Genomic DNA, 57,671 nt, shown 5'->3' on the forward strand with positions numbered 1-57,671 from the left:
TCAAGCAATACATTCAAAACCAGCGGGGCTGACGCCCCGGCGAAATTCCCCTCCCACCTACGTCGGAGGGAGTCCCCTTTCGCATTTAAGATGGAATACCTCCGGTCAGCCATCGACGCCAGCCCGTCAATCCGGGCTCTCACTTTTAGCTTAGCCCGCCCGCACTCGCCCGGCAGACACCTGCGCCCTTGACGGTGCCCACCCTGTAGCAGGTATGCTCGACCCCTTCGGCGCCCTGCCGTGCCGGCGCCGCTCAAACAAGGATGCTGCATGCAAACCAAGGACAAGTGTCTGGCCGCCCTGGTCATTCTCTGCTGGGGACTCAACTTCGTTGCCATCAAGTGGGGGCTGGAAGGCATCCCCCCACTGCTGCTGGGAGCACTGCGTTTCGTCGGAGTCGTCTTCCCCGCCATTCTGCTGGTTCCCAGGCCTGCCATGCCCTGGCGCTGGCTGCTGGCCTATGGCGGTGCCATCAGCCTGGGCCAGTTTGCCTTCCTGTTCTGTGCCATGAAATTCGGCATGCCCGCCGGCATGGCCTCCCTGGTGCTGCAATCCCAGGTGGTCTTCACCCTGCTGTTCGCCATGATCTGGCTGGGAGAGCGCTGGCAGCCCCACCACTGGGTAGCACTGCCGCTGGCGGGAGCAGGTCTTTATCTCATTGCCACCCATGGGGAGGGCAACCTCACCCTCATCGGGTTTGTGCTGACGCTGTGCGCAGCCGCCTGCTGGGGCCTCGGCAACGTCATCAATCGCCAGATAGGTCTGCGCTATCGCACCTCTCTGCCGAGCCTGGTCGCCTGGGGCGGGCTGGTGCCCATCCTGCCCTTCTTCGCGCTCTCCTGGCTGTTCGAGGGGCCCGAACTCATCGCAAGCAGCCTGCTCAACATCCGTTGGCAGGGCGTCTTGTGCGTGCTCTATCTCTCGTTTATCGCCACCTGGCTCGGTTATGGCCTGTGGGGGAGGCTGCTGATGCGCTATCCGGTGGCCCAGGTTGCCCCCCTCTCCCTGCTGGTGCCCTGTGTCGGCATGGTGGCCGCCGCCCTGCTGCTCGATGAACACCCCACTCCCCTGCAATGGCTGGGCTCGGGTCTGGTACTGCTCGGCTTCGTGGTGCATCTGCTGGGGGGCAAGATGCGCTTCTTGAAGACCCAAACCGAGGATTGACCTCGCCCGGGAAACTTCCCATCATGGGTCAGGCCCTCTTGGGCCCACCCCGTTATTTCGGCAGGACGCCATCATCAGGAGAGCAAGGACATGCGTCATCCGTCACTTTCGATCATCCCCTCTTTACCAGGCATCATGCGGGTCACGGCCATGCTACTCCCCTTCTGCTGGAGCCCGTTCGGCTGGAGTGCCACCCTGCCGGCAGATCTCAAATGGGAGAGCAACGACACCGACCCCGTCTATGCAGACCCCGAGGCCAAGCGAGGCGGCACCTTCCGGGATTTCATGTCGAGCTTTCCGCTCACCTTGCGCAAATACGGGCCGGATTCCAACGGCGGTTTTGCAGCCTACGTGCGCGAGACCAACCTGCCGCTCCTGAGCACCCATCCCGTGACGCGTAATCCCATCCCCATGCTGGCCAACCAGTGGGCTTTCGGCACGGATAACAAGACGCTCTATTTTCGCATCAACCCCAAGGCCCGCTGGTCGGACGGCCAGCCCGTCACTGCGGATGACTGGGTCTTCACCCTCAAGATGATGCGCAGCAAGGAGATCAACGACCCCTGGTACAACAACTACTACAGCACCCAGATAAGCGAAGTGACCAAGTTTGACGATCACACCCTCGCCATCACCAGCGGCACCGAGAAGAGCCGGGAAGATCTGCTCGAAGCTCTCCCCTTCACCCCGGAGCCCAGCCACGCCATCAAGCTGACCGCCAACTGGGTCAAGGAGTACAACTGGAAGGTGCTGCCGGTCACCGGCCCCTACCAGATTGGCGAGCTCAGGAAGGGCAAGTCGGTTACCTTCGACCGGGTCAAGGATTGGTGGGGGAACGACGAGCGCTACTTCCAGCACCGCTTCAATCCGGATCGCATCGAGATCAAGGTGCTCAGGGATCAGAACATCGCCTGGCAGCACTTCCTGCGCGGTGAGCTCGACACCTTCCCACTCGTGATGCCCAACTGGTGGCATGACAAGAGCAAAACCGCCGAATTCGAGAAGGGCTATATCGAGCGGCTCTGGTTCTACAACCAGACGCCTCAGCCCCCCATGGGGCTCTATCTCAACACCGCCGATCCCTTGCTGAGCAATCTCGACGTCAGACTCGGCATCCAGCACGCCCTCGCCCTGGACAAGATGATCGCGACCCTACTGCGGGGGGACTACCAGCGTCTCAACACCTATGGCTCGGGCCAGGGAGATTTCACCAATACCGACCTCAAGGCGCGCCCCTTCGATCCCGCCCTTGCTCGCGAATTCTTTGCCAAGGCGGGCTTTACCAAGACCGGACCGGATGGCATCTTGCGAAACGACAAGGGCCAGCCCCTCTCCCTCAGCATCACCTACACCACGGCGGAACATGCCCAGCGTCTCACCCTGCTGCGGGAAGAGGCGAAAAAGGCGGGGCTCAACCTCGAGCTCAATCTGATGGATGCGTCTGCCGGCTTCAAATCCATGCTGGAGAAAAAACACCAGAGTGCCTGGATGGCCTGGAGCGGTGGTCGTTATCCCGCCTATTGGGAACACTTCCACAGGGTCAATGCCAACAAGCCCCAGACCAACAACATCATGAACATCGATGACGACAGGATCTCGGCCCTGGTGGAGCAATACGACAAGGCGTTCGATTTCGGCAAGAAGGCCGACCTCTCCCGCCAGATCCAGCAGCGACTCTATGAGCTCGCCAGCTTCGTCCCCGCCTATCAGGTGCCCTATACCCGGGCCGGCGCCTGGCGCTGGATACGCCTGCCCAAGGTGCCGGCAACCCCTCAGAGCGACTTGCTCTACTGGCCCCTCGACGGCTCCAACTCGGGTTACAGCTTCGGCGGCCTGCTCTGGATTGACGAAGCGGCAAAGGCGCAGACCCGGGCCGCCATCAAAGGGGGGCAGACCTTCCCGCCAGTGACCATCACGGATACCACCTACCAACAGAAATAGGGCAGCTGGCACCGTCAGCCCCAAAACAAAAGACCCCGCACATTGGCGGGGTCTTTGTTACAACCGGGATGGCACCAGGCAGAGGGCATTCAGCCGCGTTTGGCCTGCTTTTGCGCAATGGCGTCGGCGACGTCGGCCGGATCCAGCACAATCCCTTCCTGATCCGGCGTCGGGAACACGGCCACGCAGAGATCATCCTGCTCCATGCCATCCACCCAGCGATCCAGCCACACCTTGAGGGTGATGGATTGCGGCTTGCACTCGGCCCACTCCCCTTCGGCCCAGGCCTTGGCGTAGTCGGGATGCGGCCATACCGGGATGCAGTCTTCCTCTTCGGTCGTCAGCATCATGACGCCGTGTTCGTCGGTCAGGACAAACAGCTCTTCGTGCTCGACCAACTTGCTGATGAAGTGATCAAAGCGGTAATCGGCGTTCAGTTGCAGCGCGGCATTGCGCTCGGTGTCGCTAAGTTCATAGCTCATCGGTCAAGTCTCTCGTTCAATAAAGGGCGACATGTTCACATCTTGCCGACCCCTTGTCCAGCAGGAGTAATCGGTCATCTGTCTTTCCATCGCCTCACCCCAGCTCGGGGGTCAACAGCCGGAGTCCCGCGGTCTCACCTAGTCGCTCCCTCAGCCAATAGGCGGACTCCACCTCCACAAAGCAGAGCTGATCCCGCCCCGCAGCGACCCCCACCATGATCTGCTCAAGCCGTGCTTGCTGGGCGGTACTCCAGGCAGCAACCAGCTTGCCGCCATGGGCCTCGTCCACCACCTCGCGGCGCAGCTCGAACAGGTTATCGGTGATCGGGCTGTTTATCTTGCTCGGGTGGCGCCAGTACATCTGCAGGTTGTCCAGCATCTCCTCATCGTAACTTGCCAGCGCATCGAGCTCCGGCGTCTCTTTGCTCTGGGCCGCGAATTCACACCAGCCTGCCGACAAGGTAGCCAGACTCTGGGCATCCTTGCCATGCTGACGCAGGGTCGTCACGTCTTCCCCGCGAATGGCCGGCAGCCAGAGATCTCCTTGATGTTGCGCTAGGAGAGGGAGCAGCAAGGAGGGAGCATAAACAGGAAAACGGGGACCCAGAGAGTGCAGCAGAGAGACCAGAGTGACAGTGATCATGAGACGCGCCTTGAACAAGATGACCTGGCATCACGCCTGGTCATGAGGGTGAACGAGGGTGCCATTCTAGCATGTTTGCCTTGCTGGGGGCGTTTGCGTCCAGCCGGACCGGTGATAGATAGCGTCCAAAAAAGCAGCGTTTGAACCAGAGCGGCCCCGATAAAGGCCAATTGTTTGAGCCAGCGCCCACTAAAGAGGCACCGGGGATGCTAGGTTGCATACATCTTTAGCGTAAGGAGTGCATCCATGAGTGGGATCAACCAGGTTTCTGACGATTTTGTGAATGAGCTGAAAATACTGGCGTGTTTTGATCCGGCCAACATGAGCCTGGGGATCAAGCTGCGCAGCGACATGTCGGAAGCGCTTTGCCAGGCGGCAGCGCGCCTGCACAGCCAGGGCCTGATCACCGCAGCAGATGGCGGCTATCTGACCCCTTTCGGCATGACCATGCTGGAGCATCTCCAACACCTGCTGGTTGCACTCAAGCCGAATTGAGCGGTTGTGGTGCCCAGAGCGAGAAGTTGAGCAACTCCCAGCGCTCTCCTTGTCGCAGCAGACAAGCAAACAGCAAAGGACCTTCGGGTCCTTTTATCTTGCCATCGACCAGCCACTCTCCCGCCCGTTTTGGCACCGGCTGTACCCTGATCTCATCGGGTTTCACCGCGTTTCCCAGACGAACATGTACAAACTGTTGACACACGGACACGGCATCATTCACCGCAGGATCCGGCGTTGGCGGGCTGGCCTGACCGGTCAACGCCACGGTCAGCAAGAGGGATGCGAGCAGGGTCATGACGCGTATTGATGAAGCCATGAAAACAAAAAGCCGTGGCACCAGAGGTACCACGGCTTTCTTAAATTCTGCAAGAATTACAGAGCAGTTACGTTCTCAGCCTGCGGGCCTTTTTGACCTTGGGTCACAGAGAACTGTACGCGCTGACCTTCAGCCAGGGTACGGAAGCCGTTACCTTGGATGGCGCTGAAGTGAACGAAAACGTCCGGGCCGTTTTCTTGCTGGATGAAGCCAAAACCTTTGGTTTCGTTGAAAAACTTAACGGTACCGGTGATCATGTTAGACATATCTTTAAACCTGTATTCAAAATAATTACTTATGCTTTTCAGCGGGTAAAGCTCAAAAAACGGGATTACTTATGAACAACAGGAAAAGATGTAAAACATCATATTCATTGACATAACTATCGCCCTTTCAAGCTGGTTGAGATTATACGTGCCTTTGTCGATTACGCAAACAAATTTGTACCCCGCCAGCGGCGGGGTACAGCGGTTTAGACCTGTGCCGACTCCAGTGCCTGAACCAGGGCTTTGAGGAAGCGAGCAGCCTCTCCACCGGTGCAGGCTCTGTGGTCAAACGTCATCGACAGGGGAAGTGCACGCACCGGGCGCGCCTCGCCGTGGATGAACACCACCTTCTCGAACAACTTGCCCGCTCCTATGATGGCCACCTGGGGTGGTGTGACGATGGGGCTGGCGTAACGGCCTGCGATGGCGCCAAAGTTGGTGAGGGTGATGGTTGCCCCCTGCAGCATTTCCCGCGGCACGGCACGGGCCTTCACATCGGCGATCATCCGATCCAGTCCCTGCCGTATGTCAGCCGGGTCCCGCTCTGCCACGTTCTCCATCACGGGCACATAGAGCCCATGCTTGGAGTCGACCGCGATGGCCACATTGACCTCCCTGAATAGACGCCGCGACAGGGTCTCTCCGTCAAACCACGCATTCATGGAGGGTTCGGCCCGACACGCCACGCCGATCGCCTTGATGAGGCGCACCGTCACATCTTCATCCGGGCGCCAATGGCGCAAGTCCACTTCGTCGGTGATGCTCACCGGCACCACAGTCCGGTGCGAGAGCTCCATCGCCTTGGCCATGGCCCGGCGCGAGCCTTTCAGGAATTCGTTGCCGCTCTCCTGCTGGGCCTCGAACGCCTGCTGCACATCCTGCTCGGTCACCATGCCAGCGCTGCCGGTTCCCTTGACCTTGTCGATGTCCAGCCCCAGTTTTTGCGCCAGCAGACGGACCGCAGGCATGGCTTGTACCAGCGTGCCGCCGGGCGCCATGGCCCCCACCACGAAATGATCCTCGATATGCTGCTGATGGGCGCTGACCTTGCCAACGACGGTGCCGTCATCCTCGCCCCCTTCAAACTCCACCAGCGGTGCCCCGATGTGGAGGATGTCCCCCTCCTGCCCGCACAATCTGGCGATGACCCCGGCCACCGGTGAGGGCACATCCACCAGCGCCTTGGCTGTCTCCACCGACAGCAGTACCTGATCTACCTGCACCGTATCACCGGCGCTCACCTTCCACTCGACGATCTCGGCCTCGGCCAGTCCTTCGCCCAGATCCGGCAATTTGAAAAATTTCATGACCTGCTCTCCCTCTGCTGGGACATCACCAAACATTGACAGACACCATGGAGCCCTGTGGCCCTGGCACTTGCGCATCCGTACCTGTCGTGCGTCATAGCCACTGGTTCTCCATCAGTTGCCGAGCCGCCTGCGCGATCTCCTGCTCGGTGATGAGGTAATACTCCTCGTTGCGATAGTAGGGGACGGCGGCATCCACGCCGGTGAGGCGTCTTGGCGGCGCCTTGAGGGCAGTCATCGCCTCTTCGGTCACCTGGGACACGATTTCGGCACCCACCCCGAAACTGCCACAGGCTTCGTGTACCACCAGCAGCCTCCCGGTCTTGCGTACCGAGGTCAGGATGCTCTCCATGTCCAGGGGTTTGATGGTGGCAAGATCCAGCACCTCGCACTGGATGTCCTGCTCCGCCAGCAGGTGCGCCGCACGCATGACTTCCTGGATGCAGGCACCCCAGGCCACCACAGTGATGTCCCGGCCGGGACGCAGGGTGAAGCAGACATCCAGCGGCAGGCCGATGCCGTCATCCACCACATCCGACTTCATGGAGCGATAGATGCGATCCGGCTCGAAGAACATCACGGGATCCGGATCCCGAATGGCCGACAGCAGCAGGCCGTAAGCCCGCTTCGGGCTCGAAGGGATCACGACCCGCAGCCCGGGGATATGGGCAAACAGGGCCTCGACGCTCTCGCTGTGGTGCTCGGGTGAATGGATGCCGGCGCCGTAGGGGGAGCGGTAAACGATGGGACAGGTGACGCGGCCACGGGTCCGGTTTCGCATCCGCGCCGCCTGGCAGATGATCTGCTCCATGCCCGGGAAGATGAAGCCCTGGAACTGGAACTCGGCCACGGGTTTGAGCCCCTGGGTCGCCATGCCCACCGCCACCCCGGCGATGAGCCCTTCGGCCAGCGGCGTATCGATGACCCGCTTGAACCCGAATTTGTCGCGAAGCCCCACGGTGGCGCGAAACACACCGCCGTTGACCCCCACATCCTCTCCCAGTACCACCACATCAGGATCGCGTGCCATCTCGTGGTGCAACGCCAGATTGATCGCTTCGAGCAGCGTGATATCGCTCATAGTCCCTCCCCGCTCTGCTGCATGCCCTTGGCGATGATGCGCTGGCGCTGGGCAAGATAGGCCTTCGGCAGCTCGGCAAACTGGTAATCGAGCAGGGTCTCCGGCGCCTGGGGCGTGATGGCCTCGTAGGCGGCAACGGCGCGTTCCACTTCCCGGCCCGCCTCTGCCAGCAGCGCCTGTTCCTGCTGCTCGTCCCACCAGCCCCGTTCAAACATGAACTGGCGCAGCCGCTTGACCGGCTCCCTGGCCCAGGCCGCTTCCACCTCGGCGCCGTCACGATAGCGAGTCGCATCATCGGCGGTGGTGTGATCCCCGAGCCGGTAGCTGACGGCTTCGATAAGCGTCGGCCCCTTGCCGCTGCGAGCCCGCTCGACGGCAGCGCGGGTCGCCTCATAGACCGCCACCACGTCATTGCCGTCCACCTGGAGGCTGCGCACCCCGGCCCCGATACCCTTCTGGGCCAGGGTGGGCGCGCTCGACTGCAACTTGCGCGGCACCGAGATGGCCCACTGGTTGTTGTTGATGATCATCACCATGGGGAGATGCCAGACACCGGCACAGTTGAGCCCCTCAAGGAAATCTCCCTTGGAGGTGCCGCCATCGCCGATGGTCACCACGGCGACCCTGGGCTGGTTGCGCAGCTTGAAGGCGGCCGCGATGCCGGCAGCATGGGTGATCTGGGTGGCGATGGGAACGCAGATGGGCAAGTCTTCCGACAACTCGCCATCGGCCTTGTAGAAGACGCTGCCACGCTCGTCCCCGCCCCAATACTGCAGGTTCTGCTCCATGGGCACGCCCCTCACGTAGAGAGTGGGCATGTCCCGGTAGTAGGGCACATAGACATCCTCTGGCTGCATGGCGAGCCCGACCCCGATCCCCACCGCTTCCGCCCCGAGATGGGAGGGAAAAGTGCCGAGTTTGCCGGTTCGCTGCAGTGCTATCGCTTTCTTGTCGTAACTGCGCACCATCACCATGTTGCGGTAGAAGGTGTGCAGCATCGCCTTGTCCAGCCAGGTCGGCAGTGTCGCGACCGGGCGCCCCTCCTCATCGAGGTAACGAAGGAAGGGGATGTCGACATGGGTCATAACTGGCTCCTTGCCGTTGTCAGCGTCACCACCATGAGGTGACATTTAAAATGTAAACAACATGTTAACCAAAGGGCAACGAGATTCATCCAGGTAAGACCAGTAGAAACTTCTTTTATTTTCGAAGGTAATCGGAATTTTCAGCGAGCATAAACAAAGAAGGGAGCCTGTTCAGGCTCCCTGTCATATCGAGTTCGGGATCATACCCATCACCGCCATGCTGCTTGCCACCGCCCGTGGCGCAGGATCAGCATGACAAAAAGGCGTCAATTCACTCCCACAAACGGGTGGGTACCACCAGCAGCATGGTGCGCTGCCCGATGGCCACGTTGGCGTTGGGGAAGACCACCGCCTCCCGCGGTTTCTCTACCCTGTATTGCCGATCCCCATCTTCTGCCAGCACAAAACCCTGGGGAAATTCGGTGAAATTGTCCACATCGCTGGCAAACAGGAAGCGGAACTGCTCCGACTGCTTGTTGATCACCCGATCTATGGCAAAAAGGGTGAAGTCATCGGCTCGCCAGGGCTCGAGGGCCACCTCATCCCGGGTCACCAGCTCCTGCAATGTCTGGCGCACCTCGATGAAGCGGGTCATGTCGTTTTCACCGAAGGGCCGCACCTTGCCCAGCTCCACCGTAAAGGCATGGGCGCCGTGCTGGTGCGAGCTGTAATAGCTGAAGGTGGTGGTCGGGCCGCTCGAGAGCAGTATGGTGCGCACGCCGCAGGCACCGAGGAAACGTACCTGCTCCTTGCAGTGGGGGCGTTCGTGGGGAAAGGGATAGACGGCAAACTTCTCGTGGCGCGAGCCGCGAATGGCGGTATGGAGATCGTAGTGGTAACGGGGCCTGGCCGAGTCGGCAAAGAAGCGACTCACATACTGCTCCAAACGCATGGCGCGGATGCGCTCCCGGTTGCACAGCCCCTCCCCCTTGCTGTGGGCGCCCGAGAAGAGGCGGTTCATGTTCTCTTCCACCTCCCTCACCCCCTGGTTCATGGCGGCAGGGTTGCCAAAGAGGAAGAGCACCCGGTGACGAACCTTGAGCTCCTCTGCGAGCAACCGGGTCAGCAACTGGTTGCAGATCTCGATGGGGGCGGTCTCGTTGCCGTGGATGCCGCAGGAGAGGACGATGTCCTTGTGCCCGGGTTGCCCCGCCGCGGAAGCGGGTTCCAGGCAGATCACGCCGGTATCCCACACGCTCACCCGGGTACCGTCGGTCAGATTGAAGGCGAAAGGCTCGAGCTGCCACTCATGGCGGCGCGTCAGGGCCAAAAAGTCATGCTGGGGAATCATCCGTCTCACCCTTTAGTCTGGAATGCCATGGCCGGATTATACGCAAGGCAACCGGGCTTAAAATCAGTTTTTAAACAAATTCAAACAGTAAGGATACAAAAATGGCGAGAATGAGTGACAACTCATGCAACAGGATCAAGCGGGGGGAAACACGGGAGAGGGAAAGCGGTGAACGGGTATCGGCAGGTGAAGACAGCATGCCTTCGGCAGACTGGTGGGCATAATGCCCCTGGGATCAGCAGAAAAACAAGGCATCCATGCCCGGCTGATCAACCACGCCAGAACGGCTTGGTGGTCTCTTGATAGCGGTCGGCTTCGTTCAGACCGATGTCCTTGAGCAGGTAGGCGGGCAGCTCGGAGAGCTGGCGACGGCTGCGGCTGCGTTCCAGCCAGGTCAGGACGGTCATCTTGACGCGAGCAACCAGATTCGATTCGCTGGAATGCTGGTAACCGGCTTCGGTATAAGTCATGTTGGCCATGATATGGCTCCTCTCTCTAGTTCTGCGCAAGGCTCGGATTTGATGCGCAAAGCTTAGTCAGGGCGGGGAGGTGCCTCAATTGACGAATTTTGATACATGACATTAGTAAAAGTAATGGTTGATATCGCCAGGGCAACAACCATAACCATATGATTTTAAAATGAAATAATGCTGAAACTTTCCCCCTGGCAGCCTGACAGCATTTTCTCCTGCGCCACCCACTTCTAACTATGCACTTTCCCACGCTAGCTATGCACGGCACGACACCGAGTCAGCAGGGTGCAAACTCTCGGTCACCAGGGTTTGTTAACAAATAGATCGCAACAAGATCGTTATTTAACAAAAAGATACGAACAGGCAACCTGAACCGGATGCCCCCATGTCACCCCCATTGTCAGGGTGGCACCGGACACTTGGCACCCTGCCATCATGCTGGTATGGTTATTTATACAGTGGTTTATCATGCTGCCTTCCCACGTTGTCCCGATACCATGCTGAACAGGGGAGCGGCACACACACAGGATCTGCCGATGGACACCTTTACCCCCACCGCCGCCCTGCGTCAACAGATGGCCCTGCTGGAGGCGTCGCTGGCACGCCTTGCCCGGCAACTGGGCCAGCTCGACCTGCTGGAGGCTCATGTCTATCCCCTCCCGGCCGTGGCCCAGGGGGAAGAGCATGAGCCCATCGAGGCCATCGAGGTGGGCTATCTCTCGGGCGAGGCGGCCCTGGCCGCCACCCTCGCCGCCTTTCAGGACCACAGCGCCCGCCCCGGCTGCTCCACCAAGGCGACCCACCGTCTGCCCGGCTGGCTGCGCTTTCCTGCCGCCTGCGCCAGGGAGCTGGCACCCGTCATCGAGGAGATCAACGCGCACAAGCTCGCCTTCAAGGCCATGGTGCAGGCGGCGGGCGGGCGGGACGAGAAGTTCGAGCTGGTGCACGGCGCCCTGCCCGGCGTCATCACCCTGCAGGTCTATCGCAAGCTGACCTGGCTTCAGGGGGATCTCCATTCGCTGGGCTTCACCTGGGCCGACAAGCAGAGCATCAGCCGCCTCAGCCGAGAGCAGATACTGGAGATGCTGGAGCGCAGCCGCCGATATGTACCGGCGCTCTTTGACAACGAAGAGTGGAGCAAGATGGTGGATCAGGAGGTATACGACATTCGCCGCCTGCCGGCGGATGCCGCCCTGCGGATCCGCAGGCCGGTCAAGACCCACCCCATGATCAACCTGCTCTGGCAGGACAGGGAGCCCCGCAAGCAGCAGATCAAGGCGAGCCTCCCCCTGCTGCTCTGCTCCGATACCCAGCCGGCCGTCACCCATCTGGGCCACTACCCGCCCAAGCTGCGCCAGGCACGTCGGGATCGCAAGATTGGCGGTGACCCCATCATAGAGCGGCTGCACCTCTACCTCTATCAGGAGTAGCGCAGGCTCGGCACCGCCACAAACGACAAGGGGAGCATCACGGATGCTCCCCTTGTCACATCGAGCGACAGCCCGCCGTCAGCTCATCAGCAGTGCCCGCAGGCTCTCCACATCCAGCCCCTTCACCTCGGACTGGCCGCTCAGGAGGCCGTCGGCCAGTGCCCGCTTCTCGTCGTGCAGCGCCACTATCTTCTCCTCCACCGTCTGCTCGCACACCAGGCGATAGACGGTCACCGGCTGGGTCTGGCCCATGCGGTGTGCCCGATCGCTCGCCTGATCCTCCACCGCCGGGTTCCACCAGGGATCGAGGTGCAGCACGGTGTCGGCCTGGGTCAGGTTGAGGCCCGTGCCCCCCGCCTTGAGGCTGATGAGGAAGAGCGGCACCGCTTCGTGGCGAAAACGCAGGATGGACTCCTGACGGGACTTGGCCGAGCAGCCCCCATCCAGATAGCAGTAGTCCCACTGCCGCTGTTCGATACGGCTGCGCAGCAGGCTCAGCAGATCGACAAACTGGCTGAACACCAGCACCCGGTGGCCACCATCGATGGCTTCGTCCAGCAGCGCCATCGCCTCGTCCAGCTTGCTGCTGGTCTGGGACCACTCCGGCATCACCAGCTGGGGGGAGCAGCAGAGTCGGCGCAGCCGGGTCAGGCCGCTCAGCACATGCATCAGGGCACGGCCATCGGCACTTTGCACCTGCTGCACCACCTCGCGCCGGGTCGCCTCGTAGAGCTGACGCTCCTCGGGGGAGAGGCTGATGTGATGGATGATCTCGGTCTTGTCCGGCAGCTCCGTCAGCACCTGTTGCTTGAGGCGGCGCAGGATGAAGGGGCTGATCACCGCCCGCAGCATCGCCATGTGCTGGGGATCCTTGACCGCCTTGCCAAAGCGGCGCTTGAACTCCCCGAGGCTCCCCAGCAGGCCGGGGTTGATGAAGCTGAACAGGCTCCACAGCTCCCCCAGATGATTCTCGATGGGGGTGCCGGAGAGGGCGAGGCGAAAATCCCCGTCGAGCTGGAACAGCAGCTTGGCGCGCTGGGTACCGGCATTCTTGATCTGCTGTGCCTCGTCCAGCACCATGCTCGACCAGCGGCGGGACTTGAGCGCCTGGGAGAGACTGCCGAGCATGCCGTAGTTGACCAGGACGATCTGTCCGGCCCTGGCCCCCTGGATCAGGGTCTCCCGCTCGGCGGGATGGTCGAACACCACCACCTCGAGCTCGGGGGCAAAGCGGGCCACCTCCTCCTGCCAGTTGGTGACCACTGACTTGGGCACCACCACCAGCGCCGGGCCCAGGTGCTGGCGCATGCGCAGCACGATGAGGGCCTGCAAGGTCTTGCCCAGACCCATGTCATCGGCCAGACAGGCGCCAAAGCCGTGATGGGCCAGGGTCGCCATCCAGCGTACCCCCTCCTTCTGATAGTCCCGCAGCGCCGTCAGCAGCTCGGGGGGACAGCTCACCTCCTGCTGCCACTCCTGCTGAAGGTTCTGCCAGGCGGCATCCCCCTCGGTGGTGATGACGGAGAGCAGGCGGGCCAGTGGATAGGCCAGCTTGTTGTTGATGCGCTGCTCGTTGTCCAGCATGGCGCCGAGCACGGTGAGGCGTTCCACCAGCTTGTCGCTCAGCATCAGGCTGGTCTTCTCGTCGAGCTGCACCGTACGCTGGCCCGGTGTCAGCTGGCGCAGGATGAGGCGAAGATCGAGGATCTGGTGCTCGTCCAGCGAGAGCGCCCCCTCCACCTGGAACCAGTCCTGACGCCGCTCGATGCGCAGGCTCAGAGCCGCCTCATCAAGGCTCTTGAGGCGGGCGCTGTCCTGGTGCCAGTGCACTACCACACCGGCGTCCACCAGCTCGGGCAGGGCGTTGACCAGGGTGAGCGCCTGCTCCCCGTCCAGCTTCCACTCGTTGCCGGGCAGGCCGATGGGCAACTGGTTGCGAAGGCGCTGGGCATCGTCCTTCTCGGCAGCCAGATCCCGCTGCCAGTAGTGATACTCCCGGATACCCTGGCGCACGATGGCCTCCCCCTTGCCCAGAGGCAAGGGAGGCAGGTCCCCCTCCCGGGTCACCAACTGGACCACGAGCTGCCCCTCCTGCCAGTCGAGCAGGACGGAGGGAACGCCGGGCCAGGGGGCCAGCTCGGCATTGCCCCTGAGGCCCGCCACCTGGCTGTGCCAGGGGAGATCGGGGATCGCATCCAGCGTGCGTTGCAGCTCCTCGAGCCCGGCCGGCGGCAATGCCGGAATGGCCTCCAGGGCCGGTAGTCTGTCCAGCAGCGCCTGCGGTGTCAGAATAAGCTGCCACAAATCCTGAGCAAGAGGGACGATGTGCGCACCACGGGCGGCGGGAGCAGGGTTTAGTCTGGCACTCATGCCCTTCCCGCTCTGTACCAGTTGCAGCAGAGGGGCACTGATGGCCAGTTGCAGCTTCTGCCCCTTGGCATTGAAGAGCCGAGGATGGTTTGCCAGGGGCACCCAGGCATCTCGGGGCAGCTTGTCCATGTTGCGCGGCAGGGTACGCACCAGTGCCCAGTCCGCCTCATCCAGCAGGCTGGCGTACTGGGTGGAAAGCAGGGCAGGATCGACCCTTCGCCCGGCGGTCCACTCCCCCTTGGTACTCTGCTTCTGGATCTTGCACTCAAGCTCTGGCCCCTCCGCGTGGAGCAGCCAGACCAGCCGCTCCCGAGGCTTGCGCACCCCACTCGAGCGTCCCAATCCCTGCAGCCAGTTGAGCCAGCTTGCCGAGGCGGGGGCCTTGCCTTCCCCCTCGGTGGCATCCTCTTCCTCTCCTTGAGCAGGACGCAACGCGCGCAGGGGCCAATGGGCGGCCTCCCGGCCAAGCAGGAGTCGCAGCAGATCCTGGCAGAAGACCATCAGGCGATGCCGGGGCTCGGCGTCCAGCACGTGAGAGAGGTCCCACTTGTGCAAGATGGTCACCTGGGGGCTCTGCTCGCCATGGCGCGCCAGGGCGCAGAGATCGAGCCAGAGGTAACCCCAGTGGAGCTCCTCCAGCGGCAGTTGCAGGGTATCGAACAGGCCGACCGCCTGGCCGTGGCGATCACCGGCCCACTGCCCCAGCAGATCGGCCAGCAGGGGGGAGTGATTGCCCAGACTGCGCTGCCACTTCTTGCGCTGCTCGCTCCCCTGCACCGGATCTGCCTGTTGCAACCAGCCGAGCCAGAGCAGGGCGCTGAACATCCGGGGCCAGGGCGACGCCTCTTGCCCCTGCCACTGGCCAAGCGCGCCCAGCAGCCGCTCGGCCAGGGGTTGCTCATCCCCCTGCTGCACCAGTTGTTGCAGTGCAGGCCAGTGAGTGGTTACCTCGCCGCCAAAGGGGCCGCAGAGCCACTCCCATTCTTGGGCGCGAGCCTGGATCTGGCCAGAGAGCGCCGGGGAGCAGGAGGCGACCAGCGTTGCCAGCGGCCAGCCCTCGTCAGGCTCAGCATCAAGCAGGGCCTGCAGGGCGAAGTGCTCGAGCAGCAGGGCCTGCCAGGCGGGGCTGGAGCCTGCCAGCAGGCGGTGAGCATCGGCGAGATCCAGGAGGCTCAGGAGTTCGGCACTCTGGTAATAGGCCGGGATCTGCCCCGCCTCCCCCAGACAGAGCTCGCGCACCACCTCCTGTGCCCGCTCCAGGCCCGTGACCGAGGGGATGCGGGACCACTGCGGCATGGGGCACTCCCCCGCACGCACCGCCAGGATCAGGGTCAGGGTTCCCTCTGCCGTCAGACTCCACTGCTGCTCCGTTCGTTGACGGACAAGCCCCCACTGCTGCAACTGTTCGAGGGTGTCGAGCAGCGCACGCCCGGGTGCGCCCGGGGCATAGAGGGTGTCTTGCAGGTAACGAGTGCTGGCGGCGCGCTGCAAATGCAGCTCGCACAGCAGGGCATGGCAATCTGAAGAGAGGGTGAAGGCTGACATCAGAACTCACGGGCAAGTGCAAAGGCGGAATTTTAACGGGAAAGCGGCGGCGGCTCGACCCTTAAGCGCGAAATAGTGCAAAAAAGCTGGCGCCTTTGATGGGTACGCGAGCGACAGGGCTGACAGGGCACTCGCCCCTGCCACCGGGCAACGGGCCGCAGGAGGGGCGCGGTCATCAAAAAAGGCGCCGCAGCGCCTTCTGGAAACAGATTGTTGGCTCAGCCTTCCAGCCGGGCCAGACGGGCTTCCAGCCCCTGCAACTGCCCCTTGAGGTGCTCGACCTCTTCCTCGAGCGCTGCCAGTCTGTCTGCCGCCGGTGACACAAGGTTGCCAGCGGGCGCCGCGTCGGCCAGCGCCTGCAGATCCACCTCGCCACTGAACAGGTGCGCGTAGCGGGATTCCCGCTTGCCCGGCTCACGGGGCAGCTTGACCACATAGGGCCCCCGCTCGATGAGGGTGGCCAGCACCGCATCCACTTCGGTCACATCGTCAAAGCTGCACAGCCGGTTGGTGCGCGAACGCAGCTCACCCGGGGTCTGCGGGCCACGCAGCAAGAGTTCGCAGATAATGCCGAGCTCCTGGGCCGAGAACTTCAGCTCACCGAACTCGGTATTGCAGAAACGATGCTGATAGCGGGGCACCCTGGCGTTGAAACCGGCGGTATTGACCACCAGACGGCGGCGGATCAGCTCGTCGATCACGGCGCGAATATCCAGCTCGGCGAGCTCCAGCACGGGTTCCCGGTTGCTCTTCTGGTTGCAGGCATTGACCAGTGCATTGAGCGAGAGAGGGTACTGATCCGGCGTGCAGATCTCTTTCTCAATCAGGCAGCCGATCACGCGGGCCTCTAATGGGCCTAGTACTATCTCCATGTCATACTCCCTTGCCAAACAAGACGTTAAGACGGTTATCTTAGCCAAGGCGCTTGCGCCGTCCAGCAGATAACCCCATTTTTGCGAGCCGATGAAACCCTTGCTGCAACCTTGTACAGCAAAACGGCCGCGGTGCGCGGGCGAGGTGAACGGATGGCCGGGAACCTCTTTGGCAACCAGCCCCCTCCCCCTTCAACGAGGCGGGCACAAAAACCATCACGGCCGCAAAGGCGGCCGTGATGGTAGACAGGTTGAGACGCCCCTCATGAAGAGGGCTTGCGCTCCAGGGTCGCGGCCACCTTTCTTGCGGCCGACACGGTGAGCAAAGGCTCACCCGGATAAAGCATCAGGGCGCTTGCCCGCAGGTTGTCCGCCTCCGCCGTGCGCCCCAGGGCATTGAGGGCGATCACCATGTTGGCGTAGATGTTGGCCCTCGGGGTATGGCGCACGAAGGCCTGCCCCCAGTCAAGGTAGGCTTCAAGCTCCGCCTGGTTGTTGGCCTGCAGACCGACCATGAGGCGCACCGCGTTCACGTCGAACTCCACCCGGGTCAGCCAGGCCATGGGGTTGACGATGTCCAGCAGCAGGGCGGGCTGCTTGTAACCGCCGCGCTCGTACTGGGTGACCACCCAGGCGGTGTGGATGGCCGTCAGCATAAAGGGCACCACGATGAGGGGAATGGCGATGGCCGCGAAACGCAGCAGCAGCCAGGGGCGGTAGGTATACTCCCGCCAGCTGGCCTCGGCCCCCTCCTCCACCTCTGCATCCATCGCATACAGGAGCAGCAGCAGCGCCCACCACAGGGCGATGGCGTGGTAAAAGGGGTACTCGGTCTGGGTGTGCAGCAAGATGGGGGTCACCAGCGCGAGCAAGGCGGCGCCCTTGACCCAGCCCGCCCGGCTCAGACGCCACAGCAGCGCCCCCCCCATCAGCACCATGCCGAGCATGGGGGCGATGCCCCCCTCCACCGCCCAGTAGAGGAACTCGTTGTGGGGGTGATCGAGGTTGTATTCGATCTGCACCATGGCGGGATGTTGCGCCTTGTCGGCCATATAGTGCTGCAGGAAGACGGACTCGAAACTGCCGTAGCCCCAGCCGGTCCAGGGAGCCTCGGCAATCAGCTTCGCTGCATAGGGCCAATAGATGGAGCGCATGCCGCCGGACTGGTAGATTTCGAGCCCCCGCTTGGCTCCCGCCAACCCATAGAGGGACAGCAAGCCCAGGGCGATGCCGAGTCCGGCCAATCCCAGCATCCGGCCCAGCTGGCGCTGACGATAGAGCTGCGGCACAAGCAGGATCAGAGCCAGCAGCCCGCCCAGTTGCCCTACCCGAGATTGCAATACCACCAGCAGCAAGCTGGTGGACACTATCACCCCATAGCACAGCCCCTGGAGCCAGGGATTACCCTCCTTTCGCAGTTCCAGCCAGATGGCCAGCGCCAGCCCGGTCGCCATAAAGCTCGCCATCACGTTGGGTTGCTGGAAGATGCCGTAGGGGCGGTTGACCTTGGTGTCATAGCCTATCCAGTTGCCCGGCACCAGCAGGTAGTACTGCACCAGGCCGAGCAGCGCCTCTATGGCGACGGCACCCAGCAGCAGATAGAGCAGCCGGTCGCGCGCGCCGCGATCCAGCCGCCACTGGTAGAGGCTGGCGAGGAACAGCAGACCGGCAAACAGCCCCAGCAGCCGGGGAATGGCGTAATCCTGGAGCTCGAAGCCGGGATAGGCCATGGGCAGCCATAGCAGCAGGGCGCCCAGCCAGAGCCCCACCAGCAGGGGGGACGTCACCAACTGCTGGCGCAGCGTCACCTGCCACAGGCCGAGGGCGATGACCAGGCTGGCGAAGATCCAGCCCCAGGCGTTGAAGGGCAGATAGAGCCCGGCCCCCCCCGGATTGTGCATAAAGAAATGCATGCCCAGCAGCCAGTAAAGGATGCTGACGATCACCATGCCCCTCGTCGTTGTCATCATTTTTTGCGGCCCCTTTCATCCATACAGGCAACTCCCATGTGCTGCGCCCAAAAAACAAAAAGGGGGCTGATGCCCCCTTCGCTCATAGATAAACACTATACCTGTTCCGGCCTGCGAAACGCATGACGCACCAGCACAATCCCCACCCCCAGCATACCGCCGAGCAGGGTGGCCAGCACCACGATCAACGGGCGTTTGGGTTTGTCGCGGCTCAGGGGCTCATCAGGAGTATCGAGATAGGTGAAGGGGGTAAATTGCACAGCCTCGAGATCGATCCCCTTCAAACGGGAAATCTGCTGTTGCAATTCACTCAGCTTGGGTTCATAAACGGCCAGCTCAATGGTTCCGAGCAACTTCAACTTCTCTTCTAGCCCCTTATCACCCAAGGCAATCGGGAAACGAGCCTCGGCACTATAATTTTCCAAGGGGTGCGACACTGCAGCAGCCTTGGCAATTTGCAGCGACAACATGGTCTGATCCATCTCTTGCTTCAGTACTCGGCGGGCATCCTCACTCACCAAGCGCTGTTGGAGTTGGAGCGTTTCAATCAGGGTGATCTTCTCAAGATCCAACTGCCGTTTGAGTTCTTGGCGTTGCAGCTCGACGATGTAGTCGATATAGCCACGCAATTGCGCCAGCGAGCCCATTGCGGTATCCGCAGCAAAGGTCAACTCGATACCAGGCGTTTCCCCCTTCTTATCCACCGGCGTCGCGGCCACCAACTTGGCCCACTCCCGCACCCAGCGCCGCTGAGCCTTATCATCGAGTTGCAGCTCATTGATCGCCTGCTTGAATTGCGCGCTCTTCTCAAGGAAATCACGACGATTTTCATAGGCATTGAATTCCATGATGAATGCCTTATAGGCCTGCTCCCCAGTTGGCACTCCTTTTAACCCCACCAATGCTGCCCGTACGGCGGCATTTTGCAGCACTAGCGTATCTTCTTGCTTGGGCTCGGCAACCACCGCCTTTGCGGACCACTGCTGGGGTGCAAACAAGGCATAACCTATCCCCGCTGAGGCAAACAGCGCGGTGACGATCAGGATCAACAATTTCTGGCGCCACAACACCAGCACCAATTCACGCAAGTCGATTTCATCAGCAGCGGCTTGCCAGCCCAGTGGCAATTGAGCGTCAGAGTTGGGGGTTATCTCTTTGTTGGTCATAACAGCGGTCATTTCCTAATCAGTTTGGAGAGTGAATAAAAGGGGCCTGACGAACCTTGTCAAACAGGATCAAGGGTATATTTTTCATAAGCGGCCAAGCAAAAGCCAGTGCGGGAGAGACCCAATTTAATTAGGCTAACTGGCAGTTTTTGGTTTAATTCTGGCGAGAATACGCCAGATATTGTTGAGTAACTGGTAATAGAGACAAGATACTAGAGCGAATAACAACAAGCTAACCCACTCCGGCACGCCGCTATATTCTAGGACAATACCCGCAACGGCCAGTAGGGTCGCAATACCGCAAATCACCACCAAGGCTTGATGAGATGAGAGTCCAGCCCGCAGGCAGATATGATGCAAATGTTCGCGGTCCGGCTTGAATGGCGAGACACCTTTGCGAATACGCCGCACCATGATGCAGGTCATATCCATCAGCGGAATGGCAATTAACCAGAGCGCGGTGACCGGGTTCATCTGTGCTCTTGGCCCCTGAGTGCCCTGCAACAATACCCAGATCACGGTAAAACCGATCAGCATGCTGCCTGCATCCCCCATAAAGACCTTTTTGCGCCCGCCAAAGGGAAAACCCAGATTCAAGCAGATATAGGGCACCACCACGATCATCATCAGCAAACAAAAACGAGCCAAAGGGAGTTGCCCATCAGCATAGTGGATATAAGAGAGCGCACCGAAGGTCACCATGGTTAGCCCACCCAATAATCCATCGATACCGTCCACCATATTAAAGGCGTTAATAGCACCAAGCACGGCAAAGATGGTCACGATATAGCCAAGCGGCCCCAAATTGACTTCATAGCTAAAGAAAATATGACCCAGACTTTTTAAAGAGAGCCCTGCCGCAAAGAGCATCGCGCAAGAGATCAGGATCTGCACCACTAACCTGACACGATAATCAACATCATATTTATCATCGATGGCCCCCATCATTACCAAGACGGAGGCACACAGCACATAGATATCCGAATTAATAAGTAACTCTGGTTTAAGCCATAGCGCCAGCATCAGTGTAAAATAGATAGAAATCCCCCCTACTAAGGGAACCAAACCTTGATGTAATTTACGCTCATTAGGACGGTCAACTAGATTTATTTTCTTTGCCAATTTCCTAAAGAAGAAAAGAATAGCGAAAGAGAAAAAAAAGAATAAAATATACTCCATTCTCAGCTCCATAAAAATATGAAAAAATTATGATCGTAATTTTCCCATCACTCCAAACAAATGAATCAAAGACTCTAAATCATTAAATGAAAAAATATAAGCATCATTACTAATCTGTATGATGCAATACTCTTGGCATGCCCCTTTCCAGACTTCTTTTCTACCTAAAACCTCATCTAAACAGATGATGAACCATCATAAAAAATAAGTTTTAATAGGATGTGGGTGAATAGTTACCAATTACGAATCAGAACAAATTGAACAATAAGAAAAAGGCCAATGCTAACCGGTCTCTCGCCCTACGCCTTAACTTATTAACATGCATCAAAAGATAAATATTTCCGAGATAGCCATTCATTAAACCTTTTTTCACAATCGGGACCTCTTTCAAATTTAATAAGGTAACGATGCTAAAAACTTGATTTCTATACCACTTGTTCTTTATTAAACGCAGTCTTTTCCTAGCTGCCGCAAGATTGTTATTTGTGCCAACTTGATTATTTTTGTGCTGACGGTATCGCATACTAGGTTTTACGTCTATATACCAATTATAACCGTACCGCCGGGCAAAAGCGTATAGTAACCAATCATGTAAAGACACTTTACGTTCTATTACAGCATGGTTTTCTCTTAACCATGCCTGGAAAGCAAGACCTATCTCTCGCTTGAAGACATAGGTACATCCTGGCCCCGCAGCCTCAAACAAATAATCCCAAGGCTGTTGAGGTTGTGCCTTATCAATCAAAACCTCTCTGCCATCCTCCCAAAATGCAGTGACATTTGAAGAGTAGCAATCATAATGCTGTAATTTTTCAATGGCGTTAAATAATTTATCTTGATACCAGATATCATCTTGATCGCTAAAGGCTATGTAATCAAAACTTGAAAAATCTACATCCATTATTAATCGATAAAAATTTTTTCCAGCACCACCAAAAGACTCACCATAAGGTAATAACTTTATATTTTTATTTTCTGACAAACACTTTTCACAAATATCTAAAGTTCTATCGGTAGATTTATCAATGCTTATATAAATATCTACAGAAATATCATTCTGGTTCAATATACTATTTATCTGCTCTTCTATCCATTGCTCACCATTGTAAGCTGCTAAGAAAACTACTGCTTTTTTCATTGTCAGTTTCTTTCATTTTTTATAAAAACATCACGAATAATCTCTAAAGCCTGATAGCCATTTTTATTATCTGGCTCTAAATAGGCACTCTCAGACCACTCATTCCATGCATTTATAAAAACAAATTTATGCTCATGCGTTGAGATTTTTTGTTTAGCCACTATTAATGATTTTTTAAATGATGCAGGAGAAACCCCTGAAAAAAATGTTGCCCTTTCTTTATAACGCGGAGCATTATCCCAATCAGGGAAAACTACAGGATAAACAGGCTTCTCACCGAAAGAGACTGCGTCACGCTCCATAGCATGGATGTAATCTTCATATTTATACTGCTTGTATGTCTTTTTGCTATATATACCTGCTAATTTCAACTGAATACGCTCAGGAAATCTTCGAAGAATTTTTTCTATATACTTTATGTAAGCAGATGATTTTTTAAGGCTACTATTAATAGAGAATCGCGGCTGGAAATTTACGATCATCTCAAACTTTTCATATATGCTATTAGCATCTGCAATCTCATAAGCACGAAGTGCGACAAGATGGATACCAGAAAACCCATCATCTTTTGCCTTCTCATTTATATAATCGATCCACTCGGCCAAATTTTTGATCAACTCGGCTCTGTATATACAAAAAATTGGTTTATTATTGATTTTCACATATCTTTGGTCAAGGAAAAACTTCCGTAAATATTCATAGTGATTACACCATAAATTTTCATCTGGTCTATGTTCTTGCTTAATAAGGATATCATTTGGTTGTCCAATCCACTGCCTTGTCCATGTTTCATTGGCCCAAGTCATAAAATATTCAATATCAATACTTTTATCCATGTACAAATTATTGATTGGGGCGTCTAAAAGAACTTTCCCATCAAACCAATAATGGTAAAAATTGAACCCGGATATTCCATATTCTTTTGCCAACGAAGCTTGCGATTTGATAACGTCAGGAGAAGACTGATCATAAAAACCATTAACAGGGATTCGTGGTTGAAGCTGATCATTACTTATTGCCTGCGCTACTTTTACGAGCTCCCAATCCGTGAATCCATCCCCCCACCATTCATCATTCTCAGGTGTTGGGTAAAACTGAGGAAAATAAAATGGATAGATTCTAAACTGATTGTCTTTCATTATTTGAATCCTAAATTGAAAGCATTTTTTAAAAAAATAATTTTCTTGTTTTTCAATGAAAGCTTTAGTGCATAAAAAAGCATAAATAATTTGTATGCGTTTAATAGCAACCGTTTTTTATCAAGATATTTTAACCAAAAAACATTAACCTTATTAACAACGCTTGCATAGTTATTTATATCTCTGTTAGAAGGATGATTACTAACATCATGATCTACACATATATTCATGACATAGAAATAACGTTGATACGATGCGTATGCATCAAAAAAAACTTTATCAGTACCATAAAAATCAACAAAGTTAGGGTATAAAAAACCTGAAGACTTAAAAAAAGCACCTCTAATAACCATACCACTATTTATTGCGGACATATTTTTTGTATAAATAGCCCCGTTCGTTATTTTTTTTATTTTTCTATTTAAGAATACAAAACTTTTATGGGGACTATATAATGAGCCATGCACAAATATTTTAGGAACAAAAAGAGAAATAGATGGATTTTCTATTATTGACTGCGCGACCATATCTAAGTAATTATCCGGTAACGATGTGTCGTCATCTAAAACCACCAAAATATCATCACTATCCATTTCTTTTATTTCGCCATTATAAATCTCTCGTAGAGATAAGTTTTGTGGCGTATGTTTATAAACTAAATCAAAACGTTGAGTTAACTTCTTAATAAATTCTTTCTCAAAGTTGGAGCTAGCAGAATTATCATATATAGCCAAGGATATATTTATATTATGCGTTATTTCTTGATTTGCTAAAGATAGTAAAGTTGCACTATCACTTAGTTTTGTGTTGTATATTACAACTAATATTTTAATATCCATATATATTCACTCTAAAAATCAAAGCTAAACTCATGCATTAATCCACCTACACTGTTAAATGCAATAAAACCACCAAGACTATAAATAGATGGAAGTATCGAATAATTTTTCAAAAACAACTTAGATAATAAAGGCAATGTAAATACTATGGAATAGAGGAATATTTGACTAAAGCGTCCCGCAAATACAGGTATTGGATATAAACTAAACCATATGATTTGCGATAAAATCAGCATTTTAATAAAAAAAATGGTCTGTCGGTCATGTTCAAAATATTTAGGTAGGTAAAAGTACATCAAAAAAGTTATTGATAGTGTAAGTATAGGAAATAGACCAAACGGTTTTATTGTTTGTAACTTAGATAGTTCATAGTAAATATTTAAATCTTTATTACCAATTAAAACCACTGCTACATCAATGGTAGATTGCATGGTATTCGATGCCGCAAGGAAAATAGCAACAATCAATGTAAAAAATAAAAATCTTAAGGAGATATAATTACCAACCATAATAAATAATGGAATAGATATTAGCGATGGATGAATCAGAGCACCTAGCAATGCCACTAAAATCCATAAATTATTATTATTTGTAGGCGAACCATACTTAAGATATATTGCCCAGTATGATATGGCAATTGCCAAACCAGCTCTGATTTGCGTAAAATCATGCAGATAAATAAAAAATCCGACATAACCGATAAATATGGAATGACTATAATGTGAAAACTTTAAAAAAAGAGCTGATTTTAATATAACAGAAAAAGCATATATTGAAAATATCAATGTAAGTGGTAATTTAAAAAAATAAAGCGTTTTAGCCATCCATTCAAAAACAAAGCCTCCACGAGTTGTAAGACCATAATATACCGCGTCTTGTATATATGAGATATACTGAGCATAATCCACATCTACATTTGGAGAACGAAATGAAATCAAAAACCAATATACTAATGAAAATACAATAATGCTATAAATCCTTAGTGTTTTAAATGGCATGCATACTGTGAGTAAAAAAGAAGAACACCACATTATTATATACAACATTATATTTACCAACTAATGTATTTGTAATTACTGTACAGATCTTGTTATCACCTGACACTAGCCTCAAACTGGTGTCTTGTTTACGCTACTTTAGTGCGCACTTCCTTCGGTATCAATTTCAGACCCTTCTTGAACATGCTGTAGGGAGTTTGTCCTTCCATCATCCTGCCTTGATGTGACCGTTGGGTGTTGTCGTGTTCCAGATAGCTGTCCAGGTCTGTCAGCATCTGCTTCACCGACCCATACCAGGTTGTCCTCCCCTTGATACGGAAGTGTTCATCCAGCAGTGTCCGGTACAGCAGCTCGATAAAAAGATAAAGCCGTTGATCTGCGGCCTGCGCACTTTGGTTGTCCGGTGTTCAATCCCCTCCAGTTGCAGGAACAGCTCGTAGGGATGGTGGTCAGGGCGCCCGCAGAACTCGCGCCCGTCGTCCGACAGGATGCGTGCCTAGTAAGCTTCGAAGAACGGCAGTACCGTGTCATTGAGCACATGAACCGAGGTCACCTGCAGCTTGCTGGTGTAGAGCCCCCCCAAAGGCCGCTGTAGCAGTCCAGCACGGTTTGCACATAGACCTTTGCCAACCCCCCTTGAGTGCACCGACGAAGAAGGTATCGACCGCCACCAGTTCCCCGGTGTAGTGAACCTCAATCTGGCGTTCGCGAAACTCGGGGCTGAAGCTCTCGAGCAGGCGAATTAGCTCGTCATTGAACTCAATCGTCTGCTCCCGATGGGTCTTCTCGAGACGTAGCAAGCTGTCGTGTTTGAAGAGCAAGTCATGACGTTGCCACACGCCACGCACGCCGCCGGCACTCACTTTGATACCCTGCAAAGCAAGCTCCTGCACCACCCGAAGCGGGCCATGGGTAGGTTTGGTCAGTGAGTAATCGAGGATGGCCAGCTCAATCTAGGGAGCGACCCGGTTGGGGTTGCCCCTTTACAGCCTGGCAATTTGTCGAGCAAGCCCTCAGCCCCATAGGTCTGATAGTTACGGCGGATCTCGTAGAACTGCTGGCGGCTGTAGCCGATGAGCTTGCAGGCTTTGCTGGCGTTATTGCGCTCTTTGGCGAGCTCTAGCTCGCTGAGTTTACGACGTGCTACTTTCTCGTTAGTGGTCATATGATGACGCCAGATAACACGGTAGGGGTACCGTTTTGTTATCCGGTTTGAAGCCGTGTGACCACTCCCTTGTGTGGACAACAGTCAGGTGAATACCATCTCCATACATAATTACTTTTCTCACTAGGGACTTGGTATTTCAATACTAACTAAATACCCACTTAAGATATTTAACTCATTGTGGAACACCCCCTTTTTTTCAGATACCCTTATTTAATAAGTTATGCTTGGGATATACATATAATATTGGCTATGCATTCACTCCAATTAAAATGCTTTCCAATATTGTTTTGGATTCAATAGATTTTTTATGATACTTATCTAAAACATCGAAGTTATGTTCAGCCATTGCCTTTATATTCAATTCACTTAGGCGATTAATTTCATCTATATTAATATATTTGTACCCTAATTTATCAAAATCACCAATATCTGGACTTTTAACGATTGGGACAACACCACATTCAAGATATTCTATAAGCTTAGTTGGACATGCAACTTGATTAACAATAATTGAATCTCTCAAAACAAATCCGACATGACTTTTTGATAAAAGAGAAAGCATTTCATCTTTAGGTAACGATCCAATAGTAACGTTATCCATTTCACAAATATTTCTGTACATTTCCGAAAAAGATTTTATGAACTTTAAGGGGAAGAAAAAACCAAACCTAATACAATGCGCTCCACTACTGGCTTTATTTAATCGAGCGACACTAGCGACCATTAAATCAATATTTTGCCATTTTTGCATTCCCCCAACATAAACAGCAGTTATCGTATCGGAATTCCATTTCGATGTATTTCTTGCTATATGGTTATATTCAAATATAGGCAAAACCAAGGAGCGTTTTTTTAACTCTACCCCATATTTTTTTTCGTAGAACTCTAGCATAGAGTTCGTCACATGAATCAATAAGCTACAATTTTTAAAAACTTTCCTTTCCATAATGGAGTAGATTTTTGCAATATTATTTCTATTTGTCAATTCAAGTTCTTCTGGAACAACTCCGTGAATATCAAGAATTGTTTTTTTTGAATCATATATAAAGAAAACTTTTAACATATTATATAGTGAATGCACATATACTAATTCTGAATCTAATAAATACTTTTTAATTTGATTGAAATGCATGAAGAAATTCAAGCGCTCAATTATACAATTTCCATTTATTGTTTTTTTACGTCGAATATTTCTCTTAAAAGAAATATCCAAATACACTCTCAACTTATCATTCGCGAGTGTATCGATTGCAGCAATTCGCTGCATCATACCATCACGCAAATTGTCCACATCTGGATAGTTAGCAATAAAGACAATCATAACCTTACTCGATCAATACATTAATAGAATGTACAGCAGTGTGCCTGTTTATGGTGGACATATTCCACAGGTGTGGAAAATTATCAATTCAAATGCCATTGATGCAGTATATCCAATATCCTTTCTGATGAATTTCCATCCCCGTAAGGGTTAGATGCACTAGACATTTTTATATATTCATTTTCATTTGTGAGCAATTCTTCAATGCCACTATATATTGCCTTCTGAGCAGTTCCAACTAACCTCACGGTACCTGCTGCAACAGCCTCAGGCCTTTCTGTTGTGTCCCTAGTTACAAGTACCGGCTTCCCTAAGGATGGTGCTTCTTCCTGAATACCTCCCGAGTCGGTTAAAATGACATTTGCCTTTCCCATTAAATATACAAATGGTAAATAATCTAGTGGTTCAATAAGCAACACATTTTCAATCCCACTCAATATTGTCTTTACCGGCTTCTGTACTTGTGGATTAAGATGTACAGGATATACAAACAACACATCAGGGAAATTATTTGCCGCATCTCGAATCGCTAAACAGATATTCTCAAAGCCAATACCAAAATTTTCTCTTCTATGACCAGTAATTAGCACAATTTTTTTATTTTCAGACAGGAATGACAATTGTTCATCGAGGTGTTCTCTAAGGTAAGGCTCTTTATCTATTTTATTTCTAATCAATAACAATGCATCAATTACAGTATTACCCACAACATGTATAGAAGAAGGGTCAATATTTTCTTGAAGCAAATTACTCTTTGAAGAGTTTGTTGGCGAGAAGTGTAAGGCGGCCAAGCAACCTGTTAACTTCCGATTTCCTTCTTCTGGCCAAGGTGAATATATATTATCCGTACGCAATCCGGCTTCAACATGACCAACTGAAATTTTTTCGTAATAGGCTGCCAAACTGGCTGCAAAAGTGGTAGCGGTATCGCCATGAACCAATACGATATCAGGCTTGAATTGTTGTAATACCGGTTGAAGCTCTAGCAAAATACGGGCAGTGATATCGTTCAATGTTTGTCCTGCTTTCATCAAGTCCAGGTCATAATCGGGGATTATTTCAAACAACGACAATACTTGATCAAGCATTTCACGATGCTGCGCTGTCACACAAACTTTAGCCTCAAAACGCTCATCTATTGCCAGTGCTCGCACCACCGGTGCCATTTTTATAGCCTCTGGTCGAGTGCCAAAAACTGTTAAAATTTTCTTTTTATTCATAGACAATACCTCAAATCATTAATTTAATAATAAAATCTAACCGCCTATATCTGCCTCATTCTATCTAACTATATGATGCGACATACTTTCGTCGGATATACTGAAACATCAAAATTGTCAAAATAAACTCACCTATAGTCACTGATAAAGCCGCACCAACACCATATATCACAGGGCAAAGTATGAACATAAGAAGTAATGATACTGTTGCGCTAATTAAAAATGACCTTGCATATATTTTATTTTCTGATGATGCACATAATATTTGAATACCAAGAACATTGTTTATTACCCCAAATAACAGCCAAAAAGCAAAAATTTTGAGAATAAAAACACTGTCGCTATTGAGACTTATTAAAATCGTTAAATAGCCTGAACAAATAAGTATTAATATTGTACACAAAAAAGCTAACGCTATTGTAGGCCACCCGGTTTTCCTTACAGAGCGTAATCCCTCTGCTTTTGACCGAGAAAAGCTCCTACAGTTATATGGATATATAGCTTGAGTTATTGGAGAAAATACAGAAGTAATTGCCTTAGCTAGTCTTTCTGCCGCCGCATAGATCCCAACAACTTCTGTAGTAGCAAAAACACCTAAAATCAGTACTGCACTATTAGTTAAAATGATAGAGGACATTGACGAAACAAATATACTCCAACCATCTTTCAAAGACTCCCATAAATTACTTTTTTTAATCTTAATAGGGATGAATATGTATTTATTAAAAATGAAAAAATTACAATAAATAGCGACTAACAATGCAGGTATAGATTGCGACAATATGGATGCTGTGAGGTCACTCTCCGTTTTGACAAAAACAAATATTAGGCAAAGAGAGATTGCTTTCCCTACAAGGTTCATAATCGCGGGTATTTTTAAATACTCAACACCTTGAAAAAACCAAATAGGTAAAAAAGCACCGCTGATGGTTAATGTATACGCATATTGCGATGAAATAAAAATATTTTCATCTTTAAAGTACAGCTTACAAAAACAATAATAAATTGGATATATCGCCAAGGTGATGAGGAGTTTTAGTGTTGTTGTTTCCAAGTATATTTCAGCAACTTTTTCTTTTTTTTCTATATTCTTTGAAATCTCTCTACTGGATGTAAGTGAAAAACCATAATCTGCTATAGCTTGTGCATACGTCGTAAGCGAAAATATTATTGCATAATGACCAAAGCCATCTGCATTTAATGTTTTAACTAGATGACCAAGTATTAATAATGGAAATACGTATGTCAGCCCACGTGTGGATAATAGATAGATTATATTTTTTATAACTACACGAGTTTCTTTTTCCATTTTACCATTCAATATTAACAAGTTGCTTTAGCAATGGCTGTCTTTTATCCTTTTCAGACAAAATAGGATTTGAAACTCCTTGCCAGTCAATACCAATAGATTCATCAGACCAGAGTATTCCGCGATCGCTATTGGCCGCATAATAATTCGTGGTCTTGTACAAAAACTCCGCAGTCTCACTCAAGGTCACAAACCCATGGGCAAACCCTTCCGGGATCCAGAGTTGGCGTTTGTTTTCTGCTGACAAATGCACGCCAACCCACTGACCGAAGGTAGGCGAGCTTTTGCGAATATCGACCGCTACATCGAATACTTCACCTGCCACACAACGCACCAGCTTGCCCTGGGCATGGGGTGGCAACTGATAGTGCAAGCCACGCAATACCCCTTTTGAAGACTTTGAGTGATTATCCTGCACAAAGGTAACCGGATATCCTACTGCCTCTTCAAACAACTTGTGGTTAAAACTCTCAAAGAAAAAACCACGCTCATCACCAAATACTTTTGGCTCAAATATCAGTACATCAGGAATTGCTGTTTTGATTACATTCATCTGTCTATCCACATGAAATTCAATTTTTATGGGGAGGAGTATATTCCCTCCCCCATATCACATCAGGCTTTGGCAACCATTCTGAACAAATATTGCCCATACGCATTCTTTGCCAGCGGCACAGCAAGTTCACGAACTTGATCAGCATTGATAAATTTCTGGCGATAGGCGATCTCTTCTGGGCAGGCCACCTTCAACCCCTGACGCGTCTCGATGGTCTGAATAAAGTTGCTCGCTTCAATCATGCTTTCATGAGTACCGGTATCAAGCCAGGCATAACCACGGCCCATCATCGCCACCGATAAATTGCCTTGTTCCAGGTAGATACGGTTCACATCAGTGATTTCCAGCTCACCACGGGGCGATGGCTTCAGACTCTTGGCAATCTCAACCACGCTGTTGTCATAGAAATAGAGACCGGTCACCGCATAGTTGCTCTTGGGCTCCAGTGGCTTCTCTTCCAGAGAAATAGCGGTGCCCTCTTTATCAAACTCCACCACCCCATAACGTTCCGGGTCATGCACATGGTAAGCAAAGACGGTAGCACCGCTCCCTTTGGCTGCAGCTGCTTCAAGCTGTTTCTGCAGATCATGGCCATAGAAGATGTTGTCACCCAGTATCAGCGCACAGGGGTCTGACCCGATGAATTCTTCACCCAGAATAAAGGCTTGTGCCAACCCGTCCGGGCTTGGCTGTACCTTGTATTGCAAATTCAGGCCCCACTGGCTGCCATCACCCAGCAATTGCTCAAAACGGGGAATATCTTGAGGCGTACTGATGATCAAAATATCGCGAATACCTGCCAGCATCAGGGTGCTGAGCGGGTAGTAGATCATCGGCTTGTCATAGATGGGCAGCAGTTGCTTGCTCACCGCCATGGTGACTGGATAGAGACGAGTGCCAGAGCCACCGGCCAGAATAATGCCTTTACGTTTGGTCATGATGCTTGTTTCTTATGTTTAAATTGCAAAAGAAAAGGGTGGCTTGCGGCCACACTTTTTAAACTTTATCCCTTGGCCAGTGATTTACTTGCCGAGGATCTCGGTCAACATCCGCTCCACGCCGACCTTCCAGTTCGGCAGCACCAGATCGAAGGTGCGCTGGAATTTAGTGGTATCAAGACGAGAGTTGTGAGGACGTTTGGCAGGGGTCGGGAAGGCACTGGTCGGCACAGCATTAAGTTGCGTGACTGCTAGTTCAACCCCGGCCTCTCTGGCTTTGGCAAACACCAGCTGGGCGTAGTCAAACCAGGTGGTGGTGCCGGAGGCAATCAGATGATACAGCCCGGCAACCTCGGGTTTGCTCTGCGCCACGCGGATCGCATGGGCGGTGCAATCGGCCAGCAACTCGGCACCGGTCGGGGCGCCGAACTGGTCATTAATGACTGACATCTCGCTACGCTCTTTGCCAAAGCGCAGCATGGTCTTGGCAAAGTTGGCGCCGCGGGCGGCGTAGACCCAGCTGGTGCGGAAGATCAGATGACGGGAACAAAACGCAGCCCCTTGCTCACCCGCCAGCTTGGTCTCACCGTAGACGTTGAGCGGGGCGGTCGCATCGGTTTCAAGCCAAGGGCGCTCACCACTGCCATCGAACACATAGTCCGTGGAGTAGTGCACCAACCAGGCTCCCAATGCCTCCGCTTCTTTGGCGATAGCGGCCACGCTGGTCGCGTTGAGCAGCTCGGCAAACTCCCGTTCACTCTCCGCCTTGTCGACTGCGGTGTGGGCTGCCGCGTTCACAATGACATCAGGTTTGACCAAGCGTACCGTTTCGGCCACACCAGCCGGATTGCTGAAGTCGCCACAGTAGTCGGTCGAGTCAAAATCGACGGCAGTGACCCGGCCCAATGGAGCGAGCGAGCGCTGCAGTTCCCAGCCAACCTGACCATTCTTGCCAAACAGCAGAATATGCATCAGGCACGCTCCCCGTAGTTTTGCTCGATCCAGGATTGATAGGACCCGCTCTTGACATTGTTGACCCACTGTTGGTTATCCAGATACCACTGCACTGTCTTGCGGATACCGGATTCAAAGGTCTCTTGCGGTTGCCAGGCGAGCTCGGCGCTCATCTTGCTGGCATCGATGGCATAGCGGCGATCGTGACCGGGACGATCGGCCACATAGGTGATTTGATCGCGGTAGCTTCTCCCCTCACCCCGGCCCTCTCCCCCAAGGTGCGAGGGAGACAGAGGTACCATCTCGTCCAGCAGATCGCAGATGGTGTGCACCACCTCCAGATTCTGCTTCTCGTTATGACCGCCGATGTTGTAGGTCTCCCCTACCACGCCCGTGGTCACTACTCTGTAGAGCGCACGAGCATGGTCTTCCACATAGAGCCAGTCGCGGATCTGATCGCCCTTGCCATAGACCGGCAACGGCTTGCCATCCAGTGCATTGAGGATCACCAGCGGGATCAGCTTCTCGGGGAAGTGGAACGGGCCGTAGTTGTTGGAGCAGTTGGTAACGATGGTCGGCAGGCCGTAAGTCCGACGCCAAGCGCGCACCAGATGGTCGCTGGAAGCCTTGGAGGCAGAATAGGGGCTGCTGGGGGCATAGGGGGTGATTTCGGTAAAGAGCGGCAGTGCAACACCGGGGGCGACTTCATCCGGATGGGGCAAGTCACCATACACCTCGTCGGTGGAGATATGGTGGAAGCGGAAGGCCGCCTTGCGTACCTCGTCCAGACCGTTCCAGTAGGCGCGAGCCGCTTCCAGCAGCATATAGGTGCCGACGATATTGGTCTCGATGAAGTCGGCGGGGCCCGTGATAGAGCGATCAACGTGACTCTCGGCGGCCAAGTGCATCACGGCATCAGGTTGATGGGTAACAAACACCCGATCCAATTCGGCGCGGTTGCAGATGTCAACTTGTTCAAACGCATAGCGGTCGCTAGCAGAGACAGCCGCCAAGGATTCTAGGTTGCCCGCATAGGTCAACTTATCGAGGTTGACCACTGAATCTTGGGTATACCGGATGATATGACGAACAACGGCAGAGCCGATAAAACCGGCACCACCAGTCACGAGGATCTTCATTGAAAGGTTCCCGATTGCAATCTGATTAAATGGAAAAGAGATTTCTGGCTATGGTTGGCGACCATATGCCGTCACATCTCATTATGAACAAGCGTATGATGTGTAATGGCGCAATGGCTGGAGTCGAGAGTATCCATTTACTTCAGCAGGTTGGCGCATTATTTCTGGAGCGTGGAAAAACAACATTGATGGAAACGCAGATTATGCCGTTGTCAGCCCAGAAGGTGAACAAGGCTTATGCTACCGCCCTTGGGTTACAGCTCCCAATATGCTGCTTTTAACCTGATTGTCCGTGCTGTTGGCCATCACATCCTCCAGCTTCTTGTTTTGATTGATGTTTAACAATGTTGTCGCATTACATTGCACACCCAGGCAGTCCACAGCCTGTATTGCTCACATCTTGGGCTATCTGCGCCCCAAACCCGATTCGGGGTCAGATTCTATCTTGTTTAACCCAAGGATGAACAGTCAAAAAAATAGGAAAGCGCCTATTGAAATCAGGATTCAAAAAAAACCATTCATGTGATACTGCCCTCCGTGAATCCACTCAGCCGTTGCCGGGGATTGCCCTGCTTTGTTCCAGCATCCAGGCCAGGGCATGTAAACATGTTTAATTTCAAACAATTAAATTCATACCTCAAGCGCGTGCAGGCACTCGGGGATGGCCTGACGCCAGCAAGGCCCCCCGCCCCTGTGTACCGGCAGGCTGAAAGCGGCAAGCCGCTTGTGCGATAAGAATGGTCGCGACCAGCCCCTGCACCGGCTCTGACCCTCAACACCCAGAAACCGGCAGGCACGGATAGCGAGCCTGAACACGAGGCTGATGACACAGCGTTGCATCATGGGAAATGCATGAGGAAAGAAGACAGGGATGATTCAGTCCCGATACAGCGGGGTCAGGTAGGATCCGGATTGACTCTCCCCCTTGTTGACCCTCTAATTGACAGCCTGGACCCTCATCATCATGCATCTTATGAAAATCCTACTGGTTGAAGACGACAAGCTGCTCAATCACCACCTCTCCACCCTGTTGACCGAGGCCCAGAACCAGGTTTACAGCACGGACAATGCCCAGGTGGCGCTGCACTACGCTGCCGACTACCCCACCGATGTCGCCATCATCGATCTGGGCCTGCCTGACATGGATGGCCTTCAGCTCATCACCCGCCTGCGCGAGCAGCAGATCCCCTTTCCCATCATTGTGCTGACGGCCAGAGGCAACTGGCAGGACAAGGTGGAAGGACTGGAGGCCGGGGCGGACGACTACCTGGTCAAACCCTTCCAGAAGGACGAGCTGCTGGCCCGCCTCAATGCGCTGGTACGCCGCAGCGCCGGCTTCATCTCCCCCAGAGTGAAGGCGGGTGACTACGAGCTGGATCTCTCCCGCAAGGAGCTGACCATCGCCGGCGAGGTCACTGTGCTGACCAGTTTCGAATATCTGATCCTGGAATACCTGATGCGAAATGCCCGTCAGGTGGTCTCCAAACAGCAGTTGCTGGATCAGCTCTATGGGGATGGTGAAGGGGATCCCAACACCATCGAGGTGATGGTGAGCCGGCTTCGCAAAAAACTGGATCCGGAAGGGAGCATCCAGCCCATCTCCACCATCCGCCGCCAGGGCTACATCTTCAACCTCGCCTGCAGCTGATGCGCCTTGCCATGATGCATCCCCTGACCCTGATCCGCCGCTCCCTGCACCTCAAGCTGATGCTGAGTGCCATGCTGGTCATCGCGCTCATCATGGCCTTCTCCGTCTACATCCTCTACCTCGGCCATGCCGAGGAGCAGGCCCAGAAAGCCAGTGTCCGCATGCAGGAGAACCTCTCCAAGCTGTTCTCGTCCAAGCAGCCGGAGCCCCATGCCATGACGGATCTTGGCAAGCTCACCCCGGATGCCATCGACCCCAATCTCGACACCCTGATCTGCCGCGCCGACGGGGAGCTGAGCTGGTCCAGCCTCCACATGCCGGAGGTGGTCTCCATCAAGGAGACCATCTGCCGGGATCTGATGAGATACCTGGGGGGACTGGATCAGGACTATTTCTTCAAGCTGCATACCATCAAGAACGGCGAGAGCTACTTCATCTACAGCCTGCGTTTCCTGCGCAATCATGGCGCCGGCCCCACCACCTACTACGTGGTGATGGTCGATTCCGCCCGGCGCTATCAGGCCCAGACCCGCGATTACCTCTACCGCTGCATTCGCCAGGCGCTGCTCGCCTACTGTCTGCTGGGCGCTCTGTTGCTGCTCACCAGTTTCTGGAGCCTCTCCTCCCTGCGTACCATGGCGCGCCAGATTGACGAGATCCGCGCCGGTACGCGAGAGGCACTGTCAAACGACTACGAGCGCGAACTGACTCCCCTGACAAGCTCGGTCAACCAGTTGCTGGAGAACGAACGCCAGCAGACCCAGCGCTACCAGCACGCCCTCAACGATCTCGCCCACAGCCTGAAAACCCGGCTGGCGCTCATCCAGATCACCGCCCAGGAGCTCAAGCTCGGCCACGACATCCATGACAACATCAATGAACAGATCACCACCATGGATCAGATCATCCAGTACCAGTTACGCCGCGCCGTCACCGGGCGAAAGCGCCTCGCGAGCAAGGGCACCGAACCGGTTCCCCTTATAGAGAAGCTGCTGGCCAGCCTCGCCAAGGTCTATCGCCACAAGAAGCTGCAGACCGGCTTCCAGTTTGACGACGATGTCTTCTTCCACGGCGAGCAGGGCGATCTGATGGAGCTGATGGGCAACCTGCTGGACAACGCCTGCAAGTTCGCCATCAGCGAGATCCGGGTTCATGTCCGCCACCGGGAGAGCGGCCTGCTCATCGTGGTGGAAGACGACGGCCCCGGCATCGCCCCCGGCAAATCGCAACAGATCTTCCAGCGCGGCGTGCGGGCTGACAGCTCCCCCGGCCAGGGGATTGGCCTCGCCGTGGTGACCGAAATCGTGCACAGCTACGGCGGCGAGATCCGGGTGGATGACTCCCCGCTCGGCGGCGCGAGATTCCACATAACCCTCCCCTGACAGCGCAGGAGCCAGTACCTGGCTCCTGCCGCATTCGGGCGTTGCCATTCCGGTGCTTTCACTGTCTCACGCCTCACTCCTTATGCTTCGACCAGGCCAAGCACATGGCAGCGAGGCTGACGAGCTTGCACCCCCATCAGAAGCTGACCTGCCGCTCCCCTCAGCCCCATGCTCGCACAGAAACGACAGGCATAAAAAAACCGGCCGCGAGGGCCGGTAAAACAGTTCAGGCTTGTCAGGTGACAATGCGCACCCAGCGGATGAAGACCGGTTTCAATTCCCTATGAAGCCCCGTCCTCTTGAGTACGTAGGTTCACTTTACGCCCCGGTCACTGAATCGGGACTGAACCATGTTCACCCTGGCAAGGCTCAGAGACGGATCCCGAGGGACTGGCGCAGATAAGCCCCTGCCCCGAGCAGCCCCGGCCCTTCATGGGTGATGAGGAAGACCGGAATGTCTTTGAGATAAGGCTTGAAGCGCCCCTTGTCCTCGAAGGCGACCCGAAAGCCCGATCCGATGAAGAACTCCTGGAAGCGCGGCACTATGCCACCGGCGATGTAGACACCGCCGAAGGTGCCCATGTTGAGGGCCAGGTTGCCGGCAAAGCGGCCCATGAGCACGCAGAACAGGCTCAAGGTGCGACGGCAATCGAGGCAATCCCCCGCCAGCGCGCGCTCGGTGATGTCCTTGGGGGCAAAGGGTTCGGGCTCGCGGCCATCGGATTTGACCAGGCCGCGATAGAGATTGACGAGCCCGGGGCCCGAGAGGAAACGCTCCGCCGACACATGGCCCAGCTCGCCGCGCATCACCTGCAGCACCGCATCTTCCTCTTCCGTGTTGGCGGCGAAGTCCACGTGACCGCCCTCACCCGGCAGGCTCAGCCACTGCTCACCGGCCTGCACCAGGTGGGCAACGCCAAGGCCGGTCCCTGCGCCATAGATGGCGATGGGCTTGCCGGCGACTGGGGCCGCGCCCCCGAGCTGGATGCGATCGCTCTCGCCGAGCACGGGCACCGCCATGGAGACGGCAGTGAAATCGTTGATCACCTGCAGGCGTGCCAGGCCGAGGTTGGCCTGCATCTCGCGGATGGAGAACTCCCAGCTGTGGTTGGTCATGGCGACCCAGTCACCATTGATGGGACAGGCGATGGCGATGCACGCCTCGCCCACGGTGGCATCGTGCTCTTCGAGATAGAGGCGCACCACGGCCTCCAGGCTGGGATGGGCCAGCCCCGAATAGGTTTTTGCCTGGGAAATGGCGCCCGTCGCCAGTTCGCAGAGGGCCAGCCGGGCATTGGTACCGCCAACGTCGCCCACCAGCGCATGGGTATGCTGCATAACAAACTCCTTCGTTACCGACTCGGGGCGGCCCTTACCGTCCCGACATTATTATTTGGCTGCAATACTACTCGAGCCCGCAGCCGGGCTGCGCGATTTATGCAGACAAGTGTGCGCCCGCTCACAGTGTTGTTGCTTTGCAACATTTGTAAGCGTTTTCAAGACGCAAATGGAAGTTTGCAACTAAAAACACGAAATAATTAGACATGAGTCATACTTTGCAGGGCCGAGATTAGTTCCGATAAGCGCTTGTCTTGTATAGTCATCGCGGAGACTGGAAACCTGCTTGAGCTGTGAATTTAGTGCACAGACACTGAAGTTAAATTACAAAAATGCCTGGTGGTAATGATGAATACCCTCGATAAAATTACGAACAATCTGGAAAGTTTCAGTAAATCAGAGCGTAAGGTGGCTGAAGTGATCCTGGCCTCACCCCAGACCGCCATTCACTCCAGCATTGCTACCCTGGCCAAGCTGGCCGATGTGAGCGAACCGACCGTCAACCGTTTCTGCCGTCGCCTCGATACCAAGGGTTTTCCCGATTTCAAGCTGCACCTGGCCCAGAGCCTGGCCAACGGCACCCCTTATGTGAACCGCCATGTGGAAGCGGAAGACGGCCCGGACACCTATACCGCCAAGATCTTCGAATCCACCATGGCCTGCCTCGATGCCGCCAAGAACAGCCTGGACATCTCGGCCATCAACCGCTGCGTCGATATTCTGACCCAGTCCAAGAAGATCAGCTTCTTTGGTCTGGGCGCCTCCTCCGCCGTTGCCCGGGATGCCCAGAACAAGTTCTTCCGCTTCAACATCCCCGTGGTTAGCTTCGATGACATCGTCATGATGCGCATGAGCTGCATCAACAGCAGCGAAGGGGACGTGGTGGTCCTCATCTCCCACACCGGCCGCACCAAGGCCCTGGTGGAAATTGCCGCGCTGGCCCGGGAAAACGATGCCACCGTCATCGGCATGACCGCCAAGGACTCTCCCCTGGCCCGCGAATGCAACCTGGTGCTCTCCATGGACGTGCCGGAAGACACCGACGTCTACATGCCCATGGCCTCGCGCATCGCCCAGCTCGCCCTGGTGGACGTGCTGGCCACCGGTTTCACCCTGCGCCGTGGCATGAAATTTCGCGAAAACCTGAAGAAAGTCAAAGAAGGTTTGCGCGAATCCCGCTTTGATACCCCCACTCCTCCTGATCATTCGGGGGTCCGCCCCCGACTGTCTATGCCAACGGGCTTGGTGTAGTATCGAAATTCAATCAAACAAGGCCACCCAGATGGCCTGCCAGTTGGCGCCATGCCACATGCTTGACGGGGCAGTATTTCAAGTCATATCAACTTCACATTGGAGTCTTTCATGCCAAGACGTACAAAGATTGTTACCACACTCGGTCCGGCGACCGATCGCGACGGCATTCTCGAGGGGATCATTCGCGCCGGTGCCGACATGGTGCGGATGAACTTCTCCCACGGCACTCCTGAAGATCATATCCAGCGCGCCAACCAGGTGCGTGACATCGCCGCCAAGCTGGGCCGCCACGTGGCCATCATGGGCGATCTGCAAGGCCCCAAGATCCGCGTCTCCACCTTCAAGGATGGCAAGATCTACCTCGCCATCGGTGACAAGTTCATTCTCGATGCCGCCCTCGGCAAGGGAGAAGGCTGCCAGGAGCAGGTCGGCATCGACTACAAGAGCCTGCCGCAGGACGTGGTATCCGGTGACATCCTGCTGCTGGACGATGGCCGCGTGCAACTGAAGGTCGAGCAGGTCGAAGGCACCCGCATCCACACCACGGTGACCGTGGCCGGCCCTCTCTCCAACAACAAGGGCATCAACAAGAAAGGTGGCGGCCTCTCCGCACCGGCCCTGACCGAGAAGGACAAGGAAGACATCAAGACCGCCGCCCGCATGAACGTGGACTACCTGGCAGTCTCCTTCCCCCGCAGCGGCGATGATCTGCGCTACGCCCGCGAACTGGCCCGCGAAGCTGGCTCCAACGCCAAGATCGTGGCCAAGGTCGAGCGCGCCGAGACCGTCGCCAGCGACGAGGCGATGGAAGACATCATCCTCGGCTCCGATGCCGTCATGGTGGCCCGTGGCGATCTCGGCGTCGAAATCGGCGACCCCGAACTGGTGGGTGTGCAGAAGAAGCTCATTCGCCACTCCCGTCGCCTGAATCGCGTGGTCATCACCGCGACCCAGATGATGGAGTCCATGATCAACGCACCGCTCCCGACCCGTGCCGAAGTCATGGACGTGGCCAACGCCGTGCTGGACGGTACCGATGCGGTGATGCTCTCCGCCGAGACCGCCGCCGGCCAGTTCCCCATCGAGACCGTGACCTCCATGGCCAGCGTCTGTGTGGGCGCCGAGAAGCACCCGAGCCTGAACGTCTCCAACCACCGCATGAGCTACACCTTCACCTCGGTGGAAGAGGCGGTGGCCATGTCCACCATGTATGCGGCCAACCACCTGGAAGGAGTCAAGGCGATCGTAGCGCTGACCGAGTCGGGCACCACCCCGCTGCTGATGTCCCGCATCAGCTCCGGCCTGCCCATCTTCGCCATGTCTCCTCACAACAAGACCCTGGCCTGGGCCAACCTCTACCGCGGCGTCACCCCCGTGCTGTTTGATGGCGACGAGACCAAGCCGGTCTACGAGGTGTGCCGCGACGCGCTGGACGTGCTCAAGGCCAAGGGACTGCTGCAAAGTGGCGACATGGTATTGCTCACCCACGGCGACAAGATGGAGACCGTCGGCAGCACCAACACCTGCAAGGTGATGATGGTCGAGTAATCGCCCCTTCTCTCTGCAACAAAAACGGCTCCCGCGGGAGCCGTTTTTTTATGGGATCAGCCCCAGGTTCAACCGCGAAACAGCTCCACCTTGTCCCCATCCTGCAGGCTGCCGGCGCCGCGCACCACCACCTTGTCTCCCTGCTTGAGAGCGCCGCTCACCGCCACCTCCCGGCTGTCTCCAAAGAGCACGGTGACCGGCACCCGGTTCACCGTGAGCGCCTCGCCGCGCTGCTCCACCTGATAGACCACGCTTCCCTCGGTGCCGAGCACCAGGGCATCCCGTGGCAGCAGCATGGTGTGCTGCTCTCCCATCGGCAGCGCCACCCGCACTGGCGAGCCAATGATGAACGTGCCCGCTTCCGGCTTGAGGCGCAGCTCGATGAGCCGGGACTTGGGATCGGCGCTCGCCGCCCGCTGGTAATAGATGGCGTGGCTGCTGAGCTGCTCCCCTTCCACCCGCAACCGGGTCTGGGTGGCCAGTTGCCGGGCCCAGGCAATAGGCGCACGCAACCGGATGTCCGGCTGGTCCGGATTGACCAGCTCAAGCGCCTGTTCGCCCGCATCCACATGCTCCCCCGGCTGGATGAAGTGTTCATTCACCACTCCGTCAAACGGGGCAAAGATGCGGCTTCTGCGCAGCTGCTCCTCAATCTGGCGCACCTGCACCCGCGCCAGCTGCTCGGCCAGCTCAGCCTGCTCCACGTCATAGCGCGCCTTGTCATACTGGCTCTGGGAGGCACTCTTTTGCTGGTGCAAACGATCCAGGCGCTGGAACTCGGCGCGAGCATAGCGCAGGTTGCTCCCCTCTCTGGCTTGTTCCGCCCTCGCCTGCTCCAGCGAGAGGCGCAGGGTCGCGCTGTCCAGGCGCAGCAACTCGTCCCCCGTCTTCACCCGGCTGCCAAACTCGGCTATCCACTCCACCCGACCGCTCACTTCGGCGCTGAGCGCCGCCTGCTGGCGGCTTGCCACCGTGCCGCTGACCCAGATGCTGGCCCCGGCCTCTCCCTGGGCCACCTCCGCCAGCGTCACCATCTTGCTTTGTGCAAGCGCAGGCAGCCCGCCAGCCAGCAGCAGAGCCCCCACCACTATCCTTGTGAAACCTTGTGTCATCGATGAGCTCCTTGCTCAGGCACGCTGCCGAAGGGCGTGCGGTATGTCGGTCTGCTCCCCCAACCGCAGGAAGGCGGGCAACAGGATCAGGGTGAAGAGGGTGCTGCAACTCATGCCACCGACGATGACGGTGGCCAGCCCCCGGTAGATTTCGCTCCCCTCGCTCGGACTCAGCATCAGGGGCAGCATGCCGAAGATGCTGGTGAGGCTGGTCATGGCGATGGGACGCATCCGGCTTTGCAGAGCATCGGTGACTGCCGACTGTCGGCTCATCCCCTCCCGCTCGGCCATCCTGGTCTGGTGCACCAGCAGAATGGCGTTGTTGACCACCAACCCGAGCAGGATGACGAAGCCGATGATGGTGAGCAAGTCCATCGGCAGCGGCGCCACCAGACCGCTCAGGTGCAGCGCCAGCACGCCGCCGACGGTGGCGAGCGGCAAGGTGAGCAGCACCAGCACGGCATCCTTGAGGGAGGCGAAGACCCCCCACAACAGAATGAGCAGTATCATCACGGCGAACAGGAAGATGCTGCCGAGGTTGCCGAGCGCCTGCTGCAGGCTGTCGGCATTGCCGGCGACCCGCAGCTCCCCCCCGGCTGGCAGCAACGGCCGGATGGCGGCAAAGCTCTTGTGCTGCAGGGTGTCGAGTACCTGCTCCATGCTCATCCCCGCAGGGGGCGAAATCTGCAGACTGATGCTGCGCCGCCCATCGGATCGGAAGATGCTCTCAGGCCCGAGTTGCGGCTCCACCCGCAGCAGTTCCCCAAGGGGAACGATGCGCCCGGACGGGGTAGCAAGCGGCACCGCCTTAAGCTCGTCCGGGTTGGCGGAGGCCTGCCCCATCAGCAGGATGTCGAGCCGCTCATCCCCGTCGAAATATTCGCCGACCCGCAGACCATCGCCAAAGGTCTGGATGATGGCGGGCATGGGGGAGCGATCCCAGCCCACCTCGGCCAGGCGCCTGTCCTGGGGCACCAGCCGAAGCTCGGGAGCGGTGAAATCGAGCCCGGGTTCTGGCCTGACCTGGGCGCCGGGCAAGTCCCGCTGCACTATGGTCATGCTCTCCCGGGCCGCCTGATAGAGTTCGGGCAGCCCACCCCCCTGGATCAGCAGGGAGATGCTGTTTTCACTGTCAAAACCGCCAAACAGGGACCCCTGACCGCCAAACACCCGGGTGTCGGGAATGCCCACCAGCAACTGCTTCATCAAGATCTGCTCCAGTACCTTGATCTGGCTCTCCTCCTTTGGCCGCACCCCGATCTGGGCACCGCCCGGGTAGCGCAGGATGTAGTAGTTCTTGAGGACAGGATCCTTCTCCCCTTTCATATAGGGGTCGAGGCGAGCAATCAGGGTATCGATCACCTCTTCCCGCTGGGCCTTGAGATTGACCCCGGGGGTGAAACTCATCCAGACGTCGATGGCGTCCCGCTTCACATCCGGCAGGTAGTTCATCTTGGGCAACATCAACCAGCTCACCAGCACAGGCCCCGTCATCATCAGGACGATAATGGCCCAGCGCCTGGGGGCGGTGGCAGTCCAGCGGATCACATGGCGAGTGGCGCGGTACCACAGGCGCTCAAAGGGATCAATCAGCCGCTCGTGCCCCATCCAGCGCGCCGCCACCGCAGGCAACACCGTGACCGCCACCACCATGGAGACGGTCACCGCGCAGGCGATGGTGAGCGCAAGATCGGCAAACAACTGCCCTTCCACGTCATTGAGCAGGAGCACCGGTAGGAAGATGGCGACCGTGGTCAGGGTGGACGCCACCAGAGCGGTCCACACCCGGCGGGTGCCCTCCAGCGCTGCCTCTCCCTTGCTGATGTCACCCCGCTCATGGCGCCGGTAGATGCTCTCCAGCACCACGATGGCGGCGTCGAGCACCATGCCGACCGCAAACGCAATGCCCGCCAGGGAGATGATATTGAGGGTCCGCCCCATCACCTTGAGCAGGCAGAAGGTGAGCATGATGCTGATGGGAATGGCGATCGCGATCATCAGGGTCGCCTTGAGCTGGCGCAGAAAGACCCAGAGGATGGCGCAAGAGAGCAGCACCCCGAGCCCCAGGTTGGCGGTCACCATGCTCACCGCCCGGTTGATGTAGAGGGAAGCGTCAAACGACTGCTCCATGTGCAGGCCGACCGGCTCCAGCACCTCCCGGTTGAGCTCCCCGACCTTGGCCTTGATCCCCTCGAGCGCCGCCAGGGCATTGGCGCCGCTCTCCTTGAAGATCTGCGCCGCGATGGCGGTGTTGCCGTTCTGGATGCGCAGCACCGGGTTCTCCTCCCGGGCCACTCTGATCTCGGCCACGTCCCGCAGATAGATGGGCAGGCCGTCACGCCAGTCCACCACCTTGTCCCCCAGGGCCGCCACGTCATAGCGGCCGGCAAAGCGCAGCTTGTACTCCCAGCGTCCGATGTCGAGGGTCCCGGCCGACACATCCCAGCCCGTCGTTGCCCGGCTGGCGAGCACCGGGATCTCCACCCCCAGTTCGGCGGCGCGGTAAGGGTCGAAGCGGATCTGGATCTGGCGCTCGTTGATCCCCTCGATGTCGACCGTGGACACCCCGGGGATCCGCTCCAGCTCGGGCTTGACTCTCGCCTCGATCAGCGCCTGGTGATCGTCTATCTCCCCCTTGGCGCCGGGCAGTTGCTGGATGAAGAAGAAGGTCAGGGTGTCGTTGCTGCTGTAGTTGTTGACGTAAGGGCCACCGATGTTGTCCGGCAGCCCCGAAACCCGGTTCAGGCGGGAGATGACATCAAGCTGGGCCCGCTGCATGTCGGTGCCGAGGGCAAACTCCATGTCGATTTCGGTGAAGCCGGGGTAGCTGTTGCTGCTGAGGCTCTTGAGCCCCTGTACCCCCTGCATCTCCTGCTCGATGGGATCGGTTATCTCCGACTCCATCTCCTGGGGCGAGGCCGAACGCCAGTCCACCGTGATGTTGAGGTGAGGACGGTCTATGTCGGGAAACAGCTGGACGGGCAGTCCCCGGATGCTGAGCAGGCCCAGCAAAAAAATCAGCACGACCGAGACCGCCACCCAGATGGGGCGTTCGATCGCCGTTTTGGCGAGGTTCATTCACTCTTCCTGAGTTGTTGTTATCGGCCATTCCGATGGCCTTGCTTCCTGCCCCAAGGGTGGGGGCCATTGCATTAAACTGGAATTAATCGACCTTGTAAATGCCTGGTTAAACAACAAAAAACCGGCCACTAGGGCCGGTTGTCGGTTTACGCTCGGGGTCAGGCTGCATGCTCGACCGGGTTCGGTTGAGACAATCCTTCCAGCTCGCCAGGAGCGAAGTTGTCCACCTGGATAGCCTCGTAGCGCAGGGCATCGGCGGCCAGCAGCTTGTCCGCCTCCTCCTTGCCGAGGATGGACTGGGACAGGGCGGCAGCCACCAGCTCAGGCAGCGCCAGCTTGCGGGGCAGTCTGCCCTCTTTCTGGGCCTGCACCAGCTTCTTCTCGATGGGCTGCACCAAGACCATGGCCTGGAAGGCACGCTCCATCAGCCCCACTGGATCCGCCTCGTCCTTGCCCACATAACAGAGCGCGGTCAGACGATCCCGGAACTCGCCCGGCGTCATCATGGCCAGACAGATGGCATGGCAGCGATCGTCCGCCGGCATCTTGTAACCGACGCCGAACGGGAACACCACCCGCTTGAGTACGGCACCCACCACCTTGTTCGGGAAGTTCTGGAAGAAGCCCTCGAACGCCTTGCCAATCAGGTAGAGGTTGCGCTCCACCGCGTACTGGACGAACGGCAGGTCAGAGACCATGCGGCCCTGATCCTCGTAATGCTTGAGGGTGGCGGAGGCCAGGTAGAGGTGGCTCAGCACGTCACCCAGACGGGCGGAGATCATCTCCTTGCGCTTGAGATCCCCGCCCAGCATCAGCATGGAGACGTCGGCGCACAGGGCCAGACCCTTGCTCATGCGAGAGAGCTGCTTGTAGTAGCGGGCGGTTTCGCCAGCTACCGGCGCGCTGTTGAACTGGCCCAGGGTCAGCCCCTGGAACAGGGCACCGAAGAAGTTGCCGGTACCGAAGGCGATGTGTTTCATCAACAGGGCGTCAAACTTCTCGAGACCGCGCTCCACATCGGTGTCGGCCGCCGCTTCCAGCTCGGCAAACACATACGGATGGCAGCGGGTGGCCCCTTGCCCGAAGATCATCAGGTTGCGGGTCAGGATGTTGGCCCCTTCCACCGTGATGGCCACCGGAATGCCCATGTAGGCGTAGCCGGTGTAGTTTTTCGGGCCCAGCTGGATGGCGCGACCGGCGTGGATGTCCATGGAGTCATCCATCACCTGGCGGGCCATCTCGGTCATGTGGTACTTGGAGATCGCGGTGACGATGGCCGGTGCCTGACCCAAATCCAGGGAACCTGCGGTCATGCGACGAGCGCCTTCGAGCTGATAGGTGAGTCCGCCAATGCGGGCCAGCGCTTCCTGCACCCCTTCAAACTTGCCGATGGACATGCCGAACTGCTTGCGCACGTAGGAGTAGGCGCCCACGGTGCGGCTCGCCATGTGACCACAGGCGGTGCCAAGGGCAGGCAGCGAGATGCCGCGACCGGCAGAGAGGCACTCCACCAGCATGCGCCAGCCACGGCCGGCGTAATCCGGGCCACCGATGATCCAGTCAAGCGGAATGAACACATCCTTGCCGAAGGTCGGGCCATTCAGGAACGCCAACCCCATGGGGTAGTGGCGATCGCCGACGCGCACGCCCGGATGACTGGTCGGGATCAGCGCACAGGTGATGCCGATCTCTTCCTTGTCACCCAGCAGTTTTTCCGGGTCATAGAGCTTGAACGCCAGCCCCAGCACGGTGGCACGCGGCGCCAGGGTGATGTAGCGCTTGTTCCAGTTGAGGCGAATGCCCAGCACCTCTTCACCCTTGTGCATCCCCTTGCAGACGATCCCCTTGTCCGGGATGGCGCCCGCATCGGAGCCCGCTTCCGGCCCGGTCAGGGCGAAGCAGGGTACCTCCTTGCCGTTGGCCAGCCCCGGCAGCCAGAAATCTTTCTGGGCCTGGGTGCCGTAATGCATCAGCAGCTCGCCCGGGCCGAGGGAGTTGGGCACCATGACGGTGACCGCGACGCTCAGGCTCTTGGTGGCGATACGGGTGACGATGGTGGAGTTGGCAATCGCCGAGAACTCGCGGCCGCCGTAGGATTTCGGGATGATCAGGGAGAAGAAGCCTTCTTTCTTCAGATAGTCCCACACCGGCTCCGGCAGGTCCTTGGTCTCGTTGACGATCTTGAAGTCGTCCACCATGGCGAGCAGGGTTTCGACCTGGTTGTCGATAAAGGCCTGCTCTTCTGCACTCAGCTCGGCCTTGCCGTAGCCGTGCAGTTTCTTCCAGTCCGGGTTGCCGCGAAACAGCTCCCCGTCCCACCAGACGGAGCCGGCCTCCATGGCCTCCCGCTCGGTGGCCGACAGGGGCGGCAGTATCTTCTTGAAGATGCCGAACACGGGGCGGGTCACCACCTTTTTACGGATGGCGGGGACACCGAGCACCACGGCTATCGCCAGCACCAGCAGGACAAGCAATGTGATCATACCGAAGTTCCTTCTATTTCACTGTTTCCGTTGATTATTGTTAGGTGTTACACGGCCAGGGAGAGCCTGGTCGACTCCACGGGCGCCCCGACACCGGACGCCAGATAAGGAATGACGTTGCGCACCAGCCCTTCCACATCGAGCTGCTGGCCAAAATCGGCCTGGGCGATGTCACGCAGGGCATCCGCAGAGGCCATGGTGAAGACGACTGTGCCCAGGGTGAAGTGCAGGCGCCAGAAGAGATCCGCTGGCGACAAATCCGGATTGGCCTTGGAGATGGCCTGGGTGATCCCGTGCAGGGTCGCCCCATAATGGGTGGTAATAAAGCGGCGCAGGTGGCCCTGACTGTCGATATAGCCGCGCCCCAGCAACTGCATGAAGAGCGCCGGACCATTCGCCCTGACGGCCGACAGTTTCATCAGGGGTTCGACAAAGCTCTCGAACACCTGCAACAGGGTCAGCTGATCCTGCGCCATCAACGTCTGTAACCGCCCGTCCAGTGCCGGCATGAAGAGGCTCAGATAACGGTCGAGCACCGCCTGGATAAGCTCCTTCTTGGAGCCGAAGTGATAATTGACCGAAGCCAGGTTCACATCGGCCTCGCTGGTGATCAGACGCAACGAGGTATCGGCGAACCCCCGCTCGGCAAACAGCACCTCGGCGGCGTCGAGAATACGGTTCTTGGTATCGATTTTACTCACTGGACACCTCACTTAAACGAATGTTTAAAAAGTACGTTTCACGCCCACTCATGTCAAGAGAATGTGAACAGGTGTTGGCTAAATGTTTTTAATCAAAAAAGAGGGAAGATGGCGGGAACTTCGCAGCGAGACGGCACTCTATATCTATGCCACTGCAATTAAACATTAAGTCTCGCCCAACCTGCGTCATGCTAGTTGGGCATTTTTTTGCCCTGCCGCTACCCGAGGCGCCGACAGAGAACCAAAAAAAACCGTCGCAGGGGCGACGGCGGGGAAAACGGGTCTGACCATCCAGTGTCGACCCATCGATGGGTGTTCAGGCTTGCATCGATGTCGCCATCCTCGCAGTGAAACGTCATCAGACTTTGTCAGCACAGACCCAAATTGTGACAAAGTATGGCAACCAGCCACATGGCCCGGCTTCGCCAATCTTGCTATGCTGTCGCCTCATGCCAGAGGGGAGAGAAGATGAAGTATACGGTCGATACCCACACGCACACCGTCGCCAGCACCCACGCCTACAGCACCATTCACGATTACCTGCCCATCGCCAAAGCCAAGGGGATCAGGCTGTTCGCCACCACGGACCACGGCCCGGACATGGCAGATGCCCCGCATTACTGGCATTTCGTCAATCTGCACGTGTTGCCCAGAGTCGTGGACGGGGTCGGCATCCTGCGCGGCATCGAAGCCAACATCAAGAACATCGACGGTGAAATAGACTTCCCCGAGCGCTACGAGTCCCGGCTCGACATGATCATGGCAGGCTTTCACGAACCGGTGTTTCCCCCCTGCGATCAGGCGACCCACACCCAGGCCATGATCAACGCCATTCGAAGTGGCCGGGTCGACATGTTAAGCCACCCCGGCAATCCCGCCTTCCCCATCGATATTCAGGCGGTGGTCAAGGCAGCGGCAGAGTATCGAGTGGCGCTGGAGGTCAACAACTCCTCGTTCAGTCACTCCCGTGCAGGCAGCGAAAGCAACTGCCGCGCCATCGTCGAGGCAGCGCGCGATCTGGGTGCCTACCTCACTTTCGGCTCCGACTCCCACGTGGCATTCAGCCTCGGCGACTTTGATCACTGCCATCGGCTGGTCACCGAAGCCAACTTCCCACATGAGCGGATCCTGGCCCGCTCCCCCCGCGCCCTGCTCGATTTTCTCGAGAGCCGCGGCCGTGCCCACATCCCGGAGTTCGTTGACCTCTGATATGCCTTAACATCATGAGCCAACTCATAAAATCGAGTTGGCTCAATTGACTTGTCCGGCTTTTTTCACGACTCTGAACATCAAGCCGCCGGTATAGCTCAGTTGGTAGAGCAGCGCATTCGTAATGCGAAGGTCGTAGGTTCGACTCCTATTACCGGCACCAGACAGACGAAGGGTTGGCCTCAGTGCGAGGCCAACCCTTCGTGCTTTTTGTCCCGGGTCTCGGGCCAAGACGCCGGTGTGACTGCGCCAGAACACCCTCCCCTTCCAGGACACCACCATCCGCGACGGTCCTGTTCATCTTTCAGAGCCTGACGCACCAACCTGGCCCCACCATCAGAGAGGGCAGCCAGGCAGCCACGCCCCGGCTGCACCTGGGTGAGCATCGTTATCCAGAGGCCCCTCAGCGCTGGGCATAGACCTGGTCGAACACCCCGCCCTCCTTGAAGTGAGTGCGCTGGATCACAGGCCACTCGCCGAAGGTCTTCACCACGTCGAGGAAGGTGGCGTTCGGGAAACGGTCTGCAAACTCGGCGAGGATCGCCGGGTTGCGCGGGCGTAGATAGTTGCTGGCAGCAATGCGTTGGCCTTCGTCGGACCAGAGATAGGCCAGATAGGCTTCGGCCTCCTTGCGGGTACCCTGCTTGTCGACCACCTTGTCCACCACTGACACCGGCAGCTCGGCCACGGCGGTGACGCTCGGATAGACCACCTCGAAGCTGCCACGACCAAACTCCCGGGCAATCATTTCGGCTTCGTTTTCGAACGTGACCAGCACGTCCCCTATGCGGTTCTGGATGAAGGTGGTGGTGGCGGCGCGGCCGCCGGTGTCGAGCACGGGAACCTGCTTGAACAACTTGCCGACAAATGCCCTGGCCGCCTCTTCATCTCCCCCCTGCTCCAGCACATAGCCCCAGGCAGACAGGTAGGTGTAGCGGCCGTTCCCCGAGGTCTTGGGGTTGGGCACGATGACCTGTACCCCCTCCTTGAGCAGATCAGGCCAATCCTTCAACCCCTTGGGGTTGCCCTTTCGCACGATGAACACGGTGGCCGAGGTGAAGGGGGCGCTGTGATCCGGCAGGCGATCCGCCCACCCCTTGGGCACCAGGCCCCCATGCTCGGCGAGGGCGTTGATGTCGGTGGCCATGTTCATGGTGATGACATCGGCGGGCAGGCCGTCGATGACGGCGCGCGCCTGCTTGCTCGATCCGCCGTGGGACATGTTGATCTGCAGTGGCTCCCCGCCTTCGGCCTGCCAGTGCTTCAGGAAGGCTCCGTTGTACTCCTTGTAAAAATCGCGCATCACGTCATAGGAGGCGTTGAGCAGGGTGGCCGCCTGGGCCAGCGGGGCGAGAGCCAGTCCTGCAACAAGCAGGGTGGCGGGCACGAGTCGTTTCATTTCACATCCTTGGAATGAGGGGCGAGTGACTGACTATAAGAGTCGACCATTTATTCTTTGAAAGAATAATTACGGCACAGCTTATGCGATAAATGGCATCTCCTGGGTCCGGTGCAACGGATGACGGCGATGAGGTGGTCACCTCCAGGCAGGTCATGATGGTTGCCGAGGGCGGCGCCCATGAGCGTGGGGCTCCTCCTGCCCGCTCCCTGCTCCGGGCAGGGAGCGCCGTTGTCACCTGCCTCGATTTGGCCTCTCGACATGACAGATAAAAAAACGGGGCGAACCTAGTGGTTTGCCCCTGATGCTTTTTACGTCAATCCCGAGGGGTCAACCCTGTTTGTCTGATGCCGGCTCTGCGTCCTTCGGCGCCTGCCAGCCGCCACCGACCGCCTTGTAGAGGGCGACCTGGTTACTCAGCTGGGCGAGCCGGGTGCTGATGAGCCCCTGCTTGGCGCTGAACAGGGAGCGCTGGGCATCGAGGCGGGTCAGGTAGCTGTCCACCCCTTGCTCGTAACGCACCTCCGCCAGCCTGAAGTAGGTCTGGTTGGCATCCACCAGCGCCTGTTGTGCCTGCAACTGCTGCGCGTAGTCCGCCTGGGCACCGAGGGTGTCCGCGACCTCCTTGAAGGCGGTCTGGATGCTCTTCTCGTAGCTGGCCACCGCCTGCCTGGTTCCCACCTCGGCCACGTCCAGATCCGCAACGCGCTTGCCGCCATCGAAGATGGGCAAATTGATCTGGGGCATGAAGGTCCAGGTGCCGGTGCCGCCGTCAAACAGACCGCTCAGCTGGTTGCTAGCGGTGCCCGCCGTCGCGGTGAGCGAGATGGTCGGGAAGAAGGCGGCGCGGGCCGCCCCTATGTTGGCGTTGGCCGCCTTCAGGTTGTGCTCCGCCGCCAGGATGTCCGGGCGTTGCTGCAACAGGCTGGAGGGAGCCCCCACCGGGATCGGCGCCAGTTTCACCTCGGCCAGGGTGGCCGGTTGTGCCGCCAGCACCGGGATATCGGTGCCAAGCAGCAGGGCCAGACCGTTTCTGTCCTGCTTCACCAGACGCTGGTATTGCGCCTGGCTGACCTTGGCGTTTTCCAGTGCCGTGCGCCCCTGGGCCAGCTCCATCTCGGAGGCGGCGCCCAGGCGGTATTTGTGCTCGGTCAGGGCATAGCTCTCCTGCTCGGTGGCGAGGGTCGCCTGGCTCAGGGCCAGCAACTCCTGATCCGCCAGCAGGGTGAAGTAGGCATTGGCCACCGAGGCCACCAGCGCAATCTGGGTGCTGCGCTGGGTCTCGATTTGCGCCAGATAGGTCTCAAGGGCCTGATCTTTCAGGCTCTGGATCCGGCCAAACAGATCCAGCTCATAGGCGGTGATGCCGATGTTGGCGCCGTACTGGCTGCTGATGGTGCCCTGCCCCGTACTACTGAGATCGTCGGATCCCTGCTGGCGGGTGCCGCTGCCACTGGCGGCCAGGGTCGGCAACTGGGCCGCCCGCTGGATACGGTATTTCGCCTCGTAGGCCTCGACGTTGAGGGCTGCCAGGCGCAGATCCCGGTTGCTCTCAAGGGCGGTGCCGATCAGCGTCTGCAGGGCCGGGTCCTGGAACTGCTGGCGCCAGGGGGCAAGTTCCCCCTTGGCGGCCAGGTCAGCTTGCCAGGAGGCGCCTTGGGGCAGCTCGGGGCGCTGGTAGTCGGGGGCCATGGAGCAGCCCCCCATCATCAGGGTCACGCCCAGGGCGATCAGGGTCTTAGTCATGGTTGATCTCCTTGGTGTGGACACTCTCTTCCCCGGCATGCTTGCGTTCGGTGAAATAGCGCATCACCAGCACAAAGAACAGCGGCACGAAGAAGATGGCGAGCACGGTGGCACTGATCATCCCCCCCATCACGCCGGTCCCGATGGCGTTTCGGCTGCTGGCGCCCGCCCCGGTGCTGATCACCAGGGGCAGTACCCCCAGGATGAAGGCGAGCGAGGTCATCAGGATGGGGCGCAGGCGCTGACGCGAGGCCTCCACCACCGCATCCCCGAGCCTCATCCCCTTGTCGTGCAGCTCCTTGGCGAACTCGACGATGAGGATGGCGTTCTTGGCCGACAGCCCGATCGTGGTGAGCAGGCCCACCTGGAAGTAGACGTCATTCTCAAGCCCGCGCAGGGTCGCGGCCAAAATGGCCCCCAGCACCCCGAGCGGCACCACCAGCATGACCGAGAACGGAATGCTCCAGCTCTCGTAGAGGGCCGCCAGACAGAGGAAGACCACCAGGAGCGAGATGGCGTACAGGGCCGGCGCCTGGGAGCCTGCCTGACGTTCCTGGAAGGAGAGGCCGGTCCACTCGATGCCGATCCCTTCCGGCAACTGTTTCACCATCTCCTCGATGGCCGCCATGGCATCACCCGTACTCTTGCCAGGGGCCGCCTCACCGACGATCTCCATGGCGGAGACACCGTTGTAGCGCTCAAGACGGGGCGAGCCGAAGCTCCACTCCGTGCTGGCAAAGGCGGAGAAGGGCACCATCTGGCCCGCGCTGTTGCGCACGTACCACAGCTTCAGATCTTCCGGGTTCATCCGGAAAGGGGCATCCGCCTGCAGATAGACCTTCTTGACCCGGCCTCTGTCGACGAAGTCGTTCACATAGGAGGAGCCCCAGGCCGCCGACAGGGTGTTGTTGATGTCGGTGATGGAGAGCCCCTGGGCCAGCGCCTTCTCGTAATCGATCTTGATGTCGAGCTGGGGCGTGTCTTCCATCCCATTCGGGCGTACCCGCACCAGGTTGGGATCCTGCGCCGCCATGCCGAGCAACTGGTTGCGCGCCTGCATCAGCTTCTCGTGACCCAGACCACCGCGATCCTGCAGGAAGAAGTCGAAGCCGGTGGCCGTGCCGAGTTCCGGAATGGGGGGCAGGTTGAAGGCGAAGACCTGGGCTTCCTTGATGCTGAACAGGAACCCCATGGCGCGGCCGATGATGGCATTGGCACTGCGCTCTTCTCCCTTGCGCTCGCTCCAGTCCTTTAGCTTGATGAAGGCCATGCCACTGTTCTGACCGCTACCGGCGAAGCTGAAGCCCGCCACCGTCAGCACGGAGTCCACGTTCTCCTTCTCGTTCTCGAGGAAGTAGTCGCGCATCTCCCCGAGCACCACCTCGGTCCGCTCCTTGGTCGCCCCCACCGGGAGCTGCACCATGGACATGATGACCCCCTGATCCTCTTCCGGCAGGAAGGAGGTGGGCATGCGCATGAAGAGCACCGCCAGCACCGCCAGCATGGCCAGATAGATGATGCCGTAGCGGGTGCCCTGCTTGATCACCTTGCGCACGCCGTTCTGGTAACGGTTGGCGTTGGTGTCGAAGAAGCGGTTGAACCAGCCGAAGAAACCGCGCTGGGCGCCGAATTCACCGTGCTTCATGGGTTTGAGCAGGGTGGCGCACAGGGCCGGGGTCAGGATCAAGGCCACCAGCACCGAGAGCACCATGGCCGAGACGATGGTGAGGGAGAACTGGCGATAGATGGCACCGGTAGAGCCACCGAAGAAGGCCATGGGCACGAACACCGCCGACAGCACCAGGGCGATGCCCACCAGGGCGCCGGTGATCTGGGTCATGGACTTGCGGGTCGCCTCGAGGGGGGAGAGATCCTCCTCGCTCATCAGACGCTCCACGTTCTCCACCACCACGATGGCGTCATCCACCAAGAGGCCGATGGCGAGCACCAGACCGAACATGGTCAGGGTGTTGATGGAGAAGCCGAAGGCCGCCATGACCCCGAAGGTGCCGAGCAGGACCACGGGCACCGCGATGGTCGGAATCAGGGTTGCCCGGAAGTTCTGCAAGAACAGATACATGACGCAGAACACCAGGAAGATCGCCTCGATCAGGGTCTGCACCACCTCCTCGATGGAGATCTTCACGAACGGCGTGGTGTCGTAGGGATAGACGATCTCCATGTTGGCCGGGAAGTACTCGGAGAGTTCACCCAGCTTGGTCCGCACGTGCTCGGCGGTGTCCAGGGCGTTGGCACCGGTCGCCAGCTTGATGGCGACGGCGGCGGTGGCCTGGCCGTTGTAGAGCGCGGTCGCGTCGTAGTTTTCACCGGCAAGCTCGACCCGGGCCACGTCCTTGAGCTGGACCTTGGAGCCGTCCTGGTTCACCCGCAGCAGGATGTTGTTGAACTCCTCCACGGTAGAGAGCCGGGTCTGGCCCATGATGGTGGCGGTAAATTGCTGATCGCTCACCGCAGGGGTCCCCCCCAGCTTGCCGAAGGCAACCTGGGCGTTCTGGGCCTTGATGGCGGCCTGAATGTCGGCCGGGGTCATCTGCACCCGGTTGAGCTTGTGGGGATCGAGCCAGACACGCATGGAGTACTGGCTGCCGAACAAGGTGATGTCACCGACCCCGTCCAGACGGCTCAGGGGCTCCTTGATGTTGGCTACCACATAGTCCGCCAGGTCATCGTTGGTCATGGCGCCATCGGTGGAGATGAAGGCGGCCACCATCAGGAAGCTGCTGGAGGTCTTCTGGACCCGGACGCCCTGTTGCTGCACCTCTTGGGGCAGGAGCGACATGGCCTGTTGCAGCTTGTTTTGCACCTGCACCTGGGCGATGTCGGGATCCGTGCCCGGCTTGAAGGTGAGGGTCACGCTGACATTCCCTGACGAGTCGGATTGCGCCGACATGTAGAGCAGGTGATCCAGCCCGGTCATGTTCTGCTCGATGATCTGGGTCACCGAGTCTTCCACCGTCTTGGCGGAGGCCCCCGGGTAGCTGGCGGAGATGCCAACCGCCGGCGGGGCGATGGTCGGGTACTGGGCCACCGGCAGGCCGATGATGGCCATGGCCCCGGCCAGCATGATCACCAGGGCGATCACCCAGGCGAAAATGGGTCTATCTATGAAAAAACGTGCCATGAGGCGACTACTCCATCCTACTGCTTGGTTGCCGGGGTCTGTTGTGCGCTGTTGCCGGCACGTTCAGTGGGCGCCACCACGACCCCGGGTTTGACTTTCTGCAGACCGGCGACGATCACCTTCTCGCCAGCCTTGAGACCGGACTCCACCACCCAGCTGTCGCCGGACATGCGGCCGACCTGCACTTCACGCAGTTCCACCTTGTTGTCCGCCGTCACCACCATGACGGTGGCACCGCCCTTGGGGGTACGGGTCACGGCAGTCTGGGGCACCAGCAGGCCTTGCGGGCGCTCGCCCTCCTGCAAGGTGGCGCGCATGAACATGCCGGGCAGCAGCAGTTGATCCGGGTTGGGCACGATCACCCGCAGGGTCACCATGCCGGTCGCCTCGTCCACGGTCACGTCGGAGAACTGGAGGGCCCCTTTCTCGCCATACTGGCTGCCATCTTCCAACTGGAAGCTGACACCGGCCCCGTCCTTCTCCCCCTGGGTCAGCTTGCCCTCGGCCACCAGGCGCTTGAGGCGCAGCAGGTCGGCGGTGGACTGGCGCACGTCCACGTACATGGGATCGAGCTGGGAGATGGAGGTGAGGCTGTCCGCCTGCTGGGCGGTGACCAGGGCACCCTCGGTCACCGCCGATTTGCCGATGCGGCCGCTGATGGGGGCCGTGATGCGGGTGTAGGCCAGGTTGATGTTGGCGGTCTGCAATGCGGCCTTGGCGGCCCCGATCTCGGCCAGCTGCTGTTTCCAGGCCGCGTCGGCGTCGTCATACTCCTGGCTGCTGATGGCTTTCACCTTCACCAGCTCGGCGTAGCGCTGGGCCTTGAGACGGGCGCTGCGCTCGTTGGCCTCGGCCTTGGCGAGGTTGGCCTTGGCGGAAGCCACTTGGGCCTGATAGACGGCGGGATCAATCTGATAGAGCAGCTGACCGGCCTTGACGTCGCTCCCCTCGGTGAACAGGCGCTTGAGGATGATGCCGTTCACCTGGGGACGCACCTCGGCCACCCGCAGGGGGGCGGTGCGGCCGGTGAGCTCGGACAACAGTTGCAGGGGGGCCGTATGGAGGGTGACCACGTCCACGGCGGCGGGAGGCATCTCCCCCATGGCCTGCTGGGCCCCGTCCTTGTCACCACAGCCAGCCAGCAGGCCGCTTGCCAGCAAGGCAAGGCCGACCGAACGTGCGAGAATATGTTTATGCATCAAGTCTCTGAACCTCAGTTTCAATCAAAAAGAAGTGACAAAACCACAGGGTTTATAAGGCCCCTGTTGGTAAAACGGCGAAGATGAGGCAATATACATACATTCATGAATGTATGTATGTATGTAAGAAACTTTTTTCACTTTTAAACAGGACCGGAGTCAATGGCCAGACGCACCAAAGAAGAGGCGCAGCAAACCCGCTGCAACATCATGAGCACGGCCCTGGATCTCTTCTGCCAACAGGGGCTGGCACGCACCAGCCTGACCGATATCGCCAAGGCGACGGACCTCACCCGGGGCGCCATCTACTGGCACTTCAAGAATAAAGAAGAGCTGTTCGTCACCCTGTGGGAGGAGCTGTGTGCCCCCCTCTCCCACCAGCTCGATGCCTGCGTCGACGAGGCGGAGCCGGATCCCCTGGGCAAGCTGCGCAGCTTTCTCAAGGAGGTGATGCTCAAGATCAGCACCGAGCCCGCCCACCAGCAGATGTTCACCATCATGTTCAATCTGGAATCCATGGAGGGAGAGGCCGCCGTCATGCGCGAGCACATGCACCTGCAATCCATGAATTTCTTCCGGGATCTGGAGATCACCCTGGCCAATGCCGTGCACCGCGGCCAACTGCCCGAGG

General features: G+C 56.8%; 44 protein-coding genes, 1 tRNA gene and 1 pseudogene (1 of these 46 running past the window's edge). 11 read left to right on the forward strand and 35 right to left on the reverse strand.

What is annotated here, in order from left to right; translation table 11 throughout:
- Positions 1-270 precede the first annotated feature (270 nt).
- Both AB5Y64_RS14945 and AB5Y64_RS14950 read left to right on the forward strand, forming a co-directional pair.
- Positions 271-1,164 (forward strand): EamA family transporter, encoded by an 894-nt coding sequence (locus tag AB5Y64_RS14945; protein WP_010675306.1) that lies wholly within the window; start codon positions 271-273, stop codon positions 1,162-1,164.
- Between the two features lie 135 nt (positions 1,165-1,299).
- On the forward strand, positions 1,300-3,105 hold the full coding sequence (locus tag AB5Y64_RS14950; protein WP_180344759.1) for an extracellular solute-binding protein: 1,806 nt from the start codon (positions 1,300-1,302) through the stop codon (positions 3,103-3,105).
- Between the two features lie 89 nt (positions 3,106-3,194).
- Here the strand turns inward: AB5Y64_RS14950 and AB5Y64_RS14955 are convergent, their stop codons facing one another.
- Together AB5Y64_RS14955 and AB5Y64_RS14960 are read right to left on the reverse strand one after the other, a co-directional pair.
- Positions 3,195-3,587: a DUF2750 domain-containing protein gene (locus tag AB5Y64_RS14955; RefSeq protein WP_010675308.1), complete on the reverse strand. Its 393-nt coding sequence runs from the start codon at positions 3,585-3,587 to the stop codon at positions 3,195-3,197.
- A 94-nt stretch (positions 3,588-3,681) separates the two neighbouring features.
- Complete coding sequence (locus tag AB5Y64_RS14960) at positions 3,682-4,230, reverse strand: hypothetical protein (RefSeq protein ID WP_010675309.1); 549 nt, start codon at positions 4,228-4,230, stop codon at positions 3,682-3,684.
- Positions 4,231-4,476: 246 nt separating this feature from the next.
- Here AB5Y64_RS14960 and AB5Y64_RS14965 point away from each other — a divergent pair, with 246 nt between their 5' ends.
- Positions 4,477-4,725: a TIGR02647 family protein gene (locus AB5Y64_RS14965; protein WP_010675310.1), complete on the forward strand. Its 249-nt coding sequence runs from the start codon at positions 4,477-4,479 to the stop codon at positions 4,723-4,725.
- Here AB5Y64_RS14965 and AB5Y64_RS14970 read toward each other — a convergent pair.
- The 7 genes from AB5Y64_RS14970 to AB5Y64_RS15000 all read right to left on the reverse strand — a co-directional run bounded on the left by AB5Y64_RS14970 (position 4,712) and on the right by AB5Y64_RS15000 (position 10,553).
- The gene (locus AB5Y64_RS14970; protein WP_103260431.1) at positions 4,712-5,023 is read right to left on the reverse strand and encodes a hypothetical protein; all 312 of its coding nucleotides are present in this window, start codon (positions 5,021-5,023) and stop codon (positions 4,712-4,714) included. The two genes, AB5Y64_RS14965 and AB5Y64_RS14970, sit on opposite strands and share 14 nt — an antisense overlap.
- A gap of 77 nt (positions 5,024-5,100) precedes the next feature.
- Positions 5,101-5,310: a cold-shock protein gene (locus tag AB5Y64_RS14975; protein WP_005302803.1), complete on the reverse strand. Its 210-nt coding sequence runs from the start codon at positions 5,308-5,310 to the stop codon at positions 5,101-5,103.
- 206 nt (positions 5,311-5,516) lie between these two features.
- Complete coding sequence (locus AB5Y64_RS14980; RefSeq protein WP_010675312.1) at positions 5,517-6,617, reverse strand: dihydrolipoamide acetyltransferase family protein; 1,101 nt, start codon at positions 6,615-6,617, stop codon at positions 5,517-5,519.
- A gap of 94 nt (positions 6,618-6,711) precedes the next feature.
- On the reverse strand, positions 6,712-7,698 hold the full coding sequence (locus AB5Y64_RS14985) for an alpha-ketoacid dehydrogenase subunit beta (protein ID WP_041214863.1): 987 nt from the start codon (positions 7,696-7,698) through the stop codon (positions 6,712-6,714).
- Positions 7,695-8,783: a pyruvate dehydrogenase (acetyl-transferring) E1 component subunit alpha gene (gene pdhA, locus AB5Y64_RS14990; protein WP_041214862.1), complete on the reverse strand. Its 1,089-nt coding sequence runs from the start codon at positions 8,781-8,783 to the stop codon at positions 7,695-7,697. Before pdhA ends, AB5Y64_RS14985 begins: the two co-directional genes overlap by 4 nt.
- Before the next feature lie 271 nt (positions 8,784-9,054).
- A complete protein-coding gene (gene astE / locus AB5Y64_RS14995) occupies positions 9,055-10,074 on the reverse strand; it encodes a succinylglutamate desuccinylase (protein ID WP_161470518.1) in 1,020 nt (339 codons plus the stop codon).
- Between the two features lie 269 nt (positions 10,075-10,343).
- Complete coding sequence (locus AB5Y64_RS15000) at positions 10,344-10,553, reverse strand: DUF1127 domain-containing protein (protein ID WP_010675316.1); 210 nt, start codon at positions 10,551-10,553, stop codon at positions 10,344-10,346.
- A gap of 530 nt (positions 10,554-11,083) precedes the next feature.
- Here AB5Y64_RS15000 and AB5Y64_RS15005 point away from each other — a divergent pair.
- The gene (locus AB5Y64_RS15005; RefSeq protein WP_368204085.1) at positions 11,084-11,977 is read left to right on the forward strand and encodes a DNA replication terminus site-binding protein; all 894 of its coding nucleotides are present in this window, start codon (positions 11,084-11,086) and stop codon (positions 11,975-11,977) included.
- Between the two features lie 78 nt (positions 11,978-12,055).
- Here the strand turns inward: AB5Y64_RS15005 and AB5Y64_RS15010 are convergent, their stop codons facing one another.
- The 17 genes and pseudogenes from AB5Y64_RS15010 to rfbB form a co-directional block, all read right to left on the reverse strand.
- Positions 12,056-15,892, reverse strand: coding sequence for a DEAD/DEAH box helicase (locus AB5Y64_RS15010; RefSeq protein ID WP_368204087.1), 3,837 nt, complete (start codon positions 15,890-15,892; stop codon positions 12,056-12,058).
- A 218-nt stretch (positions 15,893-16,110) separates the two neighbouring features.
- A complete protein-coding gene (locus AB5Y64_RS15015; RefSeq protein WP_039040218.1) occupies positions 16,111-16,764 on the reverse strand; it encodes a YceH family protein in 654 nt (217 codons plus the stop codon).
- 263 nt (positions 16,765-17,027) lie between these two features.
- A complete protein-coding gene (locus AB5Y64_RS15020; RefSeq protein WP_368204126.1) occupies positions 17,028-18,731 on the reverse strand; it encodes a Wzy polymerase domain-containing protein in 1,704 nt (567 codons plus the stop codon).
- A gap of 98 nt (positions 18,732-18,829) precedes the next feature.
- Complete coding sequence (locus tag AB5Y64_RS15025) at positions 18,830-19,900, reverse strand: LPS O-antigen chain length determinant protein WzzB (protein ID WP_128314142.1); 1,071 nt, start codon at positions 19,898-19,900, stop codon at positions 18,830-18,832.
- A gap of 135 nt (positions 19,901-20,035) precedes the next feature.
- Positions 20,036-21,079, reverse strand: a complete 1,044-nt coding sequence (gene wecA / locus AB5Y64_RS15030) for a UDP-N-acetylglucosamine--undecaprenyl-phosphate N-acetylglucosaminephosphotransferase (RefSeq protein ID WP_368204089.1) — start codon at positions 21,077-21,079, stop codon at positions 20,036-20,038.
- Between the two features lie 247 nt (positions 21,080-21,326).
- A complete protein-coding gene (locus AB5Y64_RS15035) occupies positions 21,327-22,217 on the reverse strand; it encodes a glycosyltransferase (protein WP_368204092.1) in 891 nt (296 codons plus the stop codon).
- Positions 22,218-22,219: 2 nt separating this feature from the next.
- On the reverse strand, positions 22,220-23,356 hold the full coding sequence (locus tag AB5Y64_RS15040) for a glycoside hydrolase family 99-like domain-containing protein (protein WP_368204094.1): 1,137 nt from the start codon (positions 23,354-23,356) through the stop codon (positions 22,220-22,222).
- Positions 23,356-24,195 carry a glycosyltransferase gene (locus tag AB5Y64_RS15045; protein WP_368204097.1) on the reverse strand — a complete coding sequence of 280 codons (840 nt, stop codon included), beginning with the start codon at positions 24,193-24,195 and terminating at the stop codon, positions 23,356-23,358. Before AB5Y64_RS15045 ends, AB5Y64_RS15040 begins: the two co-directional genes overlap by 1 nt.
- An 11-nt stretch (positions 24,196-24,206) precedes the next feature.
- A complete protein-coding gene (locus AB5Y64_RS15050; protein WP_368204100.1) occupies positions 24,207-25,193 on the reverse strand; it encodes an EpsG family protein in 987 nt (328 codons plus the stop codon).
- Positions 25,194-25,321: 128 nt separating this feature from the next.
- A pseudogene (locus tag AB5Y64_RS15055) lies at positions 25,322-26,358 on the reverse strand (helix-turn-helix domain-containing protein).
- Between the two features lie 250 nt (positions 26,359-26,608).
- A complete protein-coding gene (locus tag AB5Y64_RS15060) occupies positions 26,609-27,682 on the reverse strand; it encodes a hypothetical protein (protein WP_368204102.1) in 1,074 nt (357 codons plus the stop codon).
- 83 nt (positions 27,683-27,765) lie between these two features.
- The gene (gene wecB, locus AB5Y64_RS15065; RefSeq protein WP_368204105.1) at positions 27,766-28,902 is read right to left on the reverse strand and encodes a non-hydrolyzing UDP-N-acetylglucosamine 2-epimerase; all 1,137 of its coding nucleotides are present in this window, start codon (positions 28,900-28,902) and stop codon (positions 27,766-27,768) included.
- A 64-nt stretch (positions 28,903-28,966) separates the two neighbouring features.
- A complete protein-coding gene (locus AB5Y64_RS15070; RefSeq protein WP_368204107.1) occupies positions 28,967-30,211 on the reverse strand; it encodes an oligosaccharide flippase family protein in 1,245 nt (414 codons plus the stop codon).
- 1 nt (position 30,212) lies between these two features.
- A complete protein-coding gene (gene rfbC, locus AB5Y64_RS15075) occupies positions 30,213-30,764 on the reverse strand; it encodes a dTDP-4-dehydrorhamnose 3,5-epimerase (protein WP_368204110.1) in 552 nt (183 codons plus the stop codon).
- A 62-nt stretch (positions 30,765-30,826) separates the two neighbouring features.
- Entirely contained in the window at positions 30,827-31,705 is an 879-nt protein-coding gene (rfbA, locus tag AB5Y64_RS15080; protein WP_368204112.1) for a glucose-1-phosphate thymidylyltransferase RfbA, read from the reverse strand.
- Positions 31,706-31,789: 84 nt separating this feature from the next.
- Complete coding sequence (gene rfbD, locus AB5Y64_RS15085) at positions 31,790-32,677, reverse strand: dTDP-4-dehydrorhamnose reductase (RefSeq protein ID WP_368204114.1); 888 nt, start codon at positions 32,675-32,677, stop codon at positions 31,790-31,792.
- A complete protein-coding gene (gene rfbB / locus AB5Y64_RS15090; protein ID WP_368204116.1) occupies positions 32,677-33,798 on the reverse strand; it encodes a dTDP-glucose 4,6-dehydratase in 1,122 nt (373 codons plus the stop codon). Before rfbB ends, rfbD begins: the two co-directional genes overlap by 1 nt.
- Before the next feature lie 973 nt (positions 33,799-34,771).
- Between rfbB and AB5Y64_RS15095 the strand changes: the two genes are divergently transcribed.
- A complete protein-coding gene (locus AB5Y64_RS15095; RefSeq protein WP_244060688.1) occupies positions 34,772-35,446 on the forward strand; it encodes a response regulator in 675 nt (224 codons plus the stop codon).
- Positions 35,446-36,828: an ATP-binding protein gene (locus AB5Y64_RS15100; protein WP_042877776.1), complete on the forward strand. Its 1,383-nt coding sequence runs from the start codon at positions 35,446-35,448 to the stop codon at positions 36,826-36,828. The genes AB5Y64_RS15095 and AB5Y64_RS15100 overlap by 1 nt, the downstream gene beginning before the upstream one ends.
- Positions 36,829-37,197: 369 nt before the next feature.
- On the opposite strand, the gene glk is transcribed toward AB5Y64_RS15100, so the two are convergent.
- Positions 37,198-38,166 carry a glucokinase gene (gene glk / locus AB5Y64_RS15105; RefSeq protein ID WP_039041241.1) on the reverse strand — a complete coding sequence of 323 codons (969 nt, stop codon included), beginning with the start codon at positions 38,164-38,166 and terminating at the stop codon, positions 37,198-37,200.
- A 348-nt stretch (positions 38,167-38,514) separates the two neighbouring features.
- Here glk and AB5Y64_RS15110 point away from each other — a divergent pair, with 348 nt between their 5' ends.
- Positions 38,515-39,417 (forward strand): MurR/RpiR family transcriptional regulator, encoded by a 903-nt coding sequence (locus tag AB5Y64_RS15110; RefSeq protein ID WP_174217472.1) that lies wholly within the window; start codon positions 38,515-38,517, stop codon positions 39,415-39,417.
- Positions 39,418-39,528: 111 nt separating this feature from the next.
- Positions 39,529-40,968 (forward strand): pyruvate kinase, encoded by a 1,440-nt coding sequence (pyk, locus tag AB5Y64_RS15115; RefSeq protein WP_041214849.1) that lies wholly within the window; start codon positions 39,529-39,531, stop codon positions 40,966-40,968.
- Positions 40,969-41,036: 68 nt separating this feature from the next.
- Here the strand turns inward: pyk and AB5Y64_RS15120 are convergent, their stop codons facing one another.
- From AB5Y64_RS15120 to AB5Y64_RS15135, 4 genes are all read right to left on the reverse strand, one after another.
- The gene (locus AB5Y64_RS15120; RefSeq protein WP_167825896.1) at positions 41,037-42,080 is read right to left on the reverse strand and encodes an efflux RND transporter periplasmic adaptor subunit; all 1,044 of its coding nucleotides are present in this window, start codon (positions 42,078-42,080) and stop codon (positions 41,037-41,039) included.
- A 15-nt stretch (positions 42,081-42,095) separates the two neighbouring features.
- Positions 42,096-45,158, reverse strand: a complete 3,063-nt coding sequence (locus AB5Y64_RS15125; RefSeq protein WP_368204119.1) for an efflux RND transporter permease subunit — start codon at positions 45,156-45,158, stop codon at positions 42,096-42,098.
- Positions 45,159-45,319: 161 nt separating this feature from the next.
- Positions 45,320-47,644 carry an acyl-CoA dehydrogenase gene (locus AB5Y64_RS15130; protein WP_010675344.1) on the reverse strand — a complete coding sequence of 775 codons (2,325 nt, stop codon included), beginning with the start codon at positions 47,642-47,644 and terminating at the stop codon, positions 45,320-45,322.
- A gap of 47 nt (positions 47,645-47,691) precedes the next feature.
- Complete coding sequence (locus tag AB5Y64_RS15135) at positions 47,692-48,345, reverse strand: TetR/AcrR family transcriptional regulator (protein WP_005324182.1); 654 nt, start codon at positions 48,343-48,345, stop codon at positions 47,692-47,694.
- Between the two features lie 468 nt (positions 48,346-48,813).
- On the opposite strand from AB5Y64_RS15135, the gene AB5Y64_RS15140 reads away from it, so the two are divergent.
- On the forward strand, positions 48,814-49,554 hold the full coding sequence (locus AB5Y64_RS15140) for a phosphatase (RefSeq protein WP_202041483.1): 741 nt from the start codon (positions 48,814-48,816) through the stop codon (positions 49,552-49,554).
- Between the two features lie 87 nt (positions 49,555-49,641).
- Positions 49,642-49,717 (forward strand) — tRNA-Thr (locus AB5Y64_RS15145).
- Between the two features lie 240 nt (positions 49,718-49,957).
- On the opposite strand, the gene AB5Y64_RS15150 is transcribed toward AB5Y64_RS15145, so the two are convergent.
- From AB5Y64_RS15150 to AB5Y64_RS15165, 4 genes are all read right to left on the reverse strand, one after another.
- The gene (locus tag AB5Y64_RS15150; RefSeq protein WP_210538688.1) at positions 49,958-50,953 is read right to left on the reverse strand and encodes a sulfate ABC transporter substrate-binding protein; all 996 of its coding nucleotides are present in this window, start codon (positions 50,951-50,953) and stop codon (positions 49,958-49,960) included.
- Positions 50,954-51,283: 330 nt separating this feature from the next.
- The gene (locus AB5Y64_RS15155) at positions 51,284-52,699 is read right to left on the reverse strand and encodes an efflux transporter outer membrane subunit (protein ID WP_043155092.1); all 1,416 of its coding nucleotides are present in this window, start codon (positions 52,697-52,699) and stop codon (positions 51,284-51,286) included.
- Complete coding sequence (locus tag AB5Y64_RS15160; protein WP_041213203.1) at positions 52,692-55,841, reverse strand: efflux RND transporter permease subunit; 3,150 nt, start codon at positions 55,839-55,841, stop codon at positions 52,692-52,694. The genes AB5Y64_RS15155 and AB5Y64_RS15160 overlap by 8 nt, the downstream gene beginning before the upstream one ends.
- Before the next feature lie 17 nt (positions 55,842-55,858).
- Positions 55,859-57,040 carry an efflux RND transporter periplasmic adaptor subunit gene (locus AB5Y64_RS15165; RefSeq protein WP_114522902.1) on the reverse strand — a complete coding sequence of 394 codons (1,182 nt, stop codon included), beginning with the start codon at positions 57,038-57,040 and terminating at the stop codon, positions 55,859-55,861.
- Positions 57,041-57,202: 162 nt separating this feature from the next.
- Here AB5Y64_RS15165 and AB5Y64_RS15170 point away from each other — a divergent pair, with 162 nt between their 5' ends.
- Positions 57,203-57,671: the 5' portion of a TetR family transcriptional regulator gene (locus AB5Y64_RS15170; protein ID WP_043155094.1), read on the forward strand. 167 nt of this gene lie beyond the right edge of the window; the window shows 469 of its 636 coding nt (coding positions 1-469); it begins with the start codon at positions 57,203-57,205; its stop codon lies beyond the right edge, outside the window.

It is taken from the genome of Aeromonas sp. R5-1 (assembly GCF_040908265.1).
GTDB classification, from domain to species: Bacteria; Pseudomonadota; Gammaproteobacteria; order Enterobacterales; family Aeromonadaceae; genus Aeromonas; species Aeromonas caviae.

Coding starts and splice junctions, on each gene's coding strand:
- AB5Y64_RS14945 (WP_010675306.1), top strand. CDS start 271: ATGCAAACCAAGGACAAGTGTCTGGCCGCCCTGGTCATTCTCTGCTGG.
- AB5Y64_RS14950 (WP_180344759.1), top strand. CDS start 1,300: ATGCGGGTCACGGCCATGCTACTCCCCTTCTGCTGGAGCCCGTTCGGC.
- AB5Y64_RS14955 (WP_010675308.1), bottom strand. CDS start 3,587: ATGAGCTATGAACTTAGCGACACCGAGCGCAATGCCGCGCTGCAACTG.
- AB5Y64_RS14960 (WP_010675309.1), bottom strand. CDS start 4,230: ATGATCACTGTCACTCTGGTCTCTCTGCTGCACTCTCTGGGTCCCCGT.
- AB5Y64_RS14965 (WP_010675310.1), top strand. CDS start 4,477: ATGAGTGGGATCAACCAGGTTTCTGACGATTTTGTGAATGAGCTGAAA.
- AB5Y64_RS14970 (WP_103260431.1), bottom strand. CDS start 5,023: ATGACCCTGCTCGCATCCCTCTTGCTGACCGTGGCGTTGACCGGTCAG.
- AB5Y64_RS14975 (WP_005302803.1), bottom strand. CDS start 5,310: ATGTCTAACATGATCACCGGTACCGTTAAGTTTTTCAACGAAACCAAA.
- AB5Y64_RS14980 (WP_010675312.1), bottom strand. CDS start 6,617: ATGAAATTTTTCAAATTGCCGGATCTGGGCGAAGGACTGGCCGAGGCC.
- AB5Y64_RS14985 (WP_041214863.1), bottom strand. CDS start 7,698: ATGAGCGATATCACGCTGCTCGAAGCGATCAATCTGGCGTTGCACCAC.
- pdhA (WP_041214862.1), bottom strand. CDS start 8,783: ATGACCCATGTCGACATCCCCTTCCTTCGTTACCTCGATGAGGAGGGG.
- astE (WP_161470518.1), bottom strand. CDS start 10,074: ATGATTCCCCAGCATGACTTTTTGGCCCTGACGCGCCGCCATGAGTGG.
- AB5Y64_RS15000 (WP_010675316.1), bottom strand. CDS start 10,553: ATGGCCAACATGACTTATACCGAAGCCGGTTACCAGCATTCCAGCGAA.
- AB5Y64_RS15005 (WP_368204085.1), top strand. CDS start 11,084: ATGGACACCTTTACCCCCACCGCCGCCCTGCGTCAACAGATGGCCCTG.
- AB5Y64_RS15010 (WP_368204087.1), bottom strand. CDS start 15,892: ATGTCAGCCTTCACCCTCTCTTCAGATTGCCATGCCCTGCTGTGCGAG.
- AB5Y64_RS15015 (WP_039040218.1), bottom strand. CDS start 16,764: ATGGAGATAGTACTAGGCCCATTAGAGGCCCGCGTGATCGGCTGCCTG.
- AB5Y64_RS15020 (WP_368204126.1), bottom strand. CDS start 18,731: ATGACAACGACGAGGGGCATGGTGATCGTCAGCATCCTTTACTGGCTG.
- AB5Y64_RS15025 (WP_128314142.1), bottom strand. CDS start 19,900: ATGACCAACAAAGAGATAACCCCCAACTCTGACGCTCAATTGCCACTG.
- wecA (WP_368204089.1), bottom strand. CDS start 21,079: ATGGAGTATATTTTATTCTTTTTTTTCTCTTTCGCTATTCTTTTCTTC.
- AB5Y64_RS15035 (WP_368204092.1), bottom strand. CDS start 22,217: ATGAAAAAAGCAGTAGTTTTCTTAGCAGCTTACAATGGTGAGCAATGG.
- AB5Y64_RS15040 (WP_368204094.1), bottom strand. CDS start 23,356: ATGAAAGACAATCAGTTTAGAATCTATCCATTTTATTTTCCTCAGTTT.
- AB5Y64_RS15045 (WP_368204097.1), bottom strand. CDS start 24,195: ATGGATATTAAAATATTAGTTGTAATATACAACACAAAACTAAGTGAT.
- AB5Y64_RS15050 (WP_368204100.1), bottom strand. CDS start 25,193: ATGCCATTTAAAACACTAAGGATTTATAGCATTATTGTATTTTCATTA.
- AB5Y64_RS15060 (WP_368204102.1), bottom strand. CDS start 27,682: ATGATTGTCTTTATTGCTAACTATCCAGATGTGGACAATTTGCGTGAT.
- wecB (WP_368204105.1), bottom strand. CDS start 28,902: ATGAATAAAAAGAAAATTTTAACAGTTTTTGGCACTCGACCAGAGGCT.
- AB5Y64_RS15070 (WP_368204107.1), bottom strand. CDS start 30,211: ATGGAAAAAGAAACTCGTGTAGTTATAAAAAATATAATCTATCTATTA.
- rfbC (WP_368204110.1), bottom strand. CDS start 30,764: ATGAATGTAATCAAAACAGCAATTCCTGATGTACTGATATTTGAGCCA.
- rfbA (WP_368204112.1), bottom strand. CDS start 31,705: ATGACCAAACGTAAAGGCATTATTCTGGCCGGTGGCTCTGGCACTCGT.
- rfbD (WP_368204114.1), bottom strand. CDS start 32,677: ATGCATATTCTGCTGTTTGGCAAGAATGGTCAGGTTGGCTGGGAACTG.
- rfbB (WP_368204116.1), bottom strand. CDS start 33,798: ATGAAGATCCTCGTGACTGGTGGTGCCGGTTTTATCGGCTCTGCCGTT.
- AB5Y64_RS15095 (WP_244060688.1), top strand. CDS start 34,772: ATGAAAATCCTACTGGTTGAAGACGACAAGCTGCTCAATCACCACCTC.
- AB5Y64_RS15100 (WP_042877776.1), top strand. CDS start 35,446: ATGCGCCTTGCCATGATGCATCCCCTGACCCTGATCCGCCGCTCCCTG.
- glk (WP_039041241.1), bottom strand. CDS start 38,166: ATGCAGCATACCCATGCGCTGGTGGGCGACGTTGGCGGTACCAATGCC.
- AB5Y64_RS15110 (WP_174217472.1), top strand. CDS start 38,515: ATGAATACCCTCGATAAAATTACGAACAATCTGGAAAGTTTCAGTAAA.
- pyk (WP_041214849.1), top strand. CDS start 39,529: ATGCCAAGACGTACAAAGATTGTTACCACACTCGGTCCGGCGACCGAT.
- AB5Y64_RS15120 (WP_167825896.1), bottom strand. CDS start 42,080: ATGACACAAGGTTTCACAAGGATAGTGGTGGGGGCTCTGCTGCTGGCT.
- AB5Y64_RS15125 (WP_368204119.1), bottom strand. CDS start 45,158: ATGAACCTCGCCAAAACGGCGATCGAACGCCCCATCTGGGTGGCGGTC.
- AB5Y64_RS15130 (WP_010675344.1), bottom strand. CDS start 47,644: ATGATCACATTGCTTGTCCTGCTGGTGCTGGCGATAGCCGTGGTGCTC.
- AB5Y64_RS15140 (WP_202041483.1), top strand. CDS start 48,814: ATGAAGTATACGGTCGATACCCACACGCACACCGTCGCCAGCACCCAC.
- AB5Y64_RS15150 (WP_210538688.1), bottom strand. CDS start 50,953: ATGAAACGACTCGTGCCCGCCACCCTGCTTGTTGCAGGACTGGCTCTC.
- AB5Y64_RS15155 (WP_043155092.1), bottom strand. CDS start 52,699: ATGACTAAGACCCTGATCGCCCTGGGCGTGACCCTGATGATGGGGGGC.
- AB5Y64_RS15160 (WP_041213203.1), bottom strand. CDS start 55,841: ATGGCACGTTTTTTCATAGATAGACCCATTTTCGCCTGGGTGATCGCC.
- AB5Y64_RS15165 (WP_114522902.1), bottom strand. CDS start 57,040: ATGCATAAACATATTCTCGCACGTTCGGTCGGCCTTGCCTTGCTGGCA.